The organism is Bacteroides sp. Ga6A2 (assembly GCF_000702225.1).
Taxonomy (GTDB): domain Bacteria; phylum Bacteroidota; class Bacteroidia; order Bacteroidales; family Bacteroidaceae; genus Ga6A1.
The window spans coordinates 1-52351 of record NZ_JNKX01000028.1; the positions used below are offsets into that span (position 1 = coordinate 1).

At 46.7% G+C, this 52351-nt stretch carries 49 protein-coding genes, 2 tRNA genes and 1 pseudogene; 30 read left to right on the top strand and 22 right to left on the bottom strand.

Features of this window, described 5'->3' with window-relative positions; all coding sequences use genetic code 11:
- Together T538_RS0108140 and T538_RS18055 are read left to right on the top strand one after the other, a co-directional pair.
- Window positions 1-329: transposase (locus T538_RS0108140; protein ID WP_031540988.1), on the top strand; the 329-nt coding region annotated here is incomplete at its 5' end.
- Window positions 278-1189: an AbiH family protein gene (locus tag T538_RS18055; RefSeq protein WP_081834920.1), complete on the top strand. Its 912-nt coding sequence runs from the start codon at window positions 278-280 to the stop codon at window positions 1187-1189. The genes T538_RS0108140 and T538_RS18055, both read left to right, overlap by 52 nt.
- Before the next feature lie 63 nt (window positions 1190-1252).
- Here the strand turns inward: T538_RS18055 and T538_RS0108150 are convergent, their stop codons facing one another.
- From T538_RS0108150 to T538_RS0108165, 4 genes are all read right to left on the bottom strand, one after another.
- Window positions 1253-1603 (bottom strand): hypothetical protein, encoded by a 351-nt coding sequence (locus tag T538_RS0108150; protein WP_139185178.1) that lies wholly within the window; start codon window positions 1601-1603, stop codon window positions 1253-1255.
- A gap of 255 nt (window positions 1604-1858) precedes the next feature.
- Complete coding sequence (nadD, locus tag T538_RS0108155; RefSeq protein WP_031533305.1) at window positions 1859-2458, bottom strand: nicotinate (nicotinamide) nucleotide adenylyltransferase; 600 nt, start codon at window positions 2456-2458, stop codon at window positions 1859-1861.
- Entirely contained in the window at window positions 2458-3024 is a 567-nt protein-coding gene (gmk, locus tag T538_RS0108160) for a guanylate kinase (RefSeq protein ID WP_031533304.1), read from the bottom strand. The genes nadD and gmk overlap by 1 nt, the downstream gene beginning before the upstream one ends.
- 3 nt (window positions 3025-3027) lie before the next feature.
- A complete protein-coding gene (locus T538_RS0108165; RefSeq protein WP_031533303.1) occupies window positions 3028-3906 on the bottom strand; it encodes a YicC/YloC family endoribonuclease in 879 nt (292 codons plus the stop codon).
- An 85-nt stretch (window positions 3907-3991) separates the two neighbouring features.
- On the opposite strand from T538_RS0108165, the gene tsaB reads away from it, so the two are divergent.
- From tsaB to T538_RS0108215, 10 genes are all read left to right on the top strand, one after another.
- Entirely contained in the window at window positions 3992-4684 is a 693-nt protein-coding gene (gene tsaB / locus T538_RS0108170; protein ID WP_031533302.1) for a tRNA (adenosine(37)-N6)-threonylcarbamoyltransferase complex dimerization subunit type 1 TsaB, read from the top strand.
- An 11-nt stretch (window positions 4685-4695) separates the two neighbouring features.
- Window positions 4696-5313: a DUF4290 domain-containing protein gene (locus T538_RS0108175; RefSeq protein WP_051655971.1), complete on the top strand. Its 618-nt coding sequence runs from the start codon at window positions 4696-4698 to the stop codon at window positions 5311-5313.
- 6 nt (window positions 5314-5319) lie between these two features.
- A complete protein-coding gene (gene murA / locus T538_RS0108180; protein ID WP_031533299.1) occupies window positions 5320-6627 on the top strand; it encodes a UDP-N-acetylglucosamine 1-carboxyvinyltransferase in 1308 nt (435 codons plus the stop codon).
- A gap of 4 nt (window positions 6628-6631) precedes the next feature.
- Window positions 6632-7156, top strand: coding sequence for a ribosome maturation factor RimM (gene rimM, locus T538_RS0108185; RefSeq protein ID WP_031533298.1), 525 nt, complete (start codon window positions 6632-6634; stop codon window positions 7154-7156).
- Window positions 7157-7165: 9 nt separating this feature from the next.
- The gene (locus T538_RS0108190; protein ID WP_031533297.1) at window positions 7166-8314 is read left to right on the top strand and encodes a 1-deoxy-D-xylulose-5-phosphate reductoisomerase; all 1149 of its coding nucleotides are present in this window, start codon (window positions 7166-7168) and stop codon (window positions 8312-8314) included.
- Window positions 8315-8336: 22 nt separating this feature from the next.
- Window positions 8337-9710 (top strand): RIP metalloprotease RseP, encoded by a 1374-nt coding sequence (gene rseP / locus T538_RS0108195; protein ID WP_031533295.1) that lies wholly within the window; start codon window positions 8337-8339, stop codon window positions 9708-9710.
- 179 nt (window positions 9711-9889) lie between these two features.
- A complete protein-coding gene (locus T538_RS0108200) occupies window positions 9890-10471 on the top strand; it encodes an NfeD family protein (protein WP_031533294.1) in 582 nt (193 codons plus the stop codon).
- 46 nt (window positions 10472-10517) lie between these two features.
- Complete coding sequence (locus tag T538_RS0108205) at window positions 10518-11906, top strand: flotillin family protein (protein WP_051655972.1); 1389 nt, start codon at window positions 10518-10520, stop codon at window positions 11904-11906.
- Between the two features lie 415 nt (window positions 11907-12321).
- On the top strand, window positions 12322-13071 hold the full coding sequence (locus tag T538_RS0108210; RefSeq protein ID WP_031533291.1) for a hypothetical protein: 750 nt from the start codon (window positions 12322-12324) through the stop codon (window positions 13069-13071).
- A gap of 177 nt (window positions 13072-13248) precedes the next feature.
- Window positions 13249-13650, top strand: a complete 402-nt coding sequence (locus T538_RS0108215; protein ID WP_031533290.1) for a hypothetical protein — start codon at window positions 13249-13251, stop codon at window positions 13648-13650.
- An 80-nt stretch (window positions 13651-13730) separates the two neighbouring features.
- Here T538_RS0108215 and T538_RS17125 read toward each other — a convergent pair.
- Window positions 13731-14126 (bottom strand): annotated as a pseudogene (locus T538_RS17125) (phosphatidate cytidylyltransferase); the annotation flags it as partial.
- A 338-nt stretch (window positions 14127-14464) separates the two neighbouring features.
- Between T538_RS17125 and T538_RS0108230 the strand changes: the two are divergent.
- Window positions 14465-16786: a DUF3943 domain-containing protein gene (locus tag T538_RS0108230; RefSeq protein ID WP_081834918.1), complete on the top strand. Its 2322-nt coding sequence runs from the start codon at window positions 14465-14467 to the stop codon at window positions 16784-16786.
- A 664-nt stretch (window positions 16787-17450) separates the two neighbouring features.
- Here the strand turns inward: T538_RS0108230 and T538_RS0108235 are convergent.
- The 3 genes from T538_RS0108235 to rsfS all read right to left on the bottom strand — a co-directional run bounded on the left by T538_RS0108235 (window position 17451) and on the right by rsfS (window position 20855).
- The gene (locus T538_RS0108235; protein WP_031533287.1) at window positions 17451-18305 is read right to left on the bottom strand and encodes a phosphatidate cytidylyltransferase; all 855 of its coding nucleotides are present in this window, start codon (window positions 18303-18305) and stop codon (window positions 17451-17453) included.
- Between the two features lie 80 nt (window positions 18306-18385).
- The gene (ftsH, locus tag T538_RS0108240; protein ID WP_031533285.1) at window positions 18386-20488 is read right to left on the bottom strand and encodes an ATP-dependent zinc metalloprotease FtsH; all 2103 of its coding nucleotides are present in this window, start codon (window positions 20486-20488) and stop codon (window positions 18386-18388) included.
- A 10-nt stretch (window positions 20489-20498) separates the two neighbouring features.
- Window positions 20499-20855: a ribosome silencing factor gene (gene rsfS / locus T538_RS0108245; protein WP_031533283.1), complete on the bottom strand. Its 357-nt coding sequence runs from the start codon at window positions 20853-20855 to the stop codon at window positions 20499-20501.
- 222 nt (window positions 20856-21077) lie between these two features.
- Here rsfS and T538_RS0108250 point away from each other — a divergent pair.
- A tRNA-Gln gene (locus tag T538_RS0108250) sits at window positions 21078-21148 on the top strand.
- Window positions 21149-21302: 154 nt separating this feature from the next.
- On the opposite strand, the gene T538_RS0108255 is transcribed toward T538_RS0108250, so the two are convergent.
- The 3 genes from T538_RS0108255 to rsmA all read right to left on the bottom strand — a co-directional run bounded on the left by T538_RS0108255 (window position 21303) and on the right by rsmA (window position 25057).
- The gene (locus T538_RS0108255; RefSeq protein WP_051655973.1) at window positions 21303-22985 is read right to left on the bottom strand and encodes a DUF349 domain-containing protein; all 1683 of its coding nucleotides are present in this window, start codon (window positions 22983-22985) and stop codon (window positions 21303-21305) included.
- A 114-nt stretch (window positions 22986-23099) separates the two neighbouring features.
- Window positions 23100-24026 (bottom strand): magnesium transporter CorA family protein, encoded by a 927-nt coding sequence (locus tag T538_RS0108260; RefSeq protein ID WP_031533280.1) that lies wholly within the window; start codon window positions 24024-24026, stop codon window positions 23100-23102.
- Between the two features lie 218 nt (window positions 24027-24244).
- Window positions 24245-25057, bottom strand: a complete 813-nt coding sequence (rsmA, locus tag T538_RS0108265; RefSeq protein ID WP_031533279.1) for a 16S rRNA (adenine(1518)-N(6)/adenine(1519)-N(6))-dimethyltransferase RsmA — start codon at window positions 25055-25057, stop codon at window positions 24245-24247.
- A gap of 72 nt (window positions 25058-25129) precedes the next feature.
- Between rsmA and T538_RS0108270 the strand changes: the two genes are divergently transcribed.
- Window positions 25130-26113 carry a lysylphosphatidylglycerol synthase transmembrane domain-containing protein gene (locus T538_RS0108270; protein WP_031533278.1) on the top strand — a complete coding sequence of 328 codons (984 nt, stop codon included), beginning with the start codon at window positions 25130-25132 and terminating at the stop codon, window positions 26111-26113.
- A 5-nt stretch (window positions 26114-26118) separates the two neighbouring features.
- Complete coding sequence (locus T538_RS0108275; protein WP_031533277.1) at window positions 26119-27567, top strand: aminoacyl-histidine dipeptidase; 1449 nt, start codon at window positions 26119-26121, stop codon at window positions 27565-27567.
- A gap of 84 nt (window positions 27568-27651) precedes the next feature.
- Here T538_RS0108275 and T538_RS0108280 read toward each other — a convergent pair whose 3' ends face one another.
- The 3 genes from T538_RS0108280 to T538_RS0108290 all read right to left on the bottom strand — a co-directional run bounded on the left by T538_RS0108280 (window position 27652) and on the right by T538_RS0108290 (window position 29534).
- Entirely contained in the window at window positions 27652-28230 is a 579-nt protein-coding gene (locus T538_RS0108280; RefSeq protein WP_031533276.1) for a KOW motif-containing protein, read from the bottom strand.
- 120 nt (window positions 28231-28350) lie between these two features.
- The gene (gene rplS / locus T538_RS0108285) at window positions 28351-28704 is read right to left on the bottom strand and encodes a 50S ribosomal protein L19 (protein ID WP_031533275.1); all 354 of its coding nucleotides are present in this window, start codon (window positions 28702-28704) and stop codon (window positions 28351-28353) included.
- A gap of 122 nt (window positions 28705-28826) precedes the next feature.
- Window positions 28827-29534 carry a type IX secretion/gliding motility protein PorT/SprT gene (locus tag T538_RS0108290; protein WP_031533274.1) on the bottom strand — a complete coding sequence of 236 codons (708 nt, stop codon included), beginning with the start codon at window positions 29532-29534 and terminating at the stop codon, window positions 28827-28829.
- A 180-nt stretch (window positions 29535-29714) separates the two neighbouring features.
- Between T538_RS0108290 and T538_RS18060 the strand changes: the two genes are divergently transcribed.
- Window positions 29715-29879: a 4Fe-4S binding protein gene (locus tag T538_RS18060; protein ID WP_081834916.1), complete on the top strand. Its 165-nt coding sequence runs from the start codon at window positions 29715-29717 to the stop codon at window positions 29877-29879.
- Between the two features lie 126 nt (window positions 29880-30005).
- Here the strand turns inward: T538_RS18060 and T538_RS0108295 are convergent, their stop codons facing one another.
- The 5 genes from T538_RS0108295 to T538_RS0108315 form a co-directional block, all read right to left on the bottom strand.
- On the bottom strand, window positions 30006-31205 hold the full coding sequence (locus T538_RS0108295; protein ID WP_031533270.1) for a C10 family peptidase: 1200 nt from the start codon (window positions 31203-31205) through the stop codon (window positions 30006-30008).
- 272 nt (window positions 31206-31477) lie between these two features.
- Window positions 31478-32674, bottom strand: coding sequence for a pyridoxal phosphate-dependent aminotransferase (locus T538_RS0108300; RefSeq protein ID WP_031533269.1), 1197 nt, complete (start codon window positions 32672-32674; stop codon window positions 31478-31480).
- Between the two features lie 153 nt (window positions 32675-32827).
- Complete coding sequence (locus T538_RS0108305; protein WP_081834915.1) at window positions 32828-33577, bottom strand: Bax inhibitor-1/YccA family protein; 750 nt, start codon at window positions 33575-33577, stop codon at window positions 32828-32830.
- A 27-nt stretch (window positions 33578-33604) separates the two neighbouring features.
- Complete coding sequence (locus T538_RS0108310) at window positions 33605-34819, bottom strand: bifunctional 3,4-dihydroxy-2-butanone-4-phosphate synthase/GTP cyclohydrolase II (protein WP_031533267.1); 1215 nt, start codon at window positions 34817-34819, stop codon at window positions 33605-33607.
- Window positions 34820-34828: 9 nt separating this feature from the next.
- Complete coding sequence (locus T538_RS0108315) at window positions 34829-36745, bottom strand: LptF/LptG family permease (RefSeq protein WP_031533266.1); 1917 nt, start codon at window positions 36743-36745, stop codon at window positions 34829-34831.
- A 167-nt stretch (window positions 36746-36912) separates the two neighbouring features.
- On the opposite strand from T538_RS0108315, the gene T538_RS0108320 reads away from it, so the two are divergent.
- The 3 genes from T538_RS0108320 to T538_RS0108330 all read left to right on the top strand — a co-directional run bounded on the left by T538_RS0108320 (window position 36913) and on the right by T538_RS0108330 (window position 39777).
- A tRNA-Met gene (locus T538_RS0108320) sits at window positions 36913-36986 on the top strand.
- 191 nt (window positions 36987-37177) lie between these two features.
- Window positions 37178-38572 carry a glycoside hydrolase family 28 protein gene (locus T538_RS0108325; protein ID WP_031533264.1) on the top strand — a complete coding sequence of 465 codons (1395 nt, stop codon included), beginning with the start codon at window positions 37178-37180 and terminating at the stop codon, window positions 38570-38572.
- Between the two features lie 35 nt (window positions 38573-38607).
- A complete protein-coding gene (locus tag T538_RS0108330) occupies window positions 38608-39777 on the top strand; it encodes a DUF819 family protein (protein WP_031533263.1) in 1170 nt (389 codons plus the stop codon).
- Between the two features lie 112 nt (window positions 39778-39889).
- On the opposite strand, the gene T538_RS0108335 is transcribed toward T538_RS0108330, so the two are convergent.
- From T538_RS0108335 to T538_RS0108350, 3 genes are all read right to left on the bottom strand, one after another.
- Window positions 39890-40342, bottom strand: a complete 453-nt coding sequence (locus T538_RS0108335; RefSeq protein WP_031533262.1) for a hypothetical protein — start codon at window positions 40340-40342, stop codon at window positions 39890-39892.
- 22 nt (window positions 40343-40364) lie between these two features.
- Complete coding sequence (locus T538_RS0108340; RefSeq protein WP_031533260.1) at window positions 40365-41012, bottom strand: hypothetical protein; 648 nt, start codon at window positions 41010-41012, stop codon at window positions 40365-40367.
- A 620-nt stretch (window positions 41013-41632) separates the two neighbouring features.
- Window positions 41633-42574, bottom strand: a complete 942-nt coding sequence (locus T538_RS0108350; RefSeq protein WP_081834914.1) for a DUF4861 family protein — start codon at window positions 42572-42574, stop codon at window positions 41633-41635.
- A gap of 147 nt (window positions 42575-42721) precedes the next feature.
- Between T538_RS0108350 and T538_RS0108355 the strand changes: the two genes are divergently transcribed.
- The 10 genes from T538_RS0108355 to T538_RS0108400 all read left to right on the top strand — a co-directional run.
- Complete coding sequence (locus T538_RS0108355) at window positions 42722-43084, top strand: hypothetical protein (protein ID WP_155993073.1); 363 nt, start codon at window positions 42722-42724, stop codon at window positions 43082-43084.
- 120 nt (window positions 43085-43204) lie between these two features.
- Entirely contained in the window at window positions 43205-43564 is a 360-nt protein-coding gene (locus tag T538_RS0108360) for a hypothetical protein (protein WP_031540999.1), read from the top strand.
- Window positions 43565-43701: 137 nt separating this feature from the next.
- Window positions 43702-44298 (top strand): IMP cyclohydrolase, encoded by a 597-nt coding sequence (locus T538_RS0108365; protein ID WP_031533255.1) that lies wholly within the window; start codon window positions 43702-43704, stop codon window positions 44296-44298.
- Between the two features lie 29 nt (window positions 44299-44327).
- Window positions 44328-45347 (top strand): rod shape-determining protein, encoded by a 1020-nt coding sequence (locus T538_RS0108370; RefSeq protein WP_031533254.1) that lies wholly within the window; start codon window positions 44328-44330, stop codon window positions 45345-45347.
- Window positions 45348-45432: 85 nt separating this feature from the next.
- Window positions 45433-46302: a rod shape-determining protein MreC gene (gene mreC, locus T538_RS0108375; RefSeq protein WP_031533253.1), complete on the top strand. Its 870-nt coding sequence runs from the start codon at window positions 45433-45435 to the stop codon at window positions 46300-46302.
- 1 nt (window position 46303) lies between these two features.
- Entirely contained in the window at window positions 46304-46810 is a 507-nt protein-coding gene (mreD, locus tag T538_RS0108380) for a rod shape-determining protein MreD (protein WP_031533251.1), read from the top strand.
- Window positions 46807-48663, top strand: a complete 1857-nt coding sequence (gene mrdA / locus T538_RS0108385; RefSeq protein WP_031533250.1) for a penicillin-binding protein 2 — start codon at window positions 46807-46809, stop codon at window positions 48661-48663. Before mreD ends, mrdA begins: the two co-directional genes overlap by 4 nt.
- Window positions 48644-50137, top strand: a complete 1494-nt coding sequence (gene rodA / locus T538_RS0108390) for a rod shape-determining protein RodA (RefSeq protein ID WP_031533248.1) — start codon at window positions 48644-48646, stop codon at window positions 50135-50137. The genes mrdA and rodA overlap by 20 nt, the downstream gene beginning before the upstream one ends.
- Before the next feature lie 69 nt (window positions 50138-50206).
- Window positions 50207-51877 (top strand): aminodeoxychorismate synthase component I, encoded by a 1671-nt coding sequence (locus T538_RS19220; protein ID WP_155994236.1) that lies wholly within the window; start codon window positions 50207-50209, stop codon window positions 51875-51877.
- Window positions 51878-52118: 241 nt separating this feature from the next.
- The coding region (locus tag T538_RS0108400) for a DUF4372 domain-containing protein (RefSeq protein ID WP_031541001.1) at window positions 52119-52351 on the top strand (233 nt) is incomplete at its 3' end.

Consider the following 52351-nt stretch of genomic DNA (forward strand, 5'->3'; position numbering starts at 1 on the left):
CAGAGAACAGAATCAAGGAACTGAAATACGATTTTTCTATAGACGACTTCGTATCGCACAACTTCTGGGCGACAGAAGCCTGCGGCAATTTCATAATCATGGCATACAACTTCATGTCGCTGTTTCGCCATGCATTGATGAACTCCGACAAAAAGAAGTTCCTCAAGACAATCCGCTACGAACTGATATCAACACCCGCATATCTGGGAAAGACAAAAAACAAGCACATTCTGTACTTGGCCAGGTCGTTGAAAACACGACGATCCTTCCTCTCGATATGGGAAAAACTAAAGGTTTTCTCTCTGCCATACAGCACCGAGAAATCCTAATGACCGATTTGGGTTTAAATAAGCATATGGGTTTCTTGCAAGATAAGTTGGTTGACTACTTGACTGATGTTGAAAATAATAATAATATTGTCAGAAATGACGAAATTTACAAAAAAATATATGCACCTTTTAATGGTCGTGATATCTCTCAAACTGATTTTGATTTAATAAGGGAGGATATTAAATACAGTTGTAGTGATAAAGTTTTTACTGAGATAAGGGGGCGGTTGAATTTTTATGAGAATAAAGGGCTTGTTGATTCAACAAAGCACAATGAATATATAGATGAAGGGTTGGAATATAAAAAAGAACCATCTAGCAGAGATGAATACCCTTTTATATTTCGATTGCCAAATAATGTTATGCTATTAAGTTTTAACTATACAAATACTGCCAGTTTGTATATACCAGAGAATAATGATGGTCATTTCAGTGTGAACTACATCCACGGTAAGTTAGAGAACCTTGATAGCGTGATTTTTGGATACGGAGATGAGTTGGATGAGAAGTATAAGGAACTTCAAAATAAGAACGACAATAAATATCTTGACAATGTAAAGAGTATAAAATATCTGGAATCGGATAATTATAGAAAAGTCTTGCAGTTTATTGAGTCTGCTCCTTTTCAAGTCTGCATAATGGGACATTCGTGTGGCAATTCTGACAGAACTTTGCTCAACACAATATTCGAGCATAAAAATTGCGTTTCGATAAAACCGTATTATCATAAGAGGTCAGATGGTTCGGATAATTACATAGAAATTGTTCAGAACATCAGTCGAAATTTCAAAGACCCGAAACTGATGAGAGACCGAGTGGTGAACAAAGAGTATTGCGATCCTCTTACATATCCAGAATAAAAATACGGGGAGAAATCCATTTCGGATGTCTCCCCGCATTTATATCAATAAATAGGAAATAAATTACTCGTTAACCATTTCGTCAAGACCCTTGTTAGAGATTGTAGCGTTGATTACGCTCAGGTACTTGCTGTACTGCTCCTTAGTAAGAGTCTGCTTCATAAGCTTGCAGTTCTTGCGTACTGCCTTGCGAACCTTAGCTGCCTTCTTTGCGTCTGATGCGTAGTTGGCTGCTGCCATCTCGTCCTCGAAATACTCGCTGATTGCCTCGACGTCGCTGTACTGTGATGCAGATAGACCAAGATAGTTGCTCAATTTAGCAGCATTCACGTTAATCTTTGTGCTAACAGTGTTCTTGTCTGCTGCTACACCTGCTACTGCGAAACCAAATACAGCTACTGCTGTTAAAACCATCTTCTTCATCTTACTTAAAATTTAATCGTTATCTTTATCCGTTTTATTATTCACTTTTGGTTGTCTCCAGAAGTTTGTCGGAGATGTTTGATTCTTTGTTTTTTAATCCCCTTTCCTTCTGTTTGACAATGCAAAGATACAGCGAAATTTGATAAAACAATTAAAGAATTATGTTTTTTAGCATAAAATAGCGATTTTATTGATAAATATCAACTAAAACCATGCTGTAAAACATATTTTAAGCAAAAATGAGCGCTATTTGTACAGATTTTTCTCTTCTATGAAGTTATGAACGCTTTTGGTAACCCATTGCGAGTAGTCTGCTCCGTTTCTGATGGCTTCTCTTATCATGCTGCTCGATATGGGGTAGAGCGGTGTGTCGATGAACTTTACACCTTTTATATAGTCTGATGCCTTGCGGATTATGTCGCCCTCATGCTCAATGTCGAATCCCGGACGCGGATATACCCATACTTCGTGCTGGCTCATAATCTCGTCGCTCTTGTACCAATGGTCGAACTTTGCCCAGTTGTCAGCTCCGATAACGAGGGCGAACGTGTGCTGCGGATAAGCCTCGCGCATGGCGGCAAGCGTGTTTACCATATAAGATGGGCGCGGCAGACAGAACTCGAAGTCGCTGACCTCAATGTTCGGTTCGCTGGCAACGGCTATGCGAGTCATTTCGAGCCTCGTTGCTTCGTCAATAAGGTCGCTGCTCGTCTGCTTGAACGGATTTTGCGGACTCACCAAAAACCAAAGTTGGTCACAACCACCTTGCTGGCACAGAGCCTTGGCAAGTTGAATGTGACCAACGTGTATCGGGTTGAATGAGCCTCCGAAGATTGCTATTTTCATTATCCCAAGAAGTCTTTTATTTTTTGAAGAGCCTCGGCCTTTGCAGTCTCCAAGTCGTCGTTTACAACGATGGTGTCGAACTGTGGGGCGAAGCTGAGTTCGTATTCAGCGCGTGCTATGCGATCGTTTATGACCTCGGGTGCATCGGTTGCCCTGCCTTCGAGACGGCGGCGTAGTTCGTCGACAGATGGCGGTTGTATGAAGACAGACAACGCGCGTTCGCCGTAGAATTTCTTTATGTTTACTCCACCCTTCACATCAACGTCGAAAACTACGTTCTGACCTTCTTCGAGTTGCTTTTCAACCTGAGCCTTCAGTGTTCCGTAGAATCGGTTTGCATAAACCTCTTCGTATTCAAGAAACTCGTCGTTGTCTATCTTTGTGCGGAATTCCTCGGGAGTGAGGAAGAAGTATTCAACGCCGTTCTGCTCGGTGCCTCGCGGCGCGCGGCTTGTTGCCGAGATTGAGAAGTGCATGTTCAACCCCTGAGTCATCAGATAGTTGATGATGGTTGATTTTCCGCTTCCGCTTGGAGCCGAGAATATAATTAGTTTGCCCTTTGCCATTTGTTACATCACGTTTAGAACCTGTTCCTTAATCTGCTCAAGTTCGTCCTTCATCTTAACCACGATGTTCTGCATCTCAGCCTGATTGCTCTTGCTGCCTGTGGTGTTGATTTCGCGACCCATCTCCTGCGCAATGAAACCCAGTTTCTTGCCCTGTCCTTGCTTGTTCTCGTTCATTGTCTCGAGGAAGTATTTCAGGTGGTTGGCAAGACGCTGCTTCTCCTCGTTGATGTCGAGTTTCTCGATGTAGTAAATCATCTCCTGCTCAAGGCGGTTCTTGTCGTACTCAACGTCTGGAATCTGCGACAGGCTGTCTACGAGTCTCTGGCGTATTTTCTCTGTGCGGTTCTTTTCGTAAGGCTCGATGCTTTTCAGCAGTTCGCCGATGTTCTTTATCTTTTCCTCGAATTTCTTCTGAAGTGCTACGCCCTCCTGCTTGCGGAAATCAACAAGTTGGTTGATTGCCTGCTCAACGGCTGTGCGTACCGAAATCCACTCCTCTTCTGATAGTTCTATGACCTCAACCTTTGTCAGCACGTCTGGCATTCGGAGAAGGGTAGAGAACCAGTCGGCTGGCAGCGCGATGTTGTTCTCCTCGCTTATTGTCTTAATCTGGTTGTAATAGTTCAGCAGAATTGTCTGGTTGATAGGTGCGGCAGTCTGCGAGTCGTCCTTTTCAATCCATAGGCTGAAGTCTACCTTTCCGCGTTCGAGCGCGCTGCTAATCATGGCTCTGATTTCCATCTCCTTCTCGCGATAGAGAGGCGCGATGCGCGTAGAAAGGTCGAGTGCCTTGCTGTTCAGTGATTTTATTTCAACATTGATCTTTTTTTCTCCAAAAACTGCGGTTGCCTTACCGTAGCCAGTCATTGATTGTATCATATTTCAAACTATTTTTTTGCAAAAATAATAGTTTTTTGCATAAGAAAATGTATTTTTGCATTTTATATTGTAAAGATTTAAAATAATGTCGTGTATTCTACATATTGAGACATCTACAGACGTGTGTTCTGTGGCTGTAAGCGAGGATAGTCATTGCATTTATCATGAAGAGGATTTTGAAGGCCCCAACCATAATGTAACCCTTGGTGTTTTTGTTGACAGAGCGCTCTCGTTTGCCGATAGTCATGCCATTCCGCTCGATGCGGTGGCGGTTAGTTGCGGCCCCGGCTCTTACACCGGACTGCGCATAGGAGTGTCTATGGCAAAGGGCGTTTGTTATGCCAACGACGTGAAACTTCTCGGCATTCCAACGCTGAAGGTTATGTGCGTGCCGTTGCTCTTGAAGGACGAGGAACTGCCCGAAGATGCTCTGCTGTGCCCTATGATTGATGCCCGCCGAATGGAGGTGTATGCAGCCGTCTACGACAGGGCGCTGAACGCCGTCCGAGACATTCAGGCCGATATCGTTGACGAAAATTCGTATGCCGAATTCCTCGACAAGCATCCTGTATATTTCTTCGGAAACGGTTCGGAGAAGTGCAAGGACAAAATAAGGCATCCTAACGCGCACTTTGTCGACGGCATAAAGCCTCTGGCTAAATACATGCAGCCGCTTGCCGAAATGGCAATGGCAAAGCAGGATTTCAAGGACGTAGCATACTTTGAGCCTTTCTATCTGAAAGAGTTCGTGGCATCGACCCCTAAAAAACTTCTTTAAAAAAGACGATTATGAGCAAAATAGAATATAATACGCAGCGAAAAAGACTGCCGCTACCCGAATACGGACGAAGCATCCAGCGAATGGTCGACTATGCCCTCACGCTCGAGGACAGAGCCGAACGACAGAGATGCGCAGAGACAATAATCAGGGTGATGGACAGCATGTTCCCGGAACTGCGCCAGCAGGAGGACTACAAGCGTAAACTGTGGGATCAACTGGCTATCATGTCCGACTTTAAACTCGACATTGACTACCCGTTCGAGATTGTCAAGAAAGACGATCTTGCGCAGAAACCGGCGCGCGTGCCTTATCCGCAGCGCAACATCCACTTCCGCCACTACGGACTGCTGGTTGAACGTGCCCTCCGCCATGTTGAGGACGTTCCCGAAGGTCCGGAGCGCGACAGATACATCAACCTCATTGCAAGTCAGATGAAGCGCAATCTGGCTGAATGGAACATCAATACGCTTAACGATGTAAGAGTGCTGAACGACCTTAACCGCTATTTGGGCGGCCGTGTGGCTTACAATCCCGACAATATCAGCCTCGACAACGTGCTCATCGATGGTCCGCGAAGCGATGCCGGCAAGATGAAGGCTAAGAAGGCAAAAAAACGTACTAAATAAAGCGGTATGGGAACTTTTGTTATTGAGGGTGGTCATAAGTTGCAGGGAACGATTGTTCCGCAAGGTGCAAAGAACGAGGCTCTCGAGGTTATCTGTGCCACTTTGCTTACTGCCGAGAAGGTTACCATTCACAACATTCCTAATATCCTTGATGTAAACAACCTTATGCATCTGCTGAAGGATATGGGAGTGAAAGTGATTCAGGAAGGCAGACATACTTACTCTTTTCAGGCCGACGAGGTTGACCTGAATTATCTTGAGAGCGACGAATTTCTTCATCGCTGCTCAACATTGCGTGGCTCTGTGCTGATGCTCGGCCCTATGCTGGCTCGCTTTGGCAAGGCTCTTATATCAAAGCCGGGCGGCGACAAAATTGGTCGCAGACGACTCGACACGCACTTCCTCGGTATGCAGAATCTGGGTGCCGAGTTCCACTATAATGCCGACAGAGGCATCTACGACATCGTGGGCGACAAACTGAAGGGCTGCTACATGCTGCTCGATGAGGCTTCGGTAACCGGAACTGCCAACATCATTATGGCGGCGGTGATGGCTGAGGGCAAGACTACGATTTACAATGCCGCGTGCGAACCTTATATTCAGCAGCTCTGCAACATGCTTAACCAGATGGGTGCCCGAATCAGCGGCATCGCATCGAATCTTCTGATTATCGAGGGCGTGAAGGAGTTGCACGGCACCGAGCACGACATTCTGCCCGACATGATTGAGGTAGGCTCGTTTATAGGAATGGCGGCGATGGTTGGCAACGGCATCACCATAAAGAATGTGAAGTACGAGAAACTCGGAAACATCCCGAACGTATTCGGAAGACTTGGCGTTCAGGTTTACCGAATGGGCGACGATATTTTCATTCCGCGCATGGAACACTACGAGATTGAGTCGTTCATCGACGGCTCTATCATGACACTTGCCGATGCTCCGTGGCCGGGACTTACTCCCGACCTTCTGAGCGTTCTGCTCGTGGTGGCAACTCAGGCAAAGGGAAGCGTCCTCTTCCATCAGAAGATGTTCGAGAGCCGTCTCTTCTTCGTCGACAAACTCATCGACATGGGCGCGCAGATTATTCTTTGCGACCCTCACAGAGCCGTTGTCATCGGTCACGACCGTGCAATTCATCTGCGTGGCGGAAAGATGGCGAGTCCCGACATCCGTGCCGGAATAGCCCTGCTCATCGCTGCCCTTAGTGCCGACGGAACAAGCCGCATTAGCAACATCGAGCAGATTGACCGCGGATACGAGGACATAGAAAACCGTCTGAAGGCTCTTGGCGCACACATCACACGCGAAAACTAAAAGTATGATAAGAAAGGAAGAAGTCTACAAGATTGGCAGGATAACAAAACTGCACGGAATAAAGGGCGAAGTGGTGCTCAACTTTACCGACGATGTATTCGATAGGGTTGAGTGCGACTATCTGGTGCTCGACATGGACGGAATCCTTGTGCCGTTCTTCTTCGAAGAGTACCGCTTTACAAGCAGCGAGAACGCTCTCTTCATCTTCGAGGATATGGACACCGAGCAGAAGGCAAAAACAGTTGTGGGGCACGATGTCTACTTCCCTCTGAGCCTTGCAGAGCAGGCCGAGGAAGGCGAATTGTCGTGGAACTATTTCGTTGGCTTCAAGGTGAGCGACGTTAATCACGGCTTCATTGGAACTATTACCGATGTCGAGAACTCTACCGTAAACACTTTGTTCATCATCGAGCACGAAGGCAACGAGGTTCTTATGCCTGCACAAGAAGAATTTATAAAGGATATGAATCAGAAAGAGCGTACAATGCTGGTCGAAATGCCCGAAGGTATGCTCAATTTGGACGACTAACAAAGGAAAATGAAGAAACAGTTAGCAATATTAGGGTCTACGGGCTCTATCGGCACACAGACATTGCAGGTGGTCGAAGACAATCCTGATTTGTTTGAGGTGTATGCTATTACCGCCAACAATAGGGCTGAGGAACTGATTGAACAGGCTCGCAAGTTTCAGCCCGAGGTTGTTGTCATAGCCAACGAACAGAAATACGATATGGTTAAGGAGGCGCTTGCCGACTTGCCAATGAAGGTATATACAGGCGCAGATGCGCTTTGCCAGATTGTCGAGGCTAAGCCTATCGACGTGGTTGTTACGGCAATGGTAGGCTTTGCCGGATTGCCTCCAACCATCAGCGCGATAAAGGCAGGAAAGACCATCGCCCTTGCCAACAAAGAGACTCTCGTTGTTGCCGGAGAACTGATAAACAGCCTTGCACAGCAGTATAACGTGGCAATTCTTCCGGTTGATTCCGAACATTCGGCAATCTTCCAGAGCATTGTGGGCGAGGTTGGAAATAATATCGAAAAGATTCTGCTCACAGCCAGCGGAGGTCCGTTCCGCAAGTTCAGCATCGAGCAACTTGCAACCGTAACCAAGGAGCAGGCTCTGAAGCATCCTAACTGGGAGATGGGTGCAAAGATAACCATCGACTCGGCAACGATGATGAATAAGGGCTTCGAGGCTATCGAGGCTAAATGGCTGTTCGGCGTCAAGCCCGAGCAGATTGAGGTGGTGGTTCACCCAGAGTCTATAATCCATTCGGCCGTTCAGTTCGAGGACGGCGCGGTTAAGGCTCAACTCGGCGTGCCGGATATGCGATTACCAATACAGTACGCGCTTACTTATCCCGACAGAATAAAGGCGAATTTCGACCGCCTCGACCTGTTCAAACTCGGAAGCATGACCTTCGAGAAGCCCGATTTGCAGAAGTTCCGTTGTCTGGCTCTGGCCTACGAGGCTATGGACAAGGGCGGAAACATGCCTTGCATTGTGAATGCCGCCAACGAGATTGTGAACCTCGCATTCCGTCAGGACAAGATTGGATTCCTGAGAATCGGCGACATCATTGCCGAGACGATGCAGAAGGCTTCGTTTATTGAGAAACCAACTTATGAAGACTATGTGGCTACCGATGCCGAGGCTCGACGCATAGCCACCGAAATGTTATAAACCGAAATCTGAAAATTTCTTAATGGAGACTTTTTTAATTAAAGCAGCACAACTTATTCTTTCGCTGTCAATCCTTGTGGTTCTGCACGAGGGCGGACACTTCTTCTTCGCGAAACTGTTTAAGATAAGGGTCGAGAAATTCTATCTCTTCTTCGACCCGTGGTTTCACCTGTTCAAGTTCAAGCCAAAGAACAGCGATACTGAATACGGCATCGGATGGCTTCCGTTTGGCGGATATGTTAAGATTGCCGGAATGATAGACGAGTCGATGGACAAGGAGCAGATGCAGCAGCCCGAGCAACCTTGGGAGTTCCGCTCAAAGCCTGCCTATCAGCGATTGTTGGTTATGATTGGCGGCGTGCTTGTAAACTTCCTTCTCGCTATCTTCATCTACTCAATGGTGCTCTATACATGGGGCGACAGCTATTTCAACGTGCGCGACATGAAAATGGGTATGGTCTACAACCAGACAGCCAAGGAGATTGGTTTCCGCGACGGCGATATGCCTGTCAAGACCGATGCCGGCGAGATTGGTAGATTCGGCACCGATTTCTATCGTGCAGTTGCAAAAGCCAAGGTCGTAACGGTTATGCGCAACGGCAAGGAGGTAGATATCGAGATGCCTGCCGAGAAAATCAGCCTTATAACAATGCTGAAGGAAGAGCCGCCGTTTATGAAGCAGTTTATTCCAAACGAGATTGATACCGTTATTGCAGGCACTCCTATTGCCAAGGCAGGCGTAAAGGCAGGCGACAAACTGGTTGCGTTAAACGGCAAGCCTATAAATAGCTACAATGCCTTCGAGAACGAGATGATGCATATTAAGGATATGGCTGTTAAATGTTCTCATGCCGATAGCCTGAAACTTCGCAACGTTGTTTTGGTTACGCAGAGAGGCGCGCAGCTCGACACGCTTAATGTGATGCTTGGCAAGGATTTCTTGTTTGGATTCTCTCCGAAGTTCCTTGACGACTATACTCCGATGAAGACAGACCAATTCACTTTCTTCGAGTCGTTCCCTGCCGGAATTTCTTACGGAATGAGAAACCTGAAAGGCTATGTTAGCGACCTCCGTTATGTATTCTCTGCCGAGGGTGCAAAGAGCGTGGGCAGCTTTGGCGCGATGGGAAGCATGTTTGCTCCAACATGGAACTGGCACATATTCTGGCTGAACACCGCACTTCTGAGCATCATTCTTGCGTTCATGAACATTCTTCCAATTCCTGCGCTCGACGGCGGTCATGTGCTATTCTTGCTCTACGAGATTATCACCCGTCGCAAGCCAAGCGAGAAGTTCCTCGAAAGAGCGCAGATGGTGGGAATGTGCCTTCTTCTGGCTCTTATGATTCTAGCCCTTGGCAACGATTTCCTTCGTGGCATAGGCTTGAGTTGGTAAGCAAAACGGCGTTTTTGCAAAACATAAGATACAACCGCTTTCGGAATCTCTTCCGGAGGCGGTTTTTCTTTGCCCTGATGTTAAAAACGGCAAAGTTTTGGTCTGTTCTGCATAATTATTTGAAAAATAGATGTTATATTTGTTGCGATAAACTCGTGTAATCATAAAAAATCTAATAAATGAGCGAATTTTCTAATTGGTACTTTTCTCTGGACGCGAATCTCCAGATATTTTGGGGCTGTGCCATTGTGGGTTCGGCTGTTTTTGCGTTGCAGGCAGTTCTTACAATCATCGGATTGGATTCGGCAGACATCGACATGGGTGCCGATTTTGACGGCGACACAATGGATACTGGCGGTGGTTTGAGCCTCTTCTCAATCCGCAGTCTTGTAAACTTTTTTGTGGGCTTTGGCTGGGCTGGTATCGGTTTTTACAAGAGCATCAATTCCGAAGTTGTGGTCTATCTCATAGCGATAGCCGTCGGAGTGGCTTTCGGCTATATGTATATCTATCTTCGCCGCAAACTGAAGAAACTCGAGTATAACGGCGCGGTAGACATAAACGATGCCCTTGGCAAGGAAGCCGATGTGTATCTTCGCATTCCGGCAGAGGCAAAGGGCGCGGGCAAGGTGCAGATAAGCCTTGGCGGTTCGATATTCGAATATCCTGCCATAACCAATGGCGAGGAGATTGCATCGGGCAAGCGGATAAAGGTTGTCGAGGTTATCGACAGCAAGACTCTGCTTGTAGAGGAACTTTAATGTATTATCAGGAAAAACATTTTATAACTAAAACAAACTAATAATTATGATTGAGGGAATGTCCTATGTTATTATTGCCGCAGCGGTTGTGTTTATCATACTCGTTGTGGCTATCGTGAACCGCTATCGCCGTTGTCCGTCAGACAAGATTTTGGTAATCTACGGAGGCAGTTCATCTCGCGAGAAGAAGTCGGCAAAGTGCGTACACGGAGGCGGTGCTTTCGTGTGGCCTATCGTTGAGGATTATGCATATCTTTCGCTTACTCCAATCAGCATCGATGCCAACCTTACCAACGCACTTTCGCGCCAGAACATCCGCGTCGATGTGCCATGCCGCTTTACCGTGGCAATTTCTACCGATACTGAGTGCATGAATGCCGCAGCCGAGCGTCTTCTCGGACTTAGCGCAACCCAGATTCAGGAACTTGCACGCGATATCCTCTTCGGACAACTTCGTCTTGTAATAGCAACGATGAGTATCGAGGAACTTAACAGCGACCGCGACAAATTCCTCGAGGCAATCTCGAGCAACGTCGAGGGCGAGTTGAAGAAAATCGGTCTTCGCCTTATCAACGTAAACGTAACCGATATCAACGATGAGTCTGGATATATCGAGGCTCTCGGTCAGGAGGCAGCAGCCAAGGCAATAAATGAGGCAAAGGTTCGCGTAGCCGAGCAGGAGAAGATTGGTGAGATTGGTAAGGCCGAGGCTAACCGCGAAACGCGTGTAAGAACAGCCGAGGCAAACGCTCAGGCCGTAAAGGGCGAGAACGAGGCAAAGGTTCAGATTGCAAACTCTGAGGCCGACCGCCGCGAACGCGAGGCTGAGGCTCACCGTAAGGCAACCGCTGCCGAGAAGGTGGCTCAGGCAAAGGCTCTCGAAGAGGCTTACTCAGCCGAGAAGGCAGCCGAGGAGGCTCGTGCCGAGCGCGAACGTGCCACACAGAGTGCAAACGTGCTTGTAAGTCAGGAAATCGAGAAGAAACGCCGCATCATCGAGGCCGAGGCTGAGGCCGAGAAGATTCGCGTAAGCGCAAAGGGTGAGGCTGATGCTCAGTATGCCAAGATGGAGGCCGAGGCTCGCGGTCTCTTCGAGATTCTTAGCCGTCAGGCTGCCGGTTACGACAAGATGGTTCAGGCTGCCGGCGGAGATGCCAACAAGGCTTACATGCTTCTGTTGCTCGAAAAGCTTCCTGAGCTTGTCAAGACTCAGGTTGAGGCTGTCAAGGGCATCAACATCGACCACGTTACTGTTTGGGACAGCGGTCAGGGTGCCGACGGAAAGGGCAGCACAGCCAACTTCCTTTCTGGTCTTATGAAGAGCGTTCCGCCGCTAAACGACCTCTTCGACCAAGCCGGTCTTGCACTTCCAGAGTATCTGGCAAAGAAAGCCGAGAAGAAGGAAGACGACAGCGAGGCTGAAACAGAAGAATAATCATAAGAAAAGAGGGAGAATCTGAGAGTGGTTCTCCCTTCTTTTTTATTGCTGAGTAATAGTTGAACTACGAAAAAACAGCCCTTTACTTTTGTCTTTTCAAAAAAATATTCTAATTTTGCGTTTAGTCTTATGTTGTAAGTTTCACTTTAAACATAAGCGTGATATATAACGAGACAACTAATTGTCGTATCTTATTGAAGAAGTTCTAAACTTTAAATAGTCCGACCAGACATTATACAAGAGGAACTTCAGTCAGTGGATACGCCTTACTATAGGCGTACCCCTTTCTGTTGTATTTTTTCTTGGAAGGCATCTTTGGTCGGACAGCCTTAAGTTTGGAAGTGCATCGGTAAGTGGGTGCGCCTTTTTTTGTCTTATAACCCACAGTATTAACAAAACGTATTTTATCATTATGAAAAAACTTTCATTATTTGTTTTCTTGTTGTTCTCTTTTGTGCAAATTTTTGCCCAGAACTTTGATAAGTGCTATGCAAAGAAAGGAGAGAAGCACATTCTTTATCACATTATAAGGGGTGATAAGGATAAGTATTATAAGGTCTATAACGACAAAAATCAAAAATTTTGGAGTGTTGTGGATAAGGGAGCTTCTTATTTGATTGAGTTTCACATATCTAAGAGTAAATATGATGCTGAAGATGTAGGAGAAACAGAAATTACGCGAGATGATGTTGTGAAGTTGTGTAGTACGAGTAATTTTAGTAATTCTGGTAATTTGAATAATAATTATTCAGAGTCAACTTCGGGTATTGTTTTAGCAAAAGATGAGGTTCTTGTAAGAAAGATAGAAAGTGTAAAAGTAACATCTTCATCGCCACATGAGTATGGTATGGATTATCCAATATTCAGAGTTGTTAAAGCTGAGGATAAGTCTCTTATTGGTGATGAGATTGTATGTAAGATTGTTGAAAAAAGAAAATCTAACCTTAGTGGTGCTGAAGGAAGATTGACAATCAGACCTTTGTATATAATCGATAGTAAGAAAGGCAAAATTCGCCTTATGCCTACTGATATATTCCTTAGGGGGAAGAATAGAGCGAATGTAAAGACATGGTTTCAATTTCCAGTATTCCCTCTTCTCTTTATTGCTGGTTCTGGTGCAGAATTGCCAGGCGACACCGATTATATTTTTTACATAAGGTAGGATTATAATTTAACCCAAAACGGTCATTAGAAAAAATAAGTAGCAAAATGTAAGTTGGTTTAATTATTCAGAGTCAATCATTAGCACTTTATGCTTGTATTTTTATAGGCTCCGGATACTTATCTGAACATTATGTAAGGTAAAATTTCTAATGACCGATTTGGGTTTAATGTGAGTATGTTTTGGTTAATTACTATTGCAATAATTATAATTGTTGCGTATAAATTAGGGGCAACTTCTGGACAAGTCATTGAACGGGTCAATAATTCTGGCGGAATGAGAGTGAAGTATGCAAAACTTATTGATGCTTTTTTAGGTGGACATGATGATTGCCAGATTTTTGTAGAAACTCGCACTTACATTAGATTTGGTGTTTCAAACTATGGCGGGACAACTTTGTTTCATATTCAACAATCTACAGACAATAAGGTTATAATTCAGTATGAGGTGAAGAATAATCCGATTTGTGCTCCTTTTCAACTTCAATGGTTTTTTCCTGATGATATGAATCAGGATGAGATGGTGGTAGTAATGTTGGATGACATGGAGAAGAAAATGAAACAAATTATGAGGATGTAGTGTGTTGAAGCATTAATAAATTGCTTCATGTTTATAAAAATTCCGCCTTGCATCGGCAAATGCAAGGCGGAATTTTGTTATTATCTGAAATAAGATTCGCAGATTGCAAGATACAGCGCAACTGCCGGAATGGCAATGAGCGAACTGTCGAAACGGTCGAGCATTCCGCCGTGCCCCGGAAGAATGTTGCCCGAATCCTTTATGCCGAGCTGTCGTTTCATAAGCGATTCCACAAGGTCGCCCCATGTGCCGAACACCACCACCAGAGCCATTCCTGCCCATTGCAGAGTCGAATAAAGGCTTGTGTCGTAGTGAGCAAAAATCATGCTGATGCCAATGGCAAGAACCGCTCCGCCAACCGAGCCTTCCCACGACTTGTTTGGCGAGATGCGCTTGAATAGCGGATGCTTTCCGATAAGCGAGCCAACGCAGTAAGCGCCCGTGTCGCTCGCCCACGAAAAGACGAAGATGGCAAGGAGATAGAGATGAAGTCAATATGTCATCTCGATTCAATGGATTTTTACAATAAGCAATACTATAAACTTATCGCTATTTTGCGGACGATAGGATGATTTTTCTGAAACAGATATTATAAAAGGTAGAAACCGCTTTCAAACCAGTATTTGAAGGCGGTTTTTCTTGTTTCCCGGCAACTGCGTTTTCTGCTGAAAGACTCGTTGTTGTGGATTTTTGAACAAACATTCGGCACTTTCTGCAAAATAAAAATGGAAAAATATTAGTGATTTTCGGTTGAAATGTAATATTTTTATCACGTTTTTGCACTCGAGTGCTTAACCAAAGAAATTATATATTTATGAAGAATGTTTTTACTGTCTTGATATTGGCGGCAGCCTCGCTAAGTGCCGCGGCTCAGAATTGTCCCGTTGGCATTGTCAGCGGACAGGATTCGGTACGCGGAATGCAGTTTGGAGTGGTTGCGTCGGTTGCCGGCGCAAAGGCGAGGGGAGTGCAGTTGTCGGGATTTTCGAATATGACTACGGGCTCTCTGCGAGGCGTTCAGTTGAGTGGCGTCAGCAATATCGCAGCCGGCGTTGAGAAAGGTGTTCAGTTGTCGAGTATGCTCAACGTTTCGTCGGGCTACATGCGAGGTTTGCAGGCTGCATTCTACAACTATGCCGACTCGCTTAACGGTACGCAAATCGGAATATTCAATGTGGCGCGCACACATCCTAAGGGTTGGCAGATTGGATTGCTCAACATTTCCCACGACACCATCGCGCACAAACTTGGACTGGTAAATGTCAACCCAAATACCGAGGTAGACTTGCTGATGTATGGCGGCAGCACCACAAAGGGAAACGTAGCCGTGCGCTTCCGCAATCGCTATACTTACAATATCGTTGGCTTCGGCACACACTTCATGGGGCTCGACGAGAAATTCTCAGGAGCGTTGTTCTACCGCCTCGGCGCTTACACGCGGCTCAGTCCGAGGTGGACGCTAAGCGGCGATGTTGGCTACTATCATGTAGAGACATTCAAGCAGAATTCGGCCGATGCGCCCGAACGCCTCTTCTCGTTGCAGGCGCGCCTGAATCTTGACTATCAGATTTCGAAGAAACTGGGAGCGTTTGCAAGCGTGGGCTACGGCGATACGCGATATTACCAGCGATGGCGGCACTATCGCAGCAGACCGTTGGTCGAGGCCGGACTAACGTTCCGCTATCTGCGTAATGGCGATATTCGGAAATATTCAGCCCCGATGGTTGTTGATGACAACGGAGAGAGCGACAGCATAATGGTAAACAACGGTCTGCAACGTAAGCATCCTTGGTGGGCATTGGCGCAGGTTACGGGCGTGAATCTGGGCGTGCATTTGTTCGACCGCTTTGTATTGGATGAAGACTTTGCAAAGACAAGCCTACGCTCGTGCCGCAACAACTTCAGACACGGCTTTGTATGGGACAACGACCAGTTCTCAACAAACCTTTTCATGCACCCGTATCACGGCAATCTCTATTTCAATTCAGCCCGCTCGCAGGGGCTTAATTTCTGGCAGTCGGCACCATACGCTCTCGTCGGCTCTCTTGAGTGGGAGTTTCTGGGCGAGGTTGAGCCGCCGGCAATCAACGATCTGATAGCCACCACTTGCGGCGGCATCTGTATAGGCGAGATAACCAACCGCATAAGCCGCATATTTCTTGATGACAGAAAACGAGGGTTTAACAGATTCCTGCGCGAGGCTGCTGCAACGGTTTTCAACCCGATGGGCGGACTTAAACGTATGGCCACGGGCGATGCGTGGTGGGTTCGCAACGAAAACTATCTGTATCACGACCGCGAAAAATTCCCTATCGACTTTTCTATGTCGGTGGGCAACCGCTATCTGGCCGATAATGGTTCGTTGTTCAGGGGAGAGCACAATCCTTACGTTAATCTGTATCTTGACTATGGCGACCCTGTTAATGAGGGCGAAACCAATTCACCTTACGATTATTTCAATGCCGAGATTACTTTCGGTCTGAGCCGTAATCAGCCTATTATCAACCGTCTGAATCTGGTTGGACGACTATGGAGCGCGCTTGTGTTCGACAGCAAGAACATAAAGGGCGAGTTCGGAATATATCAGCATTTCGATTATTTCAACTCAAAGGCGGTAAAGGATGGTTCGGACCAGACTCCGTACCGCATTAGCGAGGCTGCGGCTTTCGGCCCGGGATTCATCTTTCAGTTTCCAAGTGTAGGCGCGCTTAACCGTCTGGAACAGCGAATTTTCATAAACGGAATTTTGCTGGGCGGCACAAAGAGCGACTATTACAGTTTTATCGACCGTGACTACAACATGGGAAGCGGCTTCAGCGTCAAGGCAAAGACGCATCTCGAACTGCGCCACTTCGGACGCTTCATTCTGCATACCCAGTACTACCGCATATATACATGGAAGGGCTATGAGCAGAAAGATTTGTCGAAGGTAGACCCTCTGTTCCTTAATTCGCAGGGCGACAAGGGCAATGCCGCTCTTTTGGTTGTAAACCCAATTGCTGAGATTGACCTCAGAAAGAACTGGAGCATCGTTATAAGCAGTACGTTCTTTGGTCGCAAAACCAACTACAAGTATTATGATAATGTGAAAACCAATACTTTCGAGGCGCGCGCTGGCTTGACTTGCCATTTCTGATGAATGTTGTAGGGGCTTTTTCTCATGTTTTAGATTTCGTTGATTGTTCGGGATTCCTTCGAGATGCGTTCGGGATATGTACAATTCCTTCCGATTCTGATGCGTATTTGGAGCGTTTTTGCTTTTTCCGCATCGTTTTTGCATGTTTTATGCCGCTTATTTTCGATTGAAAATCTTTACGGGGTGCGATAAGTTGTTGACAATGTGAGTTTTAATGTATGGGGCGTTTCGGCGTTTCAGCGTTTCAGCTACCCCTCTGGTGGTTTCAATTTCTTGCTTTATATTATATAATTTATTAATTATTAATTAGTTATATATAATATATAAGTGCTTGAAACAAAAAACATACCTCTGAAACACTTGAAACGCTGAAACGCTGAAACGCTTAATGTTGCATTTTGAGAAAGTTTCGTTATATTTGTAACAAGTGGTTACAAAATCATAAACGAAATGTGAATTTAATTTTGTGTATGAAGCTTAATTCAATAAAAGGTCTTATTTGCGATGTCGGAAAGTTTATTTTTGTATTATTTGTCTTATTTTCTTTTCATACGTCGTGTGTATTGGAGATATTGAATGCCAAAACGTTTCTTTTGTCATACAAATGTTGTAAATAAAGAACTCCGCCTTGCATTTACTGATGCAAGGCGGAGTTTTGTTATCATTATCTGAAATAAGATTCGCAGATTGTAAGATACAGCGCAACTGCCGGAATGGCAATGAGCGAACTGTCGAAACGGTCGAGCATTCCGCCGTGCCCCGGAAGAATGTTGCCCGAATCCTTTATGCCGAGCTGGCGTTTCATCAGCGATTCCACAAGGTCGCCCCATGTGCCGAACACCACCACCACCAGAGCCATTCCTGCCCATTGTAAGGTTGAATAAAGGCTTGTGTCGTAGTGTGCAAAAATCATGCTGATACCAATGGCAAGAACCGCTCCGCCAACAGAGCCTTCCCACGACTTGTTTGGCGAGATGCGCTTGAACAGCGGATGCTTTCCGATAAGCGAGCCAACGCAGTATGCACCTGTGTCGCTTGCCCACAAAAAGACGAAGATGGCAAGCGGAGTAAGATAGTCGTACATAATGTCGGCTGTGTTAGCAATTGACTTTATGCTTATCACGTTCAGCAGCGAGAAAGGCAGAGCCACATACAAAATCGCCATCATTGAGTATGCCCAGTTGTTTATCGGGCTCTTCTGCTGAAGATACAACTCGCTGATGACGAGATAGATGATGGGGAACAACGTAAGGATGAACGCCTTGTTGAATCCAGTTACGCAATAGAACCATGTAGCTGCAAACAGACACACGCCCGTTAGCGTGACAATGGTTCTGTTTACATCAACATCCTCGCGAGAGTTTACGACAGAGCAGAACTCCCACACGGAAAGTCCTGTAATTATGGCGAATAGCAATCCCATCGTGGCATATCCAAAGCATATTGCCGAAACCAGAACGGCAACGAACACCGCACCGGTGATGGCTCTCACAATGAGATTCTTAACTTTTGCATTCATACAATTTATCTAAAAAATTAAAGTCGGTCTTTCAAAATGTGCAGACGGGCAGTTGCCTGCCCATCTGTTTTTATTCATTCTCAGGCATTGTCCGAGCCTGATGATTTCTCATTCTTGTCGTAGTTGTCGGGAGTCTCCTCGGTCTGAGGCTGCTCCGCGCCGGCGAGTCGTGCTTCCTCGGCATCCTCTTCGGCTGCCTTGGCAGCCATAGCCTCGGCGCGTGCCTTCAACTCAGCCTCGTATTCAGCCTTCAGTTCAGGGTTCTCCTCGAAAATCTCTTCAGAGCGTGACTGCCATGGGCGTGGACCGAATATATCTTCAAGGTCTTCAGCCATAATAACTTCCTTCTCAACCAAAAGGTCGGCAAGCTTGTTGTGACCCTCGGCATGCTCCTTTAGCATATCCTTGGCGCGCTTGTACTGCTCGGCAATAATCTTTGCAACCTCCTTGTCGATGAGGTGAGCCGTTGCTTCGCTGTAAGGCTTGTTAAACTCGTACTCGTTATTGTTGTAGAAACAGATGTTCGGAAGTTCGTCGCTCATACCCATGTAAGCCACCATGCTGTAAGCCGATTTGTTTGCTCTCTCGAGGTCGTTGAGCGCGCCTGTTCCGATGTGACCGGTGAACAACTCCTCGGCTGCTCTACCGCCAAGGAGCGAGCATAGTTCGTCGAGAATGTGTTCCTTTGTGGTAATCTGTCTCTCCTCTGGCATGTACCAAGCCGCGCCGAGCGAGATGCCTCGTGGCACGATTGAAACCTTAACAAGCGGATTTGCGTGCTGCAAGAACCACGATAGGGTTGCATGACCAGCCTCGTGTATTGCGATAGAACGCTTCTCGGCGTTCGTCATAACCTTTGTCTTCTTCTCCAAGCCGCCGATAATTCGGTCGATGGCATCGAGGAAGTCCTGACGGCTTACGGCTGTAGCCTCGTGGCGCGCTGCGATAAGTGCAGCCTCGTTGCACACGTTGGCGATGTCTGCTCCCGAGAATCCCGGAGTCTGACGTGCAAGCTGGTTAACATCAACAGTCTCGTCGGTCTTCAGCGGTCTGAGGTGAACGCCGAAGATAGCCTTGCGCTCGTTAAGTTCAGGCAACTCAACATGAATCTGACGGTCGAAACGTCCTGCACGAAGAAGAGCCTTGTCGAGAATGTCGGCGCGGTTTGTTGCAGCCAAGATGATTACTCCGCTGTTTGTTCCAAAGCCGTCCATCTCGGTTAGCAACTGGTTGAGTGTGCTTTCGCGCTCATCGTTTCCGCCAAATGAAGACTTGTTGCTGCGGGCGCGTCCTACGGCATCAATCTCATCGATAAAGATGATACAAGGAGCCTTTGCCTTTGCCTTGCTAAAGAGGTCGCGCACGCGGCTTGCACCAACACCCACGAACATCTCTACGAAGTCGGAACCAGACATTGAGAAGAACGGAACGTCTGCCTCGCCGGCAACAGCCTTTGCAAGCAGCGTCTTACCAGTTCCCGGAGGGCCTACAAGTAGTGCGCCCTTTGGAATCTTGCCACCCAACTCGGTATATTTTGCAGGGTTCTTCAAGAAGTCTACAATCTCCTGAACCTCCTGCTTTGCGCCTTCCTGTCCGGCAACATCCTTGAATGTAACCTTCATCTCGTCTTTGTTGTCCTTGTCGATTAGTTTAGCCTTGCTCTGGCCTACATTGAAGATGCCGCCGCCAAAGCCGCCGCCACCTCCGCTGCCAACTCGGCGGAACATTGTGAAGATGAGATATGTGAAGAACAGTATCGGAAGCCATGTAAACAGGATATGGCTGAAGTCCTGACTGTGCTCGAAGGCAAACTTGCCGCTGAACTTTCCAAGTTCGGTCTCGGTGTCGATGAAGTTTTCGAGATTCTCTATCGAGCCGTATTCAACCGAAACGTATGGGGCAGCGCCAGTCTTGTCAGGACCAGTCTTGAATATTTCGCGAATGTATTCTTTCTTGACATACATTCTCAGCATACCTTCGTCTTTCTGAACCGTTATCTTTTCGGCATATCCGTTGTGAACATATTCTTTGAACTGTGAATATGTGGCCGATTTGTACAGACTGCTGTCGCTTTGTGTAAAGTACAGTATGCCAAGGGCAACGGCTATAACGATGTACAGCCATGTCAGGTTAAAAGTAAATATGGGCTTGAAACCCTTCTTACCGTCATTTTTTTTAGCCATAAAGGATAATTTAGTCTAAGTTTGGAATTTCTGTTAATTTAGCGTCCTCCCAAAGATTCTCGATGTCGTAGAACTCTCTGAACTCGGGAAGGAAGATGTGAACAATCACGTTGGCGAAGTCCATAGCAATCCATTCGGCATTGTTGAAGCCGTCAATGCCTATCAGGTCTTCGCCTATGCGCTTTGCAAATATGTCAACCGAGTCGGCAATGGCTTTTACCTGACTTGGCGAGTTACCCTGACATACTATGAAATAATTGCATATAGTGTCGTCAATCGCAGTAAGGTCGGCAACGACTATGTCTTGCCCTTTTTTTTCTTGTATTCCTTTTACAATTGTGTCTAAGAATTTTTTGTCTCTGTTCATTAAAATAAAGTTCTATTAACTTAATAGCGTACAAAGATACACCTAAATTATTACATAATCAAAAAAAGGCTGCATAGAAATGCGGTATATAATAGGTGCGAAATGAAGTTTTTTTGAAAAAATGCATTTTTTTTGCAAAATTTTTCTGAAAAGTTTGCCAGTTCAGAAAAAGTGTGTATCTTTGCACCGTCAAACAAAAACAAGGGTTTGATACTCCAAAATTGGGATATGGTGTAATGGTAACACTACAGATTCTGGTCCTGTCATTCCTGGTTCGAGTCCAGGTATCCCAACAAGAAGCTTCTCTATCGAGGGGCTTTTTTTTTCGCCTAAATACCCTAATGTGTCGGCGAGTTTTAGAAACAGAGTTTTAAGTTGGTTGTTTTTCTATATTAGAAAAGGGAACAAAGATTGATTCTTCAATCTGCGTTCCCTTTTTTTGTTATCTTATTCCTGTTCTTTCAGAACCGAAATCTTCTGCTTTATAAGTTCTATCTCCTGCTTTAGGTTATCTACCTTGCGGTTGATGCCCGAAATCAGCGAGTTGCCTTTCTTTGACGATAGGGTGAGGAAGCCGAGGTTGTTTTCGTACTGCTTCATTTCGCTTATCTTCTGCTGAAGGCTGCGCTCAAGTCTGTAACGCTCGTTCTGCGCGCCGTCCTTGCTGTTCTTAATGTTGTTCTTGAAGTTGTCGAGGCGCTGCTTTGCGCGGTTTATGTTCAGTTTCTTGTAAATCTCGTCGAGAACGTCCTTGTATGCCTTGTAAGTCTCGTCCTTTACGGCAAACGGAACGTGTCCGATGCTGTTCCACTCGGCAGAGAGTTTCTGAACTGCGTCCTGAACCTTGCCGTCGGCGTTGCCGTTTTCGAGAATCTCCTTAAGACTTGCAATTATGCCCTGCTTTTTTTCAAGATTTTCGTTCTCCTGAGAGTGTGCTGCCGCATTGGCATCGTTCTTCTGCTTGTAGAAGTGGTCGCACGCAGCGATGAATCTCTTCCAGATGTGTTCGGTATCCTTTCGGTTTGTAGGGCCTATTTCCTTCCATTCCTTCTGGAGTTGTGCCATTATTGCGCTTGTTTCCTTCCAGTCGGTGCTGTCTTTCAGAGCCTCTGCCTTTTCGCATAGTTCGAGTTTCTTGTTCTTGTTAGCCGAAGCCGTCTCTTTCATCGACTTGAAGTTCTGCGCCTTTGTGTCGAAGAAGTTGTTGCAGGCCTGGCGGAAACGCTCAAAGATTTTCGTGTTCATCTTCTGCGGAGCAAAGCCGATGGTCTTCCATTTAGCCTGAAGTTCGAGCACTTCTTTTGTCTTGTCTTCCCAGTCGTTGTACGATTTCAGTTCGTCGAGGTTTATGCTTTCGATAGCCTCGCAGATGGCAGTCTTTGCCTCGAGGTTCTCGTTTTCCTTCTGCTTTATTTCGTCAAAATGATTCTGGTGTCGGCGGTTGATTATTGTCGATGCCTCCTTGAATCTGCTCCACAACTCCTCGCGCACTTCCTTTGCTACCGAGCCGGTCTCGCGATACTGCTGGTGAAGGTCTTGCAACTGATGGAATGCCGAAACCACGTCTTCTGCCGTCGTGAGTTTCTCGGCCTGCTCGCACAAGCGTGTCTTGACCTCAAGATTCTTCTTGAAGTCGTATTCTCTCATCTCGTTGTTTATCTTGAGGTTATCGTAGAATTTGTCTCTCTCGAGCTGATACTGTTTCCAGATGTTCGTAACTTCTTCGGCAGGAATCTGTCCTGTCTCGTTCCATTGCTGCTGCAATGCCTTGAACTCGTCGAGATGCTTGCCGCATTCCTCGCCGTTCTCGTTCAGAGCCTTCAGTTTTTCGATAATCTCGCTTTTCAGCACGAGGTTGTTCTTCTTTTCCTCTTCCTGCTTTGCAAAGACTACCGCCTTCTTGTCTCTGATTATCTTCATCTGAGCCTTGAACTCCTGCTCCGACTGGCTGAGCACCTCGAGGGCGGCAGACTTGTCGGCAATCTCTTCGGCCTGCTGGTTTATTGTCTCCTTTTCGGCGTTCAGGATTTTGTAGAAGTTTTGTTTAAGACTGTTCAGTTCATCTTTGGGTGCGTTCTCGGCATCCTGTGCCAGAACCTTTATACGCTCTACGATTTCCTCTTTAGTCATTTTCCATCAAATATTAGTAATGTTGTGGATATTAAAGTACAAATAAAATAAATTATTTTGTAAAACGTGTTAAAAATGTGCAAAAAGTTGATGCCATCGTCATTTATTCGTATTTTACAGCATGTCTTGGTGCTTGAAATAGAAGTACGATGCAGCTCCGAGTACGAGCGACAATGCCGTCACGCCCCAGAATCCGTAAACCGACTGTTCTATTCCGTTGTACAGGTTCATGCCCAGATAACTTGCAATCAGGGTTGGCACCATGATGATGATAGAGTATGACGTAAGTTTACGCATAACCTTACTCAAGTTATTGTTGATGATGTTTGAGTAAGTGTCCATCGTGCTCTCGAGAATGTTGCTGTAGATGCTGGTCATTTCCTGCGCCTGATTCATCTCGATGTTGACATCCTCGATTAGTTCGGCATCAAGTTCATCGATAGGAAGGCGGAACTTCAGTTTTGTAAGCAGAGTTTCGTTGCCTTTTATTGATGTCATGAAGTATGTCAGACTGTCCTGAAGTCGGGCCAGACTGATGATATCTTGGTTGTCGACGCTCTTGTCGAGCTGTCGCTTTGCCTTTTCAATTAGGAAGCTGATTTGTTTCAGGCGCTTCAGATACCATACGGCAGACGAGAGGAAGATGCGGAAAATCATATCCACAAAGTCGGTAAATCCCTCGCCGCGCTTCTGCTGATATGAAAGGAAGTCAATCATCATGTCTGTTTCGTAGTAGCAAACGGTAATCATGATGTCATCTTTCATTATTATGCCCAGCGGAATGGTTGTGTAAGGCGTACGCGAACGCACATCCTTAACGTACGGAATACGAAGGATGATGAAGACGAAGCCCTCGTCAATCTCGTAACGGGCGCGCTCGTCGGCATCGGCAATATCTGAGAGAAAATAGTCGGGAATACCGAGTTTTTCCTGAAGAAAATCCTCGTCTTCCTTGACTGGACATGTTACCTGTGTCCAACAGTATGGCTGCCACTCATCAATGGCTTTGAGCTTCTTGTTAATGTTCCAATAAGTTCTCATTGCTTCCTCTTAATTACAAGTTCTTTGGGCTGAGGAAGTGTTCGTGAGAGAGACAGTTCCCCGGCTTAATAATTGTTGTTATTTTCCGTAAGATAATCGTCCATTATTGGTGTGATTAATTTTAAAGTGGTGCAAAGGTAAGCAAATAATTATTTTTTGCAAACATTTGTTCTTCCTTTTTGTCAAAATTTAAGTCGAAGGCAGAATTTTTGTGCCTTTTACGCCTCTCCGCCCAGTTCTTTCTGAACCATATTCGTCAGTTCGACAAACTGCTGTATGCTTAGTTGCTCTGGTCGTTTTGTCATCATCTCGCTGCTCCAGAATGTGCTTTCGGCATCTATCGGCTTGCCATGGTTGCCGAAAAACGGTTTGATGCTGCCGCGAATCATCTTTCTGCGCTGGTTGAATGTTGTCTTCACAACCTCCTTGAACAGTTTTTCGTCGCAGCCGAGTTGCGAAACGTCGTTGCGTGTCATCCTTATTACCGCGCTCTTAACCTTTGGCGGCGGGTTGAACACGTTCTCATGCACGGTGAAGAGATATTCAACATCGTACCATGCCTGAATCAGAACGCTCAGAATGCCGTATGTCTTGCTTCCCGGTGCGGCGGCAATTCGTTCTGCCACTTCCTTCTGAATCATTCCGGTGCAGCACGGAATTATTTCCTTGTTGTCGAGCATCTTGAAGAAAATCTGGCTCGAAATGTTGTAGGGGTAGTTTCCGGTAAGCACGAACGGACTTCCGCCGAAGACCTTAGTGAGGTCGAGTTGAAGAAAATCCTGTGCAATGATATTCTCTGCAAGCCGAGGATAAGCCTCCTGCAAGTAAGCAACCGACTCGCTGTCTAACTCAACCACCTTTGTGGCGCGCTCCTTGCCGATGAGGAACTGGGTGAGCACGCCCATTCCCGGTCCGACTTCGAGAATTGGAATTTCGGGGCAAGAATCAACAGTATCGGCTATGTCCTTTGCTATCTTTAGGTCTTTAAGAAAGTGCTGTCCTAAAAATTTCTTTGGTTTTACTTGCTTCATTCTTGTAGTGAATAGAAATTAAATATTTATATTTGCAAATGTTTTTTGCAAGTGCAAAGATAAGAACAAAAATTGATAACATTGATAACAAAGACGATAAAAGTGGTGTTCCCTTTTGTTTTGGGGGGCGTCATACTATATTGGATGTACCGCGGCTTTAACTGGGATGAATTGAGGGAAGGCTTTTCAGAGATGAATTGGACGTGGATGATTCTTTCGTTCCCTTTCGGCATTTCGGCTCAGGTGTTCAGAGGATGGCGATGGAAACAGACCTTGGAGCCGCTGGGCGAACACCCTACAACTTCTAACTGCATAAATTCGGTTCTTGTGTCGTATGCGGCAAGTCTGGCAATTCCGCGAATAGGCGAGGTGAGCCGCTGCGGAATACTGAAGCGCAACGACGGCGTGTCGTTTACGAAGGCTATCGGAACGGTACTTACCGAGAGAATCATCGACTCGGTGGTGGTGCTTGGCATCACGGTTGTCACATTCCTTATCCAACTGCCGGTGTTCCTTTCGTTCTTCCGCCGAACCGGAACGAGTTTCACAGGCTTTCTGAGCCGCTTTTCTGCAACGGGATATTGGGTTACGGCGGTGTGCATTGTTGTTTTGGTGGCGATGCTCGTTGCGCTGCTTCATAAACTTCAACTTATGTCGAAGGTCAAGGACATCTTCGGAAAACTGATGGAAGGCGTGATGTCTGTAAAGAAGGTGAAGAACGTGCCACTGTTCATTTTCCTTACATTTGGAATCTGGGCATCGTATTTCTTGCATTTCTACTTTACTTTTTTCTGTTTCGAATATACTTCGGGACTTGGAATGATGGCTGCGCTCGTCATCTTTGTGGTTGGCAGTATTGCTGTCGTTGTTCCTACACCAAACGGAGCCGGTCCGTGGCATTTTGCCGTAAAGACGATGCTCATGCTCTATGGCGTCGAGGCAGCTAAGGGCGCGATGTTCGCCCTCATCGTACATACGATACAGACGCTGCTCGTCATCGCCCTCGGCATCTACGGAATGCTTGCATTGAATTTAACAAATAAACAAAAATCATAAAACGTATGAATGAACTTGAGAATTTAGAACCAAAGCGTTTGTGGAAGCATTTCTACGATCTTACGCAGGTTCCGCATCCATCTTATCATCTTGAGAAGATGCAGCAGCATCTGCTCGAATTCGGAAAGAAAATAGGTGTTGAAACTATACTCGACGAGGCTGGTAACGTAATCCTCCGCAAGCCTGCCACTCCGGGACAGGAGCATCGCAAGGGCATCGTTATGCAGGCTCACATGGACATGGTTCCGCAGAAGCGCAAAGGCTGCAACCACGATTTCCTTACCGATCCTCTGAAGCCTTATGTTGATGGCGAGTGGGTTCGTGCAACCGATACAACCCTTGGTGCCGACGATGGCATGGGCGTGGCTGCTGCAATGGCTATCATGGAAGACGATACGCTCGTTCACGGTCCGCTTGAGGCTCTCTTTACTGTAAACGAGGAGACTGGTCTCGAGGGTGCATTCGGTCTGAAGGAAGATGCCCTGAAAGGCTCATACCTTCTTAATATGGACTCTGAGGACGAAGGCGAGTTTACCGTTGGATGCGCAGGCGGTCTAAACATCTTCGCATCAATGGAATACAAGCCTGAGGTGGCCGATGCAACCGACAAGGCATTCAAGATTTCGCTTGCCGGACTTTACGGCGGTCATTCAGGAATGGAAATCGGCACAGGCCGAGGCAATGCCAACAAAATGATGGCGCGTGTTGTTTACGATGCTATTGCTGAGTGCGATGCCGAACTTGCCGAGTGGCACGGCGGAAACATGCACAACGCCATTCCACGCGAGTGCGAGGCTATAGTAACTGTTCCTGCCGGAAACGAGGAGGCAATCACATCGCTCGTTGCCGATTATCAGGCTCAGTTTAACGAGGAATACAAGGGCGTTGAGTCTAACATCAAACTTACAATCGAGGCTGTAGAAATGCCGAAGGAGGTTGTTCCAGAGGAGATTCGCGACAATATCGTTTCTGCAATCCTTGCTTGCTTCAACGGCGTCCACAGATACATTCCTGAGATGCCTGAGGTTCCAGAGACTTCTTCAAACCTTGCAATCGTTAATCTTACTGCTTCAGAAGTGCGCATCGAGTTGTTTGCTCGTAGTGCCGTAGACTCAATGAAGCGTTATGTTGCCATTATGATTGAGAGTTGCTTCTCAATGGCAGGAATGAAGGTTGAGACAGAGGGCGATTACAGCGGTTGGTCTCCAAAGTTCGATTCTGCTCTGCTCGAGACAGCCAAGAAGGTTTACAAGGAACTGAGCGGAAAGGATGCTATCGTAAACGTTACTCACGGCGGATTGGAGTGCGGTTTGATTGGCAGCAAGTATCCTGAAATGGATATGGTAAGCTTCGGCCCTACATTGCGCAGCCCTCACACACCAGACGAGCGTTGCCACATCCCAAGCGTTTCTCGCTTCTACGATTTGGTTCGCAAACTTGTAGAGACTTTATAATTTAAAAGTTTTATCTATATAATTGAAAAAGCCGATTGTTACAGAGATTGTAATAACCGGCTTTTTACTATATAGAGATTTCTGTCATGTCGTTTCTGTTCCTGTATCGCTTTCGTCCTTGATATACATAAGGTTCTTCTTCGGAACGTTGGTTATGGCAACGGCAACCACACCTTTTATAGGCAGAACCACGCAGAGGTGTTTCTTTATGCTCTTAACCACGCCCTCGACTCCGGCAAATGCGCCTTCGGTTATTTTGACGTGTGCACCCGGCTTGCATGCAAAGTCCATGTTGTCGAGGAATACTACTTGCTCGTTCTGCTCGTTTGTTACGCGTATGAAGTCGTTCATCATCTTCTCCGGAACGTAGAGGGCCTCGCTCGTCTTTGTCTTCTCGAACGGAACGTTGTGCATTATATAACTAAGGTTTATGAATTCGGGCTGCTGCTTTATCTGCGAGATGTAGGTATATGGCGCATGCAAAAAGATAAGGTTGCTTATTCGCGGCACGAACTTGGTATGCTCGCCAATCTGCCTGTATTCCATCGGAATGTAACATTCGCAGCCTATTCGGTTCAACTCATCTCTGAGTGCAAGCATTCGCGGAGCAGACGAATATCGCACTCTCATCGGAAACCATAGCGTTTTGTTCTTGTCTATCATAAATCAGAAATTCGAGTTGGTGTAGATGTGGGTTCTGTTAGTCAGAATAGTGAGGTGTTGCGAAGGTCAAAAAAAGGAAGCATCAGGTAATGCTTCCTTTTTATCTCTTCTCTGAAAAGATTAAGCGTTAACTCTCTTTTCCTGAATGCGGGCCTTCTTACCAGTAAGGTTACGCAAGTAGTACAACTTAGCGCGACGAACTTTACCCACCTTGTTTACAGTGATGCTATCGATGTTTGGTGACTCGATAGGGAAGATACGCTCAACACCTACAGTACCTGACATCTTGCGTACAGTGAAACGCTTCTTGTCACCGTGTCCGCAGATTTTGATAACAACACCGCGGTACAACTGGATACGCTCCTTGTTACCCTCGATAATCTTGTAAGCTACTGTGATTGTGTCACCGCTCTTGAATGAAGGGTGTTGCTTGCCAGTTGCGAATGCTTCTTCTGCAATCTTAATTAAATCCATTTGTTTTTGAAATTTTAATTGTTAATTGTGCCGTCACCAGCATAACAGGTTACTCTTCCCTGCCAGCGACTGATGCGAAAGCGGTTGCAAAAATACGACTTTTTTTTGAGTTACACAAATTGTTATTCAAAATAAAGCGTAAGCACCACCATTTTTGAACTTATCTTGTCTACCGCGTCGGTATATTTCAGTAATGTTTTGTCGTTCAGGTCTTTTCTGTCTTTGTCTATTACGTTGCTCAGTCCGAAGCAGAATTTCAGTTCGGGAATGAGTTTGAAATAGGGCAGATAGAAGTCGCAGCCCAAGCCAACCTCAATCATGCAGTCGCCCTTTTTGGTTTTTAATGCCTGATTATTCTTGCTTGTGAGGTCGAAAATCGGAGCCACTCCTGCCATGACGTAAGGGCGATAGTTGTTGAATCGCTCTGCGCTGTATTTCAGGTCGACAGGGCAGGTTATGTAGGTCGATTTCAGGTCTTGCATGTACTTCTGCCGCGATGTCTCTTCGACGAAGGTGATGTTCTTCTCGCCAAAGTGCATCGTTGGTATTATGCGCAGCGCCAAGTGCTTTGTAAGATACAGTTCGGCAAGCACTCCGACTTCGAATCCCGGATTGTATTCGGAAACCTCGGCATACCAACATTCGCCGTCTTCGGTTATGCGGGCATTGTTTGTAAATTCGAGGTCCTGCTCCTGTATTCCTATCAGAAATCCGTAGTGCAGTCGCCGCTGGTCGATGTACGGTCTGTTCTGCACACGCCGCTGCTGTGCGTGCAGGGCAGGGCAGAAGCCGAAAATCAGCAGAAAATATATAAGAATCAGACGTGTCATTGTTTATATTAACGCAATAAGTTTAAAAGAATTGCAAACTTATACAAAAAATAATTTTTAGCAAAAAAACTTTGTTGAAAGTATTGTAGGACTTAAAATAATGGTTATCTTTGCACAATGAACGGACGATATTTTGAGCCGTTCGTTTTAATGTACTAATAAATAAAATAACAAACGACTATGGCTTTTATTATTGGCGACGATTGTATCGCTTGCGGTACATGTATTGACGAGTGTCCATCAGGTGCAATTTCAGAGGGTGAAAAGTATGTAATCGACCCAGATCTTTGCACAGAGTGCGCTACTTGTGCTGATGTTTGTCCTTCTGAGGCAATCCACAAGTAATCGTTTTCTCTATTGACTTTTGTTTTTAGAAGATTTAGCGGGCTTCCCACAGGGTTGCCCGTTTTTTTGTTTTTTTGCAAGATGAAAAATGCAACCTCACGAAAAGGTTGCATTTTTTTTATGCCGTTAAAAATCGTCGAAATCGGTGTCGAGGTGGAAGTTGTAAACGCTCATGTTCAGATTGTATTCTTTAGGCGCGTTGTCATTCCATATTTTGTTGTCGTAGAGATAATAGCCGTTTCCTTCTCCGTTCCATCCGAGGTTGATGTAGAATAGAGTTCTGCCGTTCACTTTCTTATAGCCGTCAAGAAGCATGCAATGTTCTGTCTGGCTTGGCTTATCCATTCCGAGCCTTTTCCAAATCCATCCGTTGCTCTTTGGATTGCCCGATAGGAAAGAGATGCCGCAAGGATTGTCTTTCATGTTCAATTCAACCTTCTCCCAATCGCTGTCGTGACCGTATGCTCCGCCAAGATTATAGTTCAGGAACTTTATGGCAACTTTGGTGCTGGTGCTTGCTGTTCCGTTCTTGTCGTACGATATGCCGATATTTTCAGCTATTCTTTTTACGATATTCGAAATATCCTCTGTTTCGTCTTGATTTGAAAAGGTGTTGCGCGTTCTTAATGCGCCCCATGATGTTTTCAGACGGTATCCCTTGAAAATATGAAAGTCTTCACATAATACTGTAAGTGCTTGTGCTGTAGCAATAGTCGTACTGCCTGCAAGAGCCTTTCCTTCTGAACTGTTTTCGCCATTTGAGGCTGGAGATTTCAGGTTGAAAGGATTGCCCTCTCCCCATGCAACTTTGCATTTTGAAGGTTGAGTATTCTCAGAATCTTCCGAGGTTCTTGTTGAATTTGCAGTCCAGTTAGGATTGACTTCGCTATTGCTGCTAATACTGTTGATTATTGATGCTGCAGAAACTCCAAGCATGTATCTGAACGATTCTGGAACTTCATTCTGGTTTAGCAGTTTGCCATTGCCGAATTTGAGTTCAAGGTTGTTGATGTGTGCGTAGACTGGTTCTGCACGCTTGTCGCCGGCAACTATTACGGTCGAGTTGTCTGACAACTTGACAAAGTATAGCAGATTCTGTGGAGTATTTGTGCTTCCTCCTCTTGTTGTATGCTCGTGGTTTAAGATTGAGTCTATGCTGACTATTTGTAAACCGTCTTTTGATGTCTTGGCAGTAAGGTCGTTTACAACCATCTCGATGTCTTTCTTGTCGACATTGAACTTGTTGCTTGCTGTGGTTGTCTTTTCTTCTTCGTTACATGAGAAGAGAAAAACTAATGAGATTAGTAGAATAATGATTTTTTTCATAAGAATTTAACATCCTTTCTTTTGATGTTTAGATAGCCTTCTAAAAGCTTCAGGCATTGCTACTTGTTTATTTTGCTGTCAAGTACAGTAGTTTTAAATCGATTTATTTGTTGCAAAGATATAGAAAAAGTAGGATAATGACGAATATTTCTTGTCGTTTTCAATTAGATAAAGATTCTTTTTGATTTAAATCAGTAACAAAAAATCTTGCCCGCCCAGTTAAGGACGGACAAGATTCCGTTGGTTTATTATATAAGTCTGTGAAATAGGTCTTATTTCAGTTTAGCGCAAGCCTCCTTGATGCGCTTCATAGCTTCGGTGATGTTCTCGTCGCTTGTAGCGTAGCTCATGCGGAAGCACTTTGGACTTCCGAAGGCATCGCCGCCTACTGTTGCAACGTGTGCCTCGTTAAGCAGGTACATTGCAAAGTCGGTTGAGTTGTTGATGGTTGTGCCATTGTACGACTTTCCGAAGTAAGAGTCGATTTTTGGGAAGAGGTAGAAAGCACCAGTAGGGTGATTTACGCCGAATCCCGGAATCTCCTTTGCTAACTTCTCGATAAGGTCGCGACGACGCTCGAATGCCTTGCGCATAGTCTCGCGTGGCTCCTGCGAACCTGTGTATGCAGCCTCGGCAGCCTTCTGCGATACTGAGCACGGACCGCTTGTGTACTGACCCTGAAGTTTGTTGCAGCCCTTTACAATCCACTCTGGAGCGGCGATGAAACCTATACGCCAGCCAGTCATTGCGTATGCCTTTGACACACCGTTGATGATTACCGTACGCTCCTTCATGCCATCTACCGATGCCATGCTTGCGTGCTTGATGCCGGTATAGTTAAGATGCTCGTAAATCTCGTCGGCAATAACGATTACGCGCTCGTGCTTCTTCAGTACATCTGCAAGAGCCTCGAGTTCCTCCTTAGTGTAAACCGAACCTGTTGGGTTTGATGGAGAGCAGAGGATGAGTGCGCGTGTCTTTGGAGTGATGGCTGCCTCGAGTTGCTCTGGAGTAATCTTGAAGTTCTGCTCGAAAGTAGCCTCTACGATTACAGGCTCGCCATCTGCCAACTTGACCATCTGTGGGTAACTAACCCAATATGGAGCAGGTATGATTACCTCGTCGCCCTCGTTTACGAGTGCCATAATGGTGTTGCACACGCTCTGCTTGGCGCCATTTGAACAAAGAATCTGCGCTGGAGTGTAGTCGAGGTTGTTCTCGTTCTTCAGCTTGGCTACGATGGCGTTGCGAAGTGCTGGATAGCCCGGAACCGGAGAATATCTTGAGTAATTCTCGTCGATTGCCTTCTTTGCTGCCTCCTTGATGTAGTCGGGAGTGTCGAAGTCTGGCTCACCTACACTTAGGTTAATAACGTCAATTCCCTGTGCCTTTAGCTCGCTACTCTTCTGCGACATTGCAAGGGTAGCCGAAGGCGAAAGTCTGTTCAGACGGTCGGATAGTTGGTTCATTATTCTATAAGTTATCTATTGTTGTTTAAACTGGTGTGCAAAGGTACGAACTTTTCTTTATTCTTCAAAAAATATTAACGAAAAATAGCAAATGCGGTTTACAAAATGACTTGTAAACCGCATTTTTAACAGATTTTTTCTATTTCTTGATGATTAGTCTCTGCGAGAGCCCAAAAGTCTGAGCAGATACAAGAACAAGTTAACGAAATCAAGGTACAGTTCGAGTGCGCCAATAAGTGCCAGTTTCTGTGTGTTTTCGTTAATCTCGTAGCCGTTCTCTGCAATAAGGTTCTTCATCTTCTGAGCATCGTAGGCTGTGAGGGCTGTGAATACGAGTACGCCGATAATTGCGATGATGAAGCTGAAGCCTTCGCTTCTCATGAAAATGTTAACGACGCCAGCGATGATGAGACCGATAAGAGCCATGAGCGCAAAGCGACCGATGAAGCTGAGGTCTTTCTTCAGGAATGAGCCGACTACTGCCATCGCGCCGAATGTTCCGGCTGTGATGAAGAATGTTGAGACGATTGAACCAATCTTAAATATCAAGAAGATAAGACTCAATGTAACTCCATTGACTATCGAATATACAGCGAAGAGTAATCCTGCCGTAGCAAACGACATTCTGAAGATTCGTGATGAGAGGTAATACACAAGTCCCAATTCTGCGAAGATGAGTCCGTAGTATATTATTGGACTTGTGACGAGTGCAGATATCATAGAGTATGTGTTTGCAACAGCAAAGGCTGTGAAGCCTGTTATTACAAGTGCGATAGCCATCCATACGTACATGTTGCGCATTAGAGTTGCAACTGCGTTCTCTGAGTATATAACGCGGTTGTTTGATTCTGTGGTGTAACCAGCCTTAGACTGGAGCTGGTCAAAATTAGGATAATTTGCCATAGTTGTTTGTTTTTTTTGGTTTTAAACTTATTTGTTGAAGTGAAGGGTGTGACCCATTCGCTCCATTTTTGTTTTCAAATATCTCTCGTTAAAGCGGTTAGGCTTTATCTCGATTGGCACGTTCTCGACAATCTGCAAGCCGTAAGCCTCGAGGCCTACACGTTTTACAGGATTGTTTGTCAAGAGCTTAATCTTCTTAACGCCAAGCTGGCGGAGGATTTCAGCTCCGACGCCATAGTCGCGCTCGTCGGGCTGGAAGCCAAGGTGTGTGTTGGCATCTACGGTGTCCAAGCCTTCTTCCTGCAGTTTGTAGGCTCTTATTTTGTTGAACAGACCGATGCCGCGACCTTCCTGATTCATATAAAGAACCACGCCCTTTCCTGCCTTTTCAATCTCCTGCATGGCTGTGTGCAGTTGTGCTCCACAGTCGCATCGCTGGCTTCCGAAGATGTCGCCCGTAACGCACGATGAATGTACGCGAACCAGAATAGGCTCGTCTTCCTCCCAAGTGCCCTTTACCAAGGCTGAGTGCTCAAGGCCGTTGCTCAACTGGCGGAATACTGTCATTCTGAAGTTTCCGTATTCGGTTGGCATATTCACCTCCGGACCTTTCTCTACCGTGCTTTCCTGCTTCAGACGGTAGGCTATGAGGTCGCGTATGGTTATAATCTTGATGTCGAACTTATTTGCCACTTCCTGAAGTTGTGGCATTCGTGCCATCGTTCCGTCCTCGTTAAGAATCTCTATGAGGGCGGCAGCCGGCTGAAGTCCTGCAAGGCGAGCCAAGTCTACTCCAGCCTCGGTGTGTCCGGCGCGACGGATAACGCCCTTGTCCTGAGCGTAGAGCGGGTTGATGTGTCCCGGACGACCGAATGTCTGAGGGGTTGAGTTTGGGTCGGCAAGAGCCTTTATTGTCTCGGCGCGGTCGTGTGCCGAAACTCCTGTGGTGCATCCGTCCAACTTGTCGACGGTAATGGTGAACGGCGTGCCGAGCATGGATGTGTTGTCCTCAACCTGATGGCCAAGGTCGAGTTCCTTGGCTCTCGAGATGGTGATAGGGCAGCATAGCACGCCTCGTCCGTTCTGTAGCATGAAGTTCACCTTCTCGGGTGTAATCATCTCGGCTGCGGTGATGAAGTCGCCCTCGTTCTCTCGGTCTTCGTCATCTACCACGATTACGAACTTTCCTTCCTTGAAGTCGGCTATTGCCTCTTCGATTGTATTTAATTTAAATTCGCTCATACGTTATGTTTAGTCAATCAGTTTTTTGTCGCGCAGAACCCCAATGCGTACGCAGATGTCATTGTTGTTCTTTACAATTTTCTTCATATCTCTGTATAGCCTGCGACGAAAACGCCAGATGCGCAGGTAAAGTATAATTCCAAGTGGCAGGCACAGTCCCGACAGCAGATTCTTCCATCGCTTGCCGAACGGACTTGTATGCGCGCTCACGGCAAGTATCGGATATTCGTTTATCATGCCTATGAGCACCGTGTCTTTTGTGTTGCCCAGTTCTTCGAGCAGAGCCTCCATGCGTTCGCTTATCTCCTCTACCGCCACGTCGGGACGGTTGCGCAGGAATATCCTGAGAGGGTTAGGCGGAACGATGAGCCTGTGCTTGCTCGAGTATGCCTCGCACTCCTCGGTGAGAGCGTTGAGCCGTTCGGGCAGAGTGTCGTAGTTTGGCGGATAGATGATGACTTCCTTTCGTGCAACGTGTCTTGAGAGTCTGAGTCCCAGCAGTTTGCGGAAGAAGTTGGCATAAGCATCTTTGTTGAACACCGCCGAGTCGTTGTTTGCCTTGTACGTAAGGAACAGTCCCATCGGCGCAAGGATGAATGTGCTTATCCACATTCCCAGTACCACCGGAATCTCGCCGTCGCGCGCCATCTTGTAGCCCGAGTTGTCGATGATGTAGTAGAAGATGAATATTATCACCGACACGATTACCGGCATTCCCAGTCCGCCCTTGCGGATGATGGCTCCCAGAGGTGCTCCGATGAAGAAGAACACGACGCAGGCAAGCGCGAGCGAAATCTTTCGGTGCCACTCCGTCTTGTGCTTTCTAATCTGGAAGTCGCCCTCTTCCATTATGGCTTTCTTGAACTCGAAGTCGGTCTTCTGCATCCTCACGCGGTTGTAAACCGAGCGTATGGCGGCAACCTGCGCCTCTTTTGTAAGGTGGCTGAACGCCGTGTCGATGTTGGCGTTGCCGTCAATCTCCTTGGCATATTTGTCGGCTTTCGCCTGTTCCTTCTTCGATATTGTCTGGAAGATAGAAATCTTCACTTCTTTATAGTTCCTTATTCCCACGCTGTCGTAGTGAAGCGTCATGGAGTCGATGCTCTGGTCGAGTTGTGCCATGTTCTTTATGGCAGAGCGTCCGCTGAGGTCGGCATCGGTCATGTTGAATCCCGAGTTGAAGTCGATGATTGTATGCTTCTCGCAGAACGTCTCGCGACGGTATGGCACGTTAGCCCTCATCTGTCCGAACTGGTCGCCTCTCAGGTTCTCGAACTGCTCGCCGCTGTACAGGTGCAGCAGCAGATGCTGCTGGTCGCTGCTCATCTCGAGCTTTCCCGAGTCGGCAAGTATGATGTGGGCATTCTCAAAGCCGTCGGCTACATTATATATAATCACTCCGTGAAGGATACCCGTCTCCTTGTCCTTCTTCTCAACGTACAGGTTGTAGCCGCTAATCTCGTTGTAGAAAACCTTCTCGGGTATGTCGAGCTCGGGCGATGTCTGCTTCATCGAGATGATAAGTTGAAAGAGCGACAACTGCGCCTTCGGACCCACCACATTCTGAAAGTAGAACGATGCGCCGCCCAGCAGGCATACAAATACTACGAGTGGGCGAATGGTCTTGAACAGCGATATTCCTGCTGCCTTTATTGCCAGCAACTCGAACTGTTCGCCGAGGTTTCCGAATGATATGAGTGATGCAAGTAGTATTGCCAGTGGAAGTGACATTGGCACCAGCGTAAGAGCCGAGTAGAAGAAGAATTGTGCCAAAACTGATATTTCGAGTCCCTTGCCTATGAGTTCATCAACATATCTCCACAGAAACTGCATCATGAAAATGAACAGGCAGATGAAGAATGTGCCGCAGAACAGCGTGATGAACTTCTTTAATATAAATATGTCTAATTTTTTTAATAACTGCATCTATACAGTATGTGATGTGTGAATCGTTGCAAAATTACTATAAAAAGCATAATGTATATATGTTTTTCGGATTATTTTTACTTTTTTATGCAAAAATCTTCACTAAAAATTTGCAGGTTCGGAAAATTGTCGTATCTTTGCACCGCATTTCAGCAATGAGATGATTTGGCGGGATAGCTCAGCTGGTTAGAGCGCATGATTCATAATCATGAGGTCCCCGGTTCAATCCCGGGTCCCGCTACAAAGCCAAGAGGTTGTACTTTCGAGTACGACCTTTTTTGTTTATATGCCGCCAAAGCGGATTCTTTTTGATTTATTTACGCCCTAATTCTGATTTTTGCAACGCCGAAAGTTCTGAGGCTGAAAGATTTATTTTAACTTTGTGCTGATGTTCCGGTTTTCAGGAACATACGAAAAACTATAACGCTTATTATGAATATTTCAAGACTTGTTATTGCTATGCTGTTTGTGGTGGCAGGCAGCACGGCCGTGGCGCAGAAGAATGTCGTCTCGGCAAAAGAGGCTCCGTTCCCGATGAACGACATCGAGTTGTTCCAGTTTCCAAAGAAAGATTTTCCCATAACGCGCTACGGCGCAAAGAAAGGCGATGCCAAGGCAAACACTCAGGCTTTCCGCAAGGCGATGGAGGCTTGCAGCAAGGCTGGCGGCGGAAGGGTAGTTGTGCCTGCCGGTTCGTGGGTTACAGGTCCTATACATTTCAAGAGCAACGTTAATCTCTATCTCTCCGAAGGGGCTGAGGTTAACTTTACCGACAATCCCGACGACTATCTGCCTGCCGTGATGACATCGTGGGAGGGCTTTGAGTGCTACAACTATTCGCCGCTCGTCTATGCCTTCGAGTGCAAGAACATAGCCATAACCGGAAGCGGAACGCTCCGCCCTAAGATGGACTTGTGGAAGGTGTGGTTTGCCCGTCCAAAGGCGCACATGAACGCCCTCAGACAACTTTATTCTATGGCAAGTACCGATGTTCCGGTAAAATATCGCCAGATGGCAGAGGGCGAGAACCATCTGCGTCCGCATCTCATTCATCTTAACAGATGCGAGAACGTGCAACTCGACGGATTCAAGATTCGCGAGAGCCCGTTCTGGACAATTCATCTGTATATGTGCAAGAACGGAAGGGTGAGCAACCTCGATGTATATGCACACGGGCACAACAACGACGGCGTGGACTTGGAGATGTCGCAGAACTTTGTGATTGAGGACTGCGTGTTCGACCAAGGCGACGATGCCGTGGTGATAAAGGCTGGACGCAATCAGGATGCATGGCGACTGGCTACTCCTACGCAGAATATCGTAATAAGAAACTGCGTGATAAAGAAGGGACATTGTCTTCTGGGCATCGGAAGCGAGATTTCGGGCGGAATAAGAAACGTGTATATGCACGACTGCGAGTCGCCCGACGAGGTTATTCGCCTCTTCTACATGAAGACGAATATCCGCCGCGGCGGATTCCTCGAAAACATTAGCATGGAGAACGTGAAGGCAAACCGTATGCGCCGCGCTTTCGAGATTGATACCGACGTGCTGTACCAATGGAAGGATATTGTGCCTACATACGAGGAACGTCCTACACGTATCTGTAACATCTCGATGAGGAATATTGAGTGCGAGCAGGCAAATGCCATCTACGACATAAAGGGCTCGGCTCTTCTGCCTATCGATACCGTAAGGCTCGAGAACATCCATGTAAAGGAGGTGAACGAGTTTATAAACAATCAGACAAACGTAAGGAATCTTTCGACAGACAACATAACTTACGACAAGTTTGTGAAGAAAGAAATAAAGCCGCTGGGATGGTAGCGTAATGGCATAATTTTGCTAATTTTGCAGCCGTTATGACTATTTTTATCATTCTTTTCTGCGTGCTCTCGCCGCTGTTTATCTTGTGGCTTACTTACAAAAGCAGCCTGCTGAACAAGGTGGGAAGCATTATTGTGGCATACATTATTGCGTGTACTCTGGGCTTGCTCGGCGTCTTTCCCGATACCGACGAGGTTCATGGCGTGCAGACAACCATTGCGTCGGCAACCGTGCCTTTTGCCATTCCGCTTATGTTGTTTTCGGCCGACATAAAGTCGTGGGCTAAACTTGCCCCTGACTTTATAAAGTCGCTAATCTTCGGCATATTGGGCTGTGCCATAGCCATTGTCGTGGGCTTTGTGCTGTACGGACAGTTGGACAGGGTGATGTTTGCCAACATCGGCGGAATGCTTACGGGGCTTTATACTGGCGGAAACGCCAATCTGGCATCTCTAAAGGTGGCTCTTGGCGTTGACGAATCGGTCTTCGTTCTCGTTTCGGCTTATAGCGTGGTGCTGAGTGCCGTTTATCTGTTTTTCGTCATCATCTTCGGGAAGAAGGTTCTCGGACTCTTCATGCCCGATTTTAAGAACGACAAGGATGCTGAGGATGCCGAACTTGGCAAACTTAGCGTAGAGAATCACGAAAACGAACTGTTCCTTGGCTTGTTCCGCCGCGACAATCTGCGCGACTTGGGTTTGTCGCTTCTGCTTTCTGCCGGCATAATAATTGTGGGCGCAGGCGTGGCTTTTCTATTCCCGAAGGATATGTTCCAGTCTGTCTTTATCCTTGGCATAAGCCTTTTGTCGGTTCTTGCCTCGATGAACAAGAGAATCCGCTCGCTAAAGCGCACGTTCGAGGCTGGCACGTTCTTTATTCTGATATTCAGCGTGGCTGTGGCATCGCAGGTAAGCCTTGGAACGCTAAAGAACATAAACCCCGATATTTTCATGTTCACCACGGTGGCAACCATCGGCGCGCTCTTCTTCCATGTGCTGCTGAGTGCCATTTTCAGGGTCGATACCGATACAACGCTCACCACGAGCATCTCGCTTATATGCAGTCCGCCGTTTGCTCCTGTTATGGGCGGTGCACTTCACAACAAGGCTGTTATTGGTCCGGGAATTGCCGTGGGGCTGTTTGGCTATGCAGCCGGGACATACATAGGCTTTGGCTTAGCAAAAATGCTTCTGTTCGTCTTCTGACGAGCGGAAGCATTTTTTTTAGTTTTGTTCGGGATGCCTTCGGGATTCGTTCGGGTTTTTAGCCTTGCGGAATTGGTTGTTTGGCTGATTGTTTAAGCACCCCAAGTATTTCTTATTTCGCATCCTGATAGATGCTCAGAGTCTCTTCGTAATAGAATCTTTTGCCGTCGCTATGTGTTTGTGGCTCTGTTCCTTTCAGGCTTATGTCGGCCTTTCGGTTTTTGCCTGTTGTGTTGGGCTTTACCGTAATTTTGTAGTACTGGAAAATCTCGTCGTGAACCACCTTCTCGCACTTGAACCATTCGCCCTCTACTATGTCTTTAGTCTCGTTGGTGCTGTATGTTGTCTTTTTCACGTCGCTGCCGTGCCAGTCGTAGTCGGTGGCATCGATGATGACAGCTCCGTTGTAGTTGCTTATTCTAACCGAGTCTGTTCCGCCGTGAATGTTGAAGTTAACGCCATTGGCATCGACCAGTCTGCCGTAGTAATAGTCCTCATTACAGTCGCAGAAGATGTTTGAAAACAGAGTGATGAAAATGATGATGGTAGGTAATATTTTTTTCATACGAATATACTTTTTGAGGTTTTTAGTAAGCAAATTTTATACCGATAGTATAGAAGCCTTGATGGCCGAATCCTAACTCTGAGAACACGCGAATGTGCTCGCCGCCAGCCTCTAAGCAGAATGGCGAAATCTGATAAGCGAAACACATATCGTTCTTCTTGCCGCAGTTGAAGTCGAGGTCGTCGTGCGGATTAAGGTCTTTCTCTCTTATGCGCGAGAAACCCACGCCGCCGGCAACTCTGGCATAGACGGCAAAGTGGTTAAGGCTTACGATGTAGAATCTTGCCGTTGGCATAACGTAGTAGAGGTTGCGTTCTGAATCCTCGGCAACGGCATCGTTAAAGTAGTATTCGTTGTGTAACGTTCTTTCTTCGTAAAACTGTTCCAGTCCGGCTTGCACGCCGATGCCTAATCTGTTGTTAAGGTTGTAGAGGTAGGTGAGATTGTAACTCTGTCCAGCGAGGTCTTTGTTGCTGTAAGACCATCCGTTATTGATGCTGCTTTTTGTCGGACACGAGTCGAAGTGATTGTCATGCGGAAAAATGCCGAGTCCGAAATCGAGGCAAAGTTCGTTCTTTGGTGCTTTGCGCGCCTTGAAGAATTGTGCATGGGCTGTCTGGGCGCAAAAGAATGCGGCGACTGCCATTGCCAGAATGAATTTTGTTTTCATTTTTTATGTGTCTAAGATAATTTACGGCTTTTGAGCCTTTCTGATTAGTTTGCGATTGAATGTTGTGTTTTCTGCGTTTAAATGGTTTGCATAAGTCTGATAACCATCACTTTTGCAAAGTACGGGATAATTTCTGATATCTGCAAATATTTTACAAAAAAACAGATATATGAAAAACTATGGCTTTGAAACTTCGAAAAGAATAATCATGCTAATAAACGTACTGCTACAACAGAAAAAAAGAAATAACAAGCTTAGTATCCCATAAAAAAGTTTCTTTGGATATTTTACTTCTGTAAATCCGCCAATGGCAGTATTTGCTAATTTATTAAGTTTTTTTCTATAAACATACCCCAATATCCAACCCATTATAAGGAAGAATGCACAAATATAAGGGGTAAGAGGGCAGTATAAGTAGTGAATAATGCAAATAAAGTCTGTTGATACTCCTTCCTTTTTCAGTATGAAGCATGTTAATGCCAATACTAAATTTATAAGTGAGTAGAGTAGTAAGGAGGTCATCATTTCTATGTAATCACCTATTTTGTATACCCAACCAGATAATAGAAATCTATACAAGCCAATGTAATATCTTTCAAACAAGTTCATAATCCAAAGATTTAATATTTCTTTAAGTATTTAATCCACTCTTTTTCAGACTCGAAGCCATATTTGCTCCATCCAAAGCCGAAGAAGTAAGTAAACTTTTCGCCAGCACCAATACGGCTGAAGGCAAGCAGATGCCCCACCGCCTGACCTTTAGGCTTTTCGAACATCTGTTTTTCAATCTTTTCGGGCGTTTTCTCGAATTTTACACCTATATATATGATGCCGTTGCCTGCTTGCGGACTTTGCGAAGGCTCGTTGTAACTCATAAAACGCTTCTTCTCGTCGGCAAAAAACTCCGTGCTTGGGTTGTGCATCACAATTCCAGTAACAATGGTGGCATCGTGTGTAAGACCCTCGTACCAAACCGTACATTTGCACAACTGCGAGCCCTTCCTCAGTTCGAGGATGCGATGTTCCGTAACATTCTTGTCGCCCCCGATGCTGAACGGCGTGAACACAAGGTGAGCCTTGAACACATAAGGGCCGTTCTGCAATATCTCGACCGTTTTGTAGCAATACGGATAGACTATTCTGTCGCCGTCGAGGAGCGCGCTCGTTCCTGCGCCAAGCGTTGGCCCTACGGCATAGAAATCAGCACCTTCGCCGTGGTCTATGTGATAGGTTATTGAGTCTTGCAGGGCGTTTGCCTCTTGCTTCATGCCACGCTTCTTCAACTCTCCAATCCTCTTCCAGAAGACTGGGCTGAACTGGTTGGCATACCACTTGTTAAGGACAAGGTGAGGCACGCGCTTGGCAAAGATGTCGTAGCCGTATAGATTCTCGTTTTTCTCCTGACTCTCAGGACCGTACAGACGAAAGCCCACGCGGTCGTTCTCGAAAGAGAGGTCTTGTCCGTGTTCCGGGAAAACTCTGCCGTAAACCCAACTCTTCTGCGCATGGGCAAGCGAAACGGCAATAAGCATAAAAATGGATATGGTTGTGCGTAGTTTCATAACGGATGCGAAGATAATGAATAAAGTTAAAAAACGGAACGAAAAAGTAATCCGATTCTGAAAAAATATGTACTTTTACATCTGCGCAAATATTGTCCGCCGCCTTTCTTCTTCGAGAAAGATAATCTGCAAGACCGAAAAATGCTTATGCTCAGAGAATTACTCTTTCTGGCTTCGATGCTGTTTACCGACATCAGCAAGGTGCGCCGCCTGAGGCTCAAGCCCATGACGCACTTCCCCTTCAGAGGCTATCTGCTGCTGATGTGGTGCGGCATAATCGTGTTCCGCCGCGAAAATCGCAGCCGTATAGTAGAGTTGATGCGTTCGGGCGAGTGGAGCGAACTTCTGAGGCACGAAACCGTTCATCTGGAGCAGGCGCGCCGTTGCGGGGGCTGGAAGCGGTTCTACCTTTCGTATCTGTGGCAATGGCTTAAATGCAAGCCGTGGAAAAAGCCGTATAAAAAGGCTTATTATGATAATCCGTACGAAAAAGAAGCGTACGGAAATTGACATTTGTCAATAAAAGTGTGCCGGTATGTCATTTTTTCTGTGATTTTGTATTCGGTGTGTACGAAAACGATTTAATTTTGCAGTCGAAAATTATTAAGTACGGTATAAAACAATTTGTTTATGAAGAAATTTATTTTGATGCTGATTGTTGCTTTGAGCTTCAATACGGTTGCAATGGCGGGTGAGAAATTGGAGAATAAGTACCAGATTGCTATGGATATGAGCCAGCTTAACGCATATCTTGGCTTGTCTGTAACGCAGTACTCAAAGGTTGAGAGCGTAAACAAATTCTTTGCCAATCAGTTGGCTAATCTTGCAAAGTCAACAGCAGCAAACAAAGAGGAGAGCATCCGCGTGGCAATAATGAACAACTGCCGCATGATGAAGCCACTCCTTGAGGAGGCACAGTACGCTAAGTACACAAAGATGCTTCTGATGATGGCAAAGAACGCAGGCATCGAAAACATCGAAATTCAGTAAGTAAAAAATATCTTTCCCCTGAAGCAGGCCGAAATTTTATGTGAATAAGATTTCGACCTGCATTTTTTTTATACATTATTATTGTAATTGCTTGATTTTTGCTAATTTTGCGCAAAAATCAATTTTATTCGAATAAAATGGCAGAAATTAAGAAGATAAAGACTGCGTTGGTGTCAGTTTTTCATAAAGATGGCTTAGAGGAACTTTTGGCTAAGCTGAACGAGGAAGGTGTGAAGTTTCTATCTACAGGAGGTACACAACAATTTATTGAGTCTTTGGGTTATCCATGCCAGAAGGTTGAGGAGGTTACAACATACCCATCAATCCTTGGCGGACGCGTAAAGACCCTTCATCCAAAGATTTTCGGAGGTATCCTTGGTCGCCGCGAACTTGAGAACGACCAGAAGGAGATGGTTCAGTACGAGATTCCTGAGATTGACTTGGTTATCGTTGACCTTTATCCTTTCGAGGAGACTGTTGCCAGCGGCGCAGACGAGCCAGCCATCATCGAGAAGATTGACATAGGCGGCATCTCTCTTATCCGTGCCGGAGCAAAGAACTTCAACGATGTTGTAATCGTGCCAAGCAAGAACGAGTACAAGCCTCTTCTCGACATCATTACAAAGAACGGTGCTCAGACAACAAAGGAGGAGCGCAGATGGTTCGCAACCCGTGCATTCGGCGTGTCTTCACACTACGACACAGCCATTCATGCTTATTTTGAGGGCAAGTAATTAACAAATAAATCTGGGGAAAAGTATAAATGGGATTTTTTTCGTTTGTCCAGGATATTGCGATGGACCTTGGTACTGCAAATACCATCATCATCTCTGATGGCAAGATTGCAGTAGACGAGCCATCGGTGGTGGCTCTTGACCGCCGCACCAACAACATGATTGCCGTTGGTGAGAAGGCCAAGATGATGTATGAAAAAACTAATGAGAATATACGCACGCTGCGTCCTTTGCGCGACGGCGTGATTGCCGACTTCGACGCTTGCGAGAAGATGATGCGCGGTCTGATAAAGATGGTTCACTCTGGCTCGCACCTGTTCTCACCTTCGCTCAGAATGGTTATCGGCGTGCCTTCGGGTTCTACCGAGGTTGAACTTCGTGCCGTGCGCGATTCTGCCGAACATGCTGGCGGACGCGACGTTTATCTGATATTCGAGCCAATGGCGGCAGCCATCGGTATCGGTCTCGACGTTGAGGCTCCAGAGGGCAACATGGTTGTTGATATAGGCGGTGGCTCTACCGAGATTGCCGTAATATCGCTTGGCGGAATTGTTTCTAATAACTCTATCCGCGTGGCAGGCGACGACCTTACAGCCGACATTCAGGAGTACATGAGCCGTCAGCACAACGTAAAGGTTAGTGAGCGTATGGCAGAGCGTATCAAGATTCATGTTGGCGCAGCCCTTACCGATTTGGGCGACGACGCTCCTGAAGACTACGTTGTTCACGGTCCTAACCGAATTACGGCGTTGCCAATGGAGGTGCCTGTATGCTATCAGGAAATTGCTCATTGCTTGGAGAAGAGCATCTCGAAGATTGAGACAGCCGTGCTTACTGCACTCGAGAATACTCCGCCTGAGTTGTATGCCGATATTGTTCACAACGGTATCTGGCTGAGCGGTGGCGGCGCGTTGCTGCGTGGCCTTGACAAGCGTCTCACCGAGAAGATTAACATTCCGTTCCACATTGCCGACGACCCATTGCACTCTGTTGCCAAGGGTACTGGCATTGCCCTGAAGAATGTTGACAGATTCTCGTTCTTGATGTAAGAGAGGATATTTTAGTTCGCTGCAAGTTTTTAATATTATAGGTGATTAGTGCGTTAAAATCGTGCTAATCACTTTCTTCTATGATATGAACCGACTTCTTGAATTTATTAAGAAATATAATTATTGGTTTCTGTTTGTCTTGCTCGAGATAATAGGAATCATAATGCTGTTCCGTTTCAACAATTATCAGGCAAGCGTGTATCTTACGTCGGCAAACGCCGTTTCGGGCAAACTGTACGATATGTCGAGCGCGGTTACATCGTATGCCGACGTAAAGGAGCAGAACCGCGAACTTACCCGACAGAACATTCTTCTGGAGCGTCAGGTGGCTCAACTGAGACTGAAGCTCGAGAAGATTAACGGCGACAAGGAGCACGTTGACAGCAAGGAGAAGGCGATGGCATCGCTCGACGGTTATACCTTGCTCGATGCTCAGGTGATTAACGCCACAACCAGCAAGGTGCGCAATTACCTGACCATAAACAAGGGCTACAAAGATGGCGTGAAACCCGAGATGGGTGTTGTTGGCGGCCGTGGCGTTATTGGCATCGTGTACCTCACATCGGCTCACTATTCGCTTGTCATCCCGTTGCTTAACGAGAAGTCGAACCTAAGTTGCCGCATCCGCGACCGCGGATATTTCGGTACGCTTTCGTGGAGCGGCGGAAACACTCAGACGGCATGGCTCAACGATATTCCGCGCCACGCCCGATTCAAGGTTGGCGACTATGTGGTTACCAGCGGTTTCTCTTCGGTCTTTCCCGAAGGAATGTATGTAGGTAAGATTGAGAAGGTTTACTACTCTGCCGACGGACTGTCGTACCAATGTCTGGTGCGCCTTGGCACCGACTTCGGAAAACTTCGCGATGTAAACGTATTGCTCAATCCGCATCTTATGGAGCATAAGGCAGTAGAGGATTCAGCACGAATTGCCGATTTAAAGGAGATAAATTGATATGATACTTCAGTTATTTAAACTTGTTGGAATTACCATAATATTGCTGCTCACGCAGTCGCTGGTGCTTAACCATATTCATTTTCTGGGATATGCAACACCCCTGATTTATGTGTATGCAGTACTGAAGGTGTCGCGTTTCACCCCAAGATGGCAGCAACTGCTGTTCGGCTTCTTCATTGGCTGGGCTGCCGACACGTTTACCGATACGATGGGCGTTTCGGCCATTGCTACAACGGCTCTGGCTATGTTCATGACACCTACCCTGAACCTTTTTGTCGATGCCGACAACAACGACGACTTCGTGCCGGGCACCGACACTATGGGCTGGAGCGCGTATGCCCGATTTTTGTTCATGGCGGTGCTCTTTCATCATATAATCTATTTTCTTGTCGAGGCGTTCTCGTTCAGCGATTGGAGCGGAATGCTTACAAGTTGCATGGCGAGCGTTGTGTTTACCTGTGCACTTATTTTGGCTATTGAGGCCGCATTTGCGAAAAGGAGATGAGAAGAGGCAGCAATTATAATCTGGAAAAAAGAAAGTTCGTGGTGATTGCGATGACATTGTTCATCGTGGTCGCATACATTATGCGCCTTTTCTTCCTTCAGATTATGAGCGACGAATACAAGCAGCATGCCGACAGCAACGCCTTTCAGAACAGGGTGCTGTACCCAACACGAGGAGCAATAAGCGACCGCAACGGTAACGTGCTGGTTTACAATCAGCCGGCATACGACGTTATGGTTGTGATGTCGGAGATTAAGAACCTTGATACACTCGACCTCTGCAACGCGCTGAATATCAGTAAGGAATTCTTTATCAGAAGAATGGCTACGATTAAAGACCGTAGCAAGAATCCGGGATATTCGCGATTCACTCAGCAGATATTCCTTAACCAACTCTCTGCCGAGGAGTTCTCGGCTTTCCACGAGAAGATGTTCCGCTTCAAGGGCTTCTACACCCAGAAGCGTTCAATCCGCGAATATGCCTACGGAATGGGCGCGCATGTGCTTGGCGACGTGGGTGAGGTTTCGGAGGCTAACATAGAGGAAGACCCTTACTATCAGGGCGGCGACTATATCGGAAAACTCGGCGTAGAGAAATATTACGAGAAGGAACTGCGTGGAACAAAGGGCGTGGAGATTCTTCTGCGCGACGCGCGAGGCAGAATAAAAGGCAGATACCAGAACGGACGGTACGACAAGCGTCCTGTTCCCGGACGAAACCTTACCCTCGGACTCGACAAGGACTTGCAGGCTCTTGGCGAGAGACTGATGGAAGGCAAGATTGGCAGCATCGTTGCCATCGAGCCGTCTACCGGCGAGGTGCTCTGCATGGTTTCCGCTCCGTATTACGACCCCCGAATAATGACCGGTCGCCAGCGCGGAAAGAACCACCGAATGTTGAGTGCCGACCCTCGCAAGCCGCTGCTCAACCGTGCCATCATGGGACAGTATCCTCCGGGCTCTACCTTCAAGACAACGCAGGCTCTAACGTTCCTGCAAGAAGGCATCATCACGCCCGAGACTTCATATTCGTGCAGCCACGGATTCTACTTCAAGGGCTTGCATGTGGGCTGCCACGGACACGCATCTCCGCTGCCGCTTCAGCCTGCTCTCGGAACATCGTGCAACGCTTACTTCTGCTGGGGACTCTATCACATGATAAACAACAAGCACAAGTACGGCCGCGTTCAGAATGCCATGACAACGTGGAAGGACTACATGGTTAGCATGGGCTTTGGCTATAAACTGGGCATAGACCTTGCCGGTGAGAAGCGCGGACTTATTCCTAACGCGCAGTTCTACGACAAGGCTTACAAGGGCTCGTGGAACGGCTTGACAATCATTAGTATTGCTATTGGGCAGGGCGAGGTTAACCTTACGCCGCTGCAAATATGCAATCTGTGCGCAACTATTGCAAACAGAGGATATTACATCACTCCTCATGTGGTTAAGAAGGTCGAAGGGCAGGACTTAGACCCTAAATATACCGAGAAGCATTACACTAAGGTGAACCGCAAGAACTACGAGGTTGTTGTAGGCGGTATGCGAAGAGCCGTTCTGGGTGGTACATGTACCGGCGCAAGAATTCCGGGCATTGACGTGTGCGGAAAGACTGGTACGGCGCAGAACCGCGGTCACGACCACTCTGTTTTCATGGGATTCGCTCCGATGAACAACCCAAAGATTGCCGTGGCTGTGTATGTTGAGAATGGTGGTTTCGGTGCCGATTATGGTGTGCCTATAGGCTCGCTTCTGATTGAAAAATATATAAACGGAAAATTGTCGCCTGCCAGCGAGGCAAAGGCTGCATTGTTCCAGAGTAAACGAATAAGTTATGGTGACAGGCAGAGATAGGGAGACAAGTCTATTCAAATCCATCGACTGGGTTTGCATCATCATTTATCTGCTTCTGCTTGCCGCAGGATGGATAAGCGTCTGCGGAGCAAGCTACGACTACGGTCAGACCGATTTCTTCAGTTTCGACAGCCGCTCGGGAAAGCAGCTGGTGTGGATTGGACTGGCGGTGGTCATCGGCTTTATAATAATGATGCTCGAGACGAAGATTTTCGAGATGCTCGCCCATGTAATATATGGTGCGATGCTGGTGCTGCTTGCCGTCACCATTGTAATTGCGCCCGATGTGAAAGGCTCACATTCGTGGCTCGTACTCGGTCCTGTAAGCATTCAGCCGGCAGAGTTTGCCAAGTTTGCCACGGCTCTGGCTGTGGCTAAATACATGAATACGTTTCAGAATCCCGAACTCGACTGGAAGACGCTGGCTCGCAGCGCATTGTTCGTCCTCACGCCGATGATGCTCATCGTGTTGCAGAACGAGACTGGTTCGGCTCTTGTCTACCTGTCGTTCTTTATAATGTTCTATCGCGAGGGAATGCCCGGCTCGCTGCTCTTCTGCGCGCTGTCGGCGGTGCTCTACTTTGTTGTGGGCGTGCGTTTCCGCGATGATATGATTTTCCCGGGATATTCTTCGGGCGGAGGCTCGGCTCTCACGTCGGGTGGCGAGTTTGCCGTTCTGTTTATGATTCAGCTCTTTGTCACCGCCATGGTGTTTGTGTACACAAAGGCGTTCAACGTGTTCAAGATTCTGGCTTGTGTTGGCGTTGGCGGAACGACGCTGGCGATACTGTTCTCGGTCTTTGCCATTCCGTATAACGTGGTGTGGGTGCAGCTCATTCTGCTGCTCGTATCAATCGGCGTGATGCTTTATTACGCCCTGCGCGACCGCATTGTTGAGTATTATTACATTGTGCTCTTTGCGTTAGGCTCGGCAGCCTTTTTCTATTCTTCCGACTATGTTCTGAACAACGTGATGCAGCCGCATCAGCAGGCGCGAATCCGTGTGGTTCTGGGTTTGGAAGAAGACTTGTCGGGAGCCGGATACAACGTTAATCAGGCTAAGATTGCCATCGGCTCGGGCGGACTCGCAGGCAAGGGCTTCCTGAATGGAACGCAGACTAAGTTGAAGTACGTTCCGGAGCAGGATACCGACTTTATCTTCTGCACCGTGGGCGAGGAGGAAGGATTCTGGGGCTGCTCGCTCGTGCTTGTGCTCTATGCCAGCCTGATTATCCGACTGGTTATAATGGCTGAGCGGCAGGTCGACCGCTTTGGGCGGGTTTACGGCTATTGTGTGCTGAGTATCTTCTTGTTTCACCTGTTCATAAACGTCGGAATGGTGCTCGGACTCACTCCCGTAATCGGAATCCCGCTGCCGTTCTTCAGTTACGGAGGGTCGTCGCTTTGGGGCTTCACCATTCTTTTGTTCGTATTCTTGAAGATTGACTCCGGCTGGAGTGCAAGTAAAAGATAGATTCTGACGGTATTTTTTTGCTTTCCTTGCAACAGGAAGGCAAAAAAATGCTATTTTTGCACCTGCATTATGAGGACACACCGATGGTGTCCGTATCATGTGCTTCTGAAACCGCACATGAATCCCGATGCTGCTTTTTTATTATCAGGATTCATGGCATATTCCACTTTTTTTGACGCAGGCGAGGCTGCCGAACGCATCTCGCATCTTGCAGCACGGCAGAAACCGTTTCTTTTTGTAGCAGATTTCGAATGTTCCGAGTTCATCATCGTCGAAGAACCGTTGTGTCAGACCGATGTCCTCTTCGACATTCCGTCGGCTTCGAACGTGAATAAAGACCTGTTTCAGACTGCTTGTAACAAAGGCTTTACGTTTCAACCCGAGCCGTTCGACAGATTCAAGCGTCGTTTCGACATTGTTGAGAAAGGACTCCATCGGGGCGACTCGTTTCTGACGAATCTCACCGTTAAAACGCCCGTTCAGACGGATTTGAGTCTGAAGGATATTTTCGTGATTACCGAAGCCCGATATTCTCTCTACGTTCCCAATCGCTTTGTATGTTTCTCGCCTGAGTGTTTCGTTACGATAAGCGCGGACGGCAGAATCTCAACCCATCCGATGAAGGGGACTATTGATGCCGACATTCCTAACGCCAACGACGTTATTCTTGCCGATAAGAAGGAGAGTGCTGAACACGCAACGGTTGTTGATCTGCTGCGGAACGACCTGAGCATGTTTGCCGAGAAAGTGCGTGTTGAACGCTATAGGTATGCAACCGAACTGCAAACCGACCGTGCACACATCTTGCAGATTAGCAGCGAAATAACTGGTCGGCTACCGTCGGATTGGCGGCAGAATCTCGGACAGATAATAACCTCGATGCTTCCGGCAGGGAGCGTGTCGGGCGCGCCAAAGCCCAGTACTGTTCGGCTTATAAAAGAAGCCGAGGAAGAGCCTCGTGGATTTTATTCTGGTGTGTTCGGCTATTTCGACGGCTTTTCGCTCGATAGTGGCGTGATAATAAGATATATAGAACAGGACGACAACGGACGCAAATTCTATCGTAGCGGCGGTGGAATAACGGCTATGAGCAATGCCCGAAACGAATACGACGAGGTGATTGAGAAAATCTATCTTCCAATCAGAAAGCCGACTTTCTCGGAGGTTATCTGCATCAACAACGGCAAGCCGCAACATCTGCCTTATCATCTTAAACGAATGGAAAGGACTGTGCGCGACATATATAATAAACCGCTGCCCGAACTGCATCTTGAAATTCCCGACGAGGCGCGGAAAGGGCGGTTTAAATGTCGCATAGAGTATGACGACGCTATTCGTTCGATGGCTTTTTCATCATACAAACAGAAGGTGCGAAAGAGTGTTGCCCTTGTCTGCGACGATGCCATCTGCTACAAGTACAAGAGTACCGACCGCCGTCAGTTGGCGCGCCTTGTGCAGCAAGCCAAGACCGACGATGTTATCATCGTCCGCAACGGAATGATTACTGATGCCAGCTATTGCAACCTTGTCTTCGAGGACTTCGACGGAAATCTTTTCACTCCGTCGGATGCGCTGCTGCATGGTACTTGCCGTCAGCGACTTATCGACGATGGGGTGGTTGAAGAACGTCACATCCGTGCCGATGAACTACGCCGTTACAAAACGGTATATTTCATCAATGCCATGATGGATATTTGTGATGCGCAGCGCATGGCAGTAGGGCAGATTGTCGGTTGTTAGATTCGTCATAACCTACATACCATAAAAAACAACTGGCGGAAAGATGAGGCTGTGTGCCTTTTTCTTTCCGCCCGATTGGTTTATTTTGCAAGGCTATGCCTTGATGGCATTACCAAATGCTTTTTTGTTATTATTGCTGTCCGGTAAAACATTTTTAGAGTGAAAAAAAATAAGGTCGTATTCCTCGCATGGAATCCGACCCTTTTTGTTATCTTTGTTTTAACCACAAAACAGCAATAACATGGGCAAAGATAGCAATTTTACCGGACAGCCGGTATATAGTCAGATATTAAATCTGCTTGACCGTGAAAGAATCATGCAGATTAGCCGTGAAACAGAAGGCAGCGAATCATATGTGAAGCGTTTTGACGGATACCAGCATCTGGTCGTTATGCTGTTTGGCATATTGAATCACTTTGATTCCCTGCGCGAACTGGAGATAGGCATGAAAGCGGAGGCGCACAAACTGCATCA

What these genes read in the sequence shown, in the direction of transcription:
- T538_RS18055 (WP_081834920.1), top strand. Translation starts at nt 278, where the DNA reads ATGGGAAAAACTAAAGGTTTTCTCTCTGCCATACAGCACCGAGAAATC.
- T538_RS0108150 (WP_139185178.1), bottom strand. Translation starts at nt 1,603, where the DNA reads ATGGTTTTAACAGCAGTAGCTGTATTTGGTTTCGCAGTAGCAGGTGTA.
- nadD (WP_031533305.1), bottom strand. Translation starts at nt 2,458, where the DNA reads ATGAAAATAGCAATCTTCGGAGGCTCATTCAACCCGATACACGTTGGT.
- gmk (WP_031533304.1), bottom strand. Translation starts at nt 3,024, where the DNA reads ATGGCAAAGGGCAAACTAATTATATTCTCGGCTCCAAGCGGAAGCGGA.
- T538_RS0108165 (WP_031533303.1), bottom strand. Translation starts at nt 3,906, where the DNA reads ATGATACAATCAATGACTGGCTACGGTAAGGCAACCGCAGTTTTTGGA.
- tsaB (WP_031533302.1), top strand. Translation starts at nt 3,992, where the DNA reads ATGTCGTGTATTCTACATATTGAGACATCTACAGACGTGTGTTCTGTG.
- T538_RS0108175 (WP_051655971.1), top strand. Translation starts at nt 4,696, where the DNA reads ATGAGCAAAATAGAATATAATACGCAGCGAAAAAGACTGCCGCTACCC.
- murA (WP_031533299.1), top strand. Translation starts at nt 5,320, where the DNA reads ATGGGAACTTTTGTTATTGAGGGTGGTCATAAGTTGCAGGGAACGATT.
- rimM (WP_031533298.1), top strand. Translation starts at nt 6,632, where the DNA reads ATGATAAGAAAGGAAGAAGTCTACAAGATTGGCAGGATAACAAAACTG.
- T538_RS0108190 (WP_031533297.1), top strand. Translation starts at nt 7,166, where the DNA reads ATGAAGAAACAGTTAGCAATATTAGGGTCTACGGGCTCTATCGGCACA.
- rseP (WP_031533295.1), top strand. Translation starts at nt 8,337, where the DNA reads ATGGAGACTTTTTTAATTAAAGCAGCACAACTTATTCTTTCGCTGTCA.
- T538_RS0108200 (WP_031533294.1), top strand. Translation starts at nt 9,890, where the DNA reads ATGAGCGAATTTTCTAATTGGTACTTTTCTCTGGACGCGAATCTCCAG.
- T538_RS0108205 (WP_051655972.1), top strand. Translation starts at nt 10,518, where the DNA reads ATGATTGAGGGAATGTCCTATGTTATTATTGCCGCAGCGGTTGTGTTT.
- T538_RS0108210 (WP_031533291.1), top strand. Translation starts at nt 12,322, where the DNA reads ATGAAAAAACTTTCATTATTTGTTTTCTTGTTGTTCTCTTTTGTGCAA.
- T538_RS0108215 (WP_031533290.1), top strand. Translation starts at nt 13,249, where the DNA reads ATGTTTTGGTTAATTACTATTGCAATAATTATAATTGTTGCGTATAAA.
- T538_RS0108230 (WP_081834918.1), top strand. Translation starts at nt 14,465, where the DNA reads ATGAAGAATGTTTTTACTGTCTTGATATTGGCGGCAGCCTCGCTAAGT.
- T538_RS0108235 (WP_031533287.1), bottom strand. Translation starts at nt 18,305, where the DNA reads ATGAATGCAAAAGTTAAGAATCTCATTGTGAGAGCCATCACCGGTGCG.
- ftsH (WP_031533285.1), bottom strand. Translation starts at nt 20,488, where the DNA reads ATGGCTAAAAAAAATGACGGTAAGAAGGGTTTCAAGCCCATATTTACT.
- rsfS (WP_031533283.1), bottom strand. Translation starts at nt 20,855, where the DNA reads ATGAACAGAGACAAAAAATTCTTAGACACAATTGTAAAAGGAATACAA.
- T538_RS0108255 (WP_051655973.1), bottom strand. Translation starts at nt 22,985, where the DNA reads ATGACTAAAGAGGAAATCGTAGAGCGTATAAAGGTTCTGGCACAGGAT.
- T538_RS0108260 (WP_031533280.1), bottom strand. Translation starts at nt 24,026, where the DNA reads ATGAGAACTTATTGGAACATTAACAAGAAGCTCAAAGCCATTGATGAG.
- rsmA (WP_031533279.1), bottom strand. Translation starts at nt 25,057, where the DNA reads ATGAAGCAAGTAAAACCAAAGAAATTTTTAGGACAGCACTTTCTTAAA.
- T538_RS0108275 (WP_031533277.1), top strand. Translation starts at nt 26,119, where the DNA reads ATGAATGAACTTGAGAATTTAGAACCAAAGCGTTTGTGGAAGCATTTC.
- T538_RS0108280 (WP_031533276.1), bottom strand. Translation starts at nt 28,230, where the DNA reads ATGATAGACAAGAACAAAACGCTATGGTTTCCGATGAGAGTGCGATAT.
- rplS (WP_031533275.1), bottom strand. Translation starts at nt 28,704, where the DNA reads ATGGATTTAATTAAGATTGCAGAAGAAGCATTCGCAACTGGCAAGCAA.
- T538_RS0108290 (WP_031533274.1), bottom strand. Translation starts at nt 29,534, where the DNA reads ATGACACGTCTGATTCTTATATATTTTCTGCTGATTTTCGGCTTCTGC.
- T538_RS18060 (WP_081834916.1), top strand. Translation starts at nt 29,715, where the DNA reads ATGGCTTTTATTATTGGCGACGATTGTATCGCTTGCGGTACATGTATT.
- T538_RS0108295 (WP_031533270.1), bottom strand. Translation starts at nt 31,205, where the DNA reads ATGAAAAAAATCATTATTCTACTAATCTCATTAGTTTTTCTCTTCTCA.
- T538_RS0108300 (WP_031533269.1), bottom strand. Translation starts at nt 32,674, where the DNA reads ATGAACCAACTATCCGACCGTCTGAACAGACTTTCGCCTTCGGCTACC.
- T538_RS0108305 (WP_081834915.1), bottom strand. Translation starts at nt 33,577, where the DNA reads ATGGCAAATTATCCTAATTTTGACCAGCTCCAGTCTAAGGCTGGTTAC.
- T538_RS0108310 (WP_031533267.1), bottom strand. Translation starts at nt 34,819, where the DNA reads ATGAGCGAATTTAAATTAAATACAATCGAAGAGGCAATAGCCGACTTC.
- T538_RS0108315 (WP_031533266.1), bottom strand. Translation starts at nt 36,745, where the DNA reads ATGCAGTTATTAAAAAAATTAGACATATTTATATTAAAGAAGTTCATC.
- T538_RS0108325 (WP_031533264.1), top strand. Translation starts at nt 37,178, where the DNA reads ATGAATATTTCAAGACTTGTTATTGCTATGCTGTTTGTGGTGGCAGGC.
- T538_RS0108330 (WP_031533263.1), top strand. Translation starts at nt 38,608, where the DNA reads ATGACTATTTTTATCATTCTTTTCTGCGTGCTCTCGCCGCTGTTTATC.
- T538_RS0108335 (WP_031533262.1), bottom strand. Translation starts at nt 40,342, where the DNA reads ATGAAAAAAATATTACCTACCATCATCATTTTCATCACTCTGTTTTCA.
- T538_RS0108340 (WP_031533260.1), bottom strand. Translation starts at nt 41,012, where the DNA reads ATGAAAACAAAATTCATTCTGGCAATGGCAGTCGCCGCATTCTTTTGC.
- T538_RS0108350 (WP_081834914.1), bottom strand. Translation starts at nt 42,574, where the DNA reads ATGAAACTACGCACAACCATATCCATTTTTATGCTTATTGCCGTTTCG.
- T538_RS0108355 (WP_155993073.1), top strand. Translation starts at nt 42,722, where the DNA reads ATGCTCAGAGAATTACTCTTTCTGGCTTCGATGCTGTTTACCGACATC.
- T538_RS0108360 (WP_031540999.1), top strand. Translation starts at nt 43,205, where the DNA reads ATGAAGAAATTTATTTTGATGCTGATTGTTGCTTTGAGCTTCAATACG.
- T538_RS0108365 (WP_031533255.1), top strand. Translation starts at nt 43,702, where the DNA reads ATGGCAGAAATTAAGAAGATAAAGACTGCGTTGGTGTCAGTTTTTCAT.
- T538_RS0108370 (WP_031533254.1), top strand. Translation starts at nt 44,328, where the DNA reads ATGGGATTTTTTTCGTTTGTCCAGGATATTGCGATGGACCTTGGTACT.
- mreC (WP_031533253.1), top strand. Translation starts at nt 45,433, where the DNA reads ATGAACCGACTTCTTGAATTTATTAAGAAATATAATTATTGGTTTCTG.
- mreD (WP_031533251.1), top strand. Translation starts at nt 46,304, where the DNA reads ATGATACTTCAGTTATTTAAACTTGTTGGAATTACCATAATATTGCTG.
- mrdA (WP_031533250.1), top strand. Translation starts at nt 46,807, where the DNA reads ATGAGAAGAGGCAGCAATTATAATCTGGAAAAAAGAAAGTTCGTGGTG.
- rodA (WP_031533248.1), top strand. Translation starts at nt 48,644, where the DNA reads ATGGTGACAGGCAGAGATAGGGAGACAAGTCTATTCAAATCCATCGAC.
- T538_RS19220 (WP_155994236.1), top strand. Translation starts at nt 50,207, where the DNA reads ATGAGGACACACCGATGGTGTCCGTATCATGTGCTTCTGAAACCGCAC.